At 30.2% G+C, this 57,671-nt stretch carries 51 protein-coding genes, 2 pseudogenes and 1 riboswitch (2 of these 54 cut by a window edge); of the genes and pseudogenes, 39 read left to right on the plus strand and 14 right to left on the minus strand.

The window, feature by feature from the left end:
• A protein-coding gene (locus tag KPL44_RS03140) for an ABC transporter ATP-binding protein (protein ID WP_216247319.1) crosses the window boundary here: on the plus strand, positions 1 to 564 show its 3' end. Its footprint begins 1,173 nt before the window's first position; 564 of the gene's 1,737 nt are visible here — the last part of the coding sequence; its start codon lies beyond the left edge, outside the window; its stop codon occupies positions 562 to 564.
• A 99-nt stretch (positions 565 to 663) separates the two neighbouring features.
• Here KPL44_RS03140 and KPL44_RS03145 read toward each other — a convergent pair whose 3' ends face one another.
• Complete coding sequence (locus KPL44_RS03145) at positions 664 to 1,527, minus strand: LysR family transcriptional regulator (protein ID WP_216247321.1); 864 nt, start codon at positions 1,525 to 1,527, stop codon at positions 664 to 666.
• 329 nt (positions 1,528 to 1,856) lie between these two features.
• Here KPL44_RS03145 and KPL44_RS03150 point away from each other — a divergent pair, with 329 nt between their 5' ends.
• From KPL44_RS03150 to KPL44_RS03190, 9 genes are all read left to right on the plus strand, one after another.
• Positions 1,857 to 2,540, plus strand: a complete 684-nt coding sequence (locus KPL44_RS03150; RefSeq protein ID WP_216247323.1) for a GTP pyrophosphokinase — start codon at positions 1,857 to 1,859, stop codon at positions 2,538 to 2,540.
• A gap of 281 nt (positions 2,541 to 2,821) precedes the next feature.
• Complete coding sequence (locus KPL44_RS03155) at positions 2,822 to 3,925, plus strand: FIST signal transduction protein (RefSeq protein ID WP_216247325.1); 1,104 nt, start codon at positions 2,822 to 2,824, stop codon at positions 3,923 to 3,925.
• 23 nt (positions 3,926 to 3,948) lie between these two features.
• Positions 3,949 to 4,662, plus strand: a complete 714-nt coding sequence (locus tag KPL44_RS03160) for a GGDEF domain-containing protein (RefSeq protein WP_216247327.1) — start codon at positions 3,949 to 3,951, stop codon at positions 4,660 to 4,662.
• Positions 4,663 to 4,836: 174 nt separating this feature from the next.
• On the plus strand, positions 4,837 to 5,631 hold the full coding sequence (locus KPL44_RS03165) for a rod shape-determining protein (protein WP_216247328.1): 795 nt from the start codon (positions 4,837 to 4,839) through the stop codon (positions 5,629 to 5,631).
• A gap of 126 nt (positions 5,632 to 5,757) precedes the next feature.
• Positions 5,758 to 7,176: a pyruvate kinase gene (gene pyk, locus KPL44_RS03170; protein WP_216247329.1), complete on the plus strand. Its 1,419-nt coding sequence runs from the start codon at positions 5,758 to 5,760 to the stop codon at positions 7,174 to 7,176.
• A gap of 241 nt (positions 7,177 to 7,417) precedes the next feature.
• Positions 7,418 to 8,593, plus strand: coding sequence for a metallophosphoesterase (locus KPL44_RS03175; protein WP_216247330.1), 1,176 nt, complete (start codon positions 7,418 to 7,420; stop codon positions 8,591 to 8,593).
• A gap of 183 nt (positions 8,594 to 8,776) precedes the next feature.
• Positions 8,777 to 8,871: riboswitch (NiCo riboswitch) on the plus strand.
• A gap of 110 nt (positions 8,872 to 8,981) precedes the next feature.
• Entirely contained in the window at positions 8,982 to 11,549 is a 2,568-nt protein-coding gene (locus KPL44_RS03180) for a cation-translocating P-type ATPase (RefSeq protein ID WP_216247331.1), read from the plus strand.
• Between the two features lie 71 nt (positions 11,550 to 11,620).
• Positions 11,621 to 12,019 (plus strand): zinc ribbon domain-containing protein, encoded by a 399-nt coding sequence (locus KPL44_RS03185; protein WP_216247332.1) that lies wholly within the window; start codon positions 11,621 to 11,623, stop codon positions 12,017 to 12,019.
• Positions 12,020 to 12,022: 3 nt separating this feature from the next.
• Positions 12,023 to 12,745 (plus strand): protein kinase family protein, encoded by a 723-nt coding sequence (locus tag KPL44_RS03190; protein WP_216247333.1) that lies wholly within the window; start codon positions 12,023 to 12,025, stop codon positions 12,743 to 12,745.
• Positions 12,746 to 12,859: 114 nt separating this feature from the next.
• On the opposite strand, the gene KPL44_RS03195 is transcribed toward KPL44_RS03190, so the two are convergent.
• Positions 12,860 to 13,045, minus strand: a complete 186-nt coding sequence (locus KPL44_RS03195; RefSeq protein ID WP_216247335.1) for a Spo0E family sporulation regulatory protein-aspartic acid phosphatase — start codon at positions 13,043 to 13,045, stop codon at positions 12,860 to 12,862.
• Between the two features lie 446 nt (positions 13,046 to 13,491).
• Between KPL44_RS03195 and KPL44_RS03200 the strand changes: the two genes are divergently transcribed.
• From KPL44_RS03200 to KPL44_RS03235, 8 genes and pseudogenes are all read left to right on the plus strand, one after another.
• A complete protein-coding gene (locus KPL44_RS03200; protein ID WP_216247337.1) occupies positions 13,492 to 13,659 on the plus strand; it encodes a hypothetical protein in 168 nt (55 codons plus the stop codon).
• Positions 13,614 to 13,844 (plus strand): DnaA ATPase domain-containing protein, encoded by a 231-nt coding sequence (locus KPL44_RS03205; RefSeq protein WP_216247339.1) that lies wholly within the window; start codon positions 13,614 to 13,616, stop codon positions 13,842 to 13,844. Before KPL44_RS03200 ends, KPL44_RS03205 begins: the two co-directional genes overlap by 46 nt.
• An 81-nt stretch (positions 13,845 to 13,925) precedes the next feature.
• Positions 13,926 to 14,324 (plus strand): annotated as a pseudogene (locus tag KPL44_RS03210) (thioredoxin domain-containing protein); the annotation flags it as partial.
• Positions 14,325 to 14,689: 365 nt separating this feature from the next.
• A pseudogene (gene iscB / locus KPL44_RS03215) lies at positions 14,690 to 15,946 on the plus strand (RNA-guided endonuclease IscB); the annotation flags it as partial.
• A complete protein-coding gene (locus KPL44_RS03220) occupies positions 15,946 to 16,062 on the plus strand; it encodes a transposase (RefSeq protein ID WP_216247342.1) in 117 nt (38 codons plus the stop codon). The pseudogene iscB and the gene KPL44_RS03220, both read left to right, overlap by 1 nt.
• Positions 16,063 to 16,173: 111 nt before the next feature.
• Positions 16,174 to 16,452 carry a hypothetical protein gene (locus KPL44_RS03225; protein ID WP_216247344.1) on the plus strand — a complete coding sequence of 93 codons (279 nt, stop codon included), beginning with the start codon at positions 16,174 to 16,176 and terminating at the stop codon, positions 16,450 to 16,452.
• A 474-nt stretch (positions 16,453 to 16,926) separates the two neighbouring features.
• Positions 16,927 to 18,636, plus strand: coding sequence for an arginine--tRNA ligase (gene argS, locus KPL44_RS03230; protein WP_216247347.1), 1,710 nt, complete (start codon positions 16,927 to 16,929; stop codon positions 18,634 to 18,636).
• Positions 18,637 to 18,823: 187 nt separating this feature from the next.
• The gene (locus tag KPL44_RS03235) at positions 18,824 to 19,528 is read left to right on the plus strand and encodes a ribonuclease H-like domain-containing protein (protein ID WP_216247349.1); all 705 of its coding nucleotides are present in this window, start codon (positions 18,824 to 18,826) and stop codon (positions 19,526 to 19,528) included.
• 55 nt (positions 19,529 to 19,583) lie between these two features.
• Here the strand turns inward: KPL44_RS03235 and KPL44_RS25170 are convergent, their stop codons facing one another.
• The 3 genes from KPL44_RS25170 to KPL44_RS03250 are packed head-to-tail and all read right to left on the minus strand — an operon-like array spanning position 19,584 to position 21,786.
• Entirely contained in the window at positions 19,584 to 19,736 is a 153-nt protein-coding gene (locus KPL44_RS25170; protein ID WP_216247351.1) for a FeoB-associated Cys-rich membrane protein, read from the minus strand.
• A gap of 27 nt (positions 19,737 to 19,763) precedes the next feature.
• Positions 19,764 to 21,527: a ferrous iron transport protein B gene (feoB, locus tag KPL44_RS03245; protein WP_216247353.1), complete on the minus strand. Its 1,764-nt coding sequence runs from the start codon at positions 21,525 to 21,527 to the stop codon at positions 19,764 to 19,766.
• Between the two features lie 34 nt (positions 21,528 to 21,561).
• Entirely contained in the window at positions 21,562 to 21,786 is a 225-nt protein-coding gene (locus tag KPL44_RS03250) for a FeoA family protein (RefSeq protein WP_071615015.1), read from the minus strand.
• A 217-nt stretch (positions 21,787 to 22,003) separates the two neighbouring features.
• Between KPL44_RS03250 and KPL44_RS03255 the strand changes: the two genes are divergently transcribed.
• The 6 genes from KPL44_RS03255 (at position 22,004) to KPL44_RS03280 (ending at position 27,496) form a co-directional block, all read left to right on the plus strand.
• Positions 22,004 to 22,702, plus strand: coding sequence for a ribonuclease H-like domain-containing protein (locus KPL44_RS03255; protein ID WP_216247355.1), 699 nt, complete (start codon positions 22,004 to 22,006; stop codon positions 22,700 to 22,702).
• 163 nt (positions 22,703 to 22,865) lie between these two features.
• Positions 22,866 to 24,566, plus strand: coding sequence for an adenine deaminase (gene ade / locus KPL44_RS03260; protein WP_216247357.1), 1,701 nt, complete (start codon positions 22,866 to 22,868; stop codon positions 24,564 to 24,566).
• 103 nt (positions 24,567 to 24,669) lie between these two features.
• On the plus strand, positions 24,670 to 25,110 hold the full coding sequence (locus KPL44_RS25685; protein ID WP_216247359.1) for a pilus assembly FimT family protein: 441 nt from the start codon (positions 24,670 to 24,672) through the stop codon (positions 25,108 to 25,110).
• Positions 25,111 to 25,215: 105 nt separating this feature from the next.
• On the plus strand, positions 25,216 to 25,773 hold the full coding sequence (locus KPL44_RS03270; RefSeq protein ID WP_216247361.1) for a transposase: 558 nt from the start codon (positions 25,216 to 25,218) through the stop codon (positions 25,771 to 25,773).
• 201 nt (positions 25,774 to 25,974) lie between these two features.
• Positions 25,975 to 26,748, plus strand: a complete 774-nt coding sequence (locus KPL44_RS03275) for a prepilin peptidase (protein WP_216247362.1) — start codon at positions 25,975 to 25,977, stop codon at positions 26,746 to 26,748.
• 130 nt (positions 26,749 to 26,878) lie between these two features.
• Complete coding sequence (locus KPL44_RS03280; RefSeq protein ID WP_216247363.1) at positions 26,879 to 27,496, plus strand: hypothetical protein; 618 nt, start codon at positions 26,879 to 26,881, stop codon at positions 27,494 to 27,496.
• A gap of 89 nt (positions 27,497 to 27,585) precedes the next feature.
• On the opposite strand, the gene KPL44_RS03285 is transcribed toward KPL44_RS03280, so the two are convergent.
• A complete protein-coding gene (locus KPL44_RS03285; RefSeq protein WP_216247364.1) occupies positions 27,586 to 28,815 on the minus strand; it encodes a 6-phosphofructokinase in 1,230 nt (409 codons plus the stop codon).
• A gap of 214 nt (positions 28,816 to 29,029) precedes the next feature.
• On the opposite strand from KPL44_RS03285, the gene KPL44_RS03290 reads away from it, so the two are divergent.
• From KPL44_RS03290 to radA, 7 genes are all read left to right on the plus strand, one after another.
• The gene (locus KPL44_RS03290; RefSeq protein WP_216247367.1) at positions 29,030 to 31,393 is read left to right on the plus strand and encodes a VIT and vWA domain-containing protein; all 2,364 of its coding nucleotides are present in this window, start codon (positions 29,030 to 29,032) and stop codon (positions 31,391 to 31,393) included.
• Positions 31,394 to 31,520: 127 nt separating this feature from the next.
• Positions 31,521 to 32,270: a hypothetical protein gene (locus KPL44_RS03295; RefSeq protein ID WP_216247377.1), complete on the plus strand. Its 750-nt coding sequence runs from the start codon at positions 31,521 to 31,523 to the stop codon at positions 32,268 to 32,270.
• Positions 32,271 to 32,384: 114 nt separating this feature from the next.
• Entirely contained in the window at positions 32,385 to 32,993 is a 609-nt protein-coding gene (locus tag KPL44_RS03300) for a GerMN domain-containing protein (RefSeq protein ID WP_216247379.1), read from the plus strand.
• Positions 32,994 to 33,720: 727 nt separating this feature from the next.
• The gene (locus tag KPL44_RS03305; protein ID WP_216247381.1) at positions 33,721 to 35,097 is read left to right on the plus strand and encodes a metallophosphoesterase family protein; all 1,377 of its coding nucleotides are present in this window, start codon (positions 33,721 to 33,723) and stop codon (positions 35,095 to 35,097) included.
• A gap of 12 nt (positions 35,098 to 35,109) precedes the next feature.
• Positions 35,110 to 37,962 (plus strand): AAA family ATPase, encoded by a 2,853-nt coding sequence (locus KPL44_RS03310; protein WP_216247384.1) that lies wholly within the window; start codon positions 35,110 to 35,112, stop codon positions 37,960 to 37,962.
• 123 nt (positions 37,963 to 38,085) lie between these two features.
• Complete coding sequence (locus KPL44_RS03315; protein WP_216247841.1) at positions 38,086 to 40,059, plus strand: DNA topoisomerase; 1,974 nt, start codon at positions 38,086 to 38,088, stop codon at positions 40,057 to 40,059.
• 28 nt (positions 40,060 to 40,087) lie between these two features.
• Positions 40,088 to 41,470, plus strand: a complete 1,383-nt coding sequence (radA, locus tag KPL44_RS03320; protein ID WP_216247386.1) for a DNA repair protein RadA — start codon at positions 40,088 to 40,090, stop codon at positions 41,468 to 41,470.
• A gap of 57 nt (positions 41,471 to 41,527) precedes the next feature.
• Here radA and KPL44_RS03325 read toward each other — a convergent pair whose 3' ends face one another.
• Positions 41,528 to 43,270 (minus strand): phosphoenolpyruvate carboxykinase, encoded by a 1,743-nt coding sequence (locus tag KPL44_RS03325; RefSeq protein WP_216247387.1) that lies wholly within the window; start codon positions 43,268 to 43,270, stop codon positions 41,528 to 41,530.
• A gap of 324 nt (positions 43,271 to 43,594) precedes the next feature.
• On the opposite strand from KPL44_RS03325, the gene KPL44_RS03330 reads away from it, so the two are divergent.
• Entirely contained in the window at positions 43,595 to 44,503 is a 909-nt protein-coding gene (locus KPL44_RS03330; RefSeq protein ID WP_216247388.1) for a DMT family transporter, read from the plus strand.
• A 60-nt stretch (positions 44,504 to 44,563) separates the two neighbouring features.
• On the opposite strand, the gene KPL44_RS03335 is transcribed toward KPL44_RS03330, so the two are convergent.
• Positions 44,564 to 45,820 carry a D-alanyl-D-alanine carboxypeptidase family protein gene (locus KPL44_RS03335; RefSeq protein WP_216247390.1) on the minus strand — a complete coding sequence of 419 codons (1,257 nt, stop codon included), beginning with the start codon at positions 45,818 to 45,820 and terminating at the stop codon, positions 44,564 to 44,566.
• 277 nt (positions 45,821 to 46,097) lie between these two features.
• Between KPL44_RS03335 and KPL44_RS03340 the strand changes: the two genes are divergently transcribed.
• Entirely contained in the window at positions 46,098 to 46,700 is a 603-nt protein-coding gene (locus tag KPL44_RS03340) for an NUDIX hydrolase (RefSeq protein WP_216247393.1), read from the plus strand.
• Between the two features lie 52 nt (positions 46,701 to 46,752).
• Here the strand turns inward: KPL44_RS03340 and KPL44_RS03345 are convergent, their stop codons facing one another.
• Complete coding sequence (locus tag KPL44_RS03345; protein ID WP_216247396.1) at positions 46,753 to 47,103, minus strand: hypothetical protein; 351 nt, start codon at positions 47,101 to 47,103, stop codon at positions 46,753 to 46,755.
• Between the two features lie 51 nt (positions 47,104 to 47,154).
• Positions 47,155 to 47,514, minus strand: coding sequence for a winged helix-turn-helix transcriptional regulator (locus KPL44_RS03350; RefSeq protein WP_253201603.1), 360 nt, complete (start codon positions 47,512 to 47,514; stop codon positions 47,155 to 47,157).
• Between the two features lie 187 nt (positions 47,515 to 47,701).
• Between KPL44_RS03350 and KPL44_RS03355 the strand changes: the two genes are divergently transcribed.
• From KPL44_RS03355 to ndk, 3 genes are all read left to right on the plus strand, one after another.
• Complete coding sequence (locus KPL44_RS03355; RefSeq protein WP_216247398.1) at positions 47,702 to 48,343, plus strand: lactate utilization protein; 642 nt, start codon at positions 47,702 to 47,704, stop codon at positions 48,341 to 48,343.
• Between the two features lie 122 nt (positions 48,344 to 48,465).
• Positions 48,466 to 48,681: a hypothetical protein gene (locus KPL44_RS03360; protein ID WP_216209077.1), complete on the plus strand. Its 216-nt coding sequence runs from the start codon at positions 48,466 to 48,468 to the stop codon at positions 48,679 to 48,681.
• Between the two features lie 86 nt (positions 48,682 to 48,767).
• A complete protein-coding gene (ndk, locus tag KPL44_RS03365; protein WP_216247400.1) occupies positions 48,768 to 49,241 on the plus strand; it encodes a nucleoside-diphosphate kinase in 474 nt (157 codons plus the stop codon).
• A 65-nt stretch (positions 49,242 to 49,306) separates the two neighbouring features.
• Here ndk and KPL44_RS03370 read toward each other — a convergent pair whose 3' ends face one another.
• Positions 49,307 to 49,666, minus strand: coding sequence for a hypothetical protein (locus KPL44_RS03370; RefSeq protein ID WP_216247404.1), 360 nt, complete (start codon positions 49,664 to 49,666; stop codon positions 49,307 to 49,309).
• Positions 49,667 to 49,710: 44 nt separating this feature from the next.
• Positions 49,711 to 51,189, minus strand: coding sequence for a nicotinate phosphoribosyltransferase (locus KPL44_RS03375; protein WP_216247406.1), 1,479 nt, complete (start codon positions 51,187 to 51,189; stop codon positions 49,711 to 49,713).
• 139 nt (positions 51,190 to 51,328) lie between these two features.
• Here KPL44_RS03375 and KPL44_RS03380 point away from each other — a divergent pair, with 139 nt between their 5' ends.
• Together KPL44_RS03380 and KPL44_RS03385 are read left to right on the plus strand one after the other, a co-directional pair.
• The gene (locus KPL44_RS03380) at positions 51,329 to 53,377 is read left to right on the plus strand and encodes an ATP-dependent helicase (protein ID WP_331701081.1); all 2,049 of its coding nucleotides are present in this window, start codon (positions 51,329 to 51,331) and stop codon (positions 53,375 to 53,377) included.
• Between the two features lie 744 nt (positions 53,378 to 54,121).
• The gene (locus tag KPL44_RS03385; protein WP_216247409.1) at positions 54,122 to 55,420 is read left to right on the plus strand and encodes a hypothetical protein; all 1,299 of its coding nucleotides are present in this window, start codon (positions 54,122 to 54,124) and stop codon (positions 55,418 to 55,420) included.
• 113 nt (positions 55,421 to 55,533) lie between these two features.
• Here KPL44_RS03385 and KPL44_RS03390 read toward each other — a convergent pair whose 3' ends face one another.
• Both KPL44_RS03390 and KPL44_RS03395 read right to left on the minus strand, forming a co-directional pair.
• The gene (locus KPL44_RS03390) at positions 55,534 to 55,731 is read right to left on the minus strand and encodes a hypothetical protein (protein ID WP_216119611.1); all 198 of its coding nucleotides are present in this window, start codon (positions 55,729 to 55,731) and stop codon (positions 55,534 to 55,536) included.
• A gap of 274 nt (positions 55,732 to 56,005) precedes the next feature.
• Complete coding sequence (locus tag KPL44_RS03395; protein ID WP_216247411.1) at positions 56,006 to 56,224, minus strand: hypothetical protein; 219 nt, start codon at positions 56,222 to 56,224, stop codon at positions 56,006 to 56,008.
• 347 nt (positions 56,225 to 56,571) lie between these two features.
• Between KPL44_RS03395 and KPL44_RS03400 the strand changes: the two genes are divergently transcribed.
• On the plus strand, positions 56,572 to 57,671 hold the 5' portion of the coding sequence (locus KPL44_RS03400; RefSeq protein ID WP_216247412.1) for a cell division protein FtsA. The gene runs 937 nt beyond the window's last position; only the first 1,100 of its 2,037 coding nucleotides appear in the window; its start codon is at positions 56,572 to 56,574; the stop codon falls past the right edge of the window.

The following is a 57,671-nucleotide window of genomic DNA, read 5'->3' on the forward strand; positions in this document are numbered from 1 at the left end:
AACAGTGGAGGTATATTTATTGATGAGGTTAATATAAATGAAATAAGTCGTGATAGTCTACGTTGTAATTTTGGAATGGTCCTTCAAGATACATGGCTCTTCTGTGGAACTATAAAGGAAAATATAGCCTATGGTAAAGCTGATGCAACAGAAGATGAAATAATAACTGCAGCCAAAGCCTCAGGTTCTCATAGCTTCATACGTCGTTTACCTAAGGGTTATAACACCGTAATTACTGATGCAGGTGAAAATCTCTCACAAGGTCAAAGACAACTGCTTACTATAGCAAGGGTAATGCTTGCTAATGCGCCTATGTTAATTTTGGATGAGGCTACAAGTAATATAGATACAATAACTGAACTTAAAATCCAAAAAGCATTTATTAAAATGTTAAAAGGAAGAACTAGTTTTATTATAGCTCATAGACTTTCCACAATAAAAGAATCTGATATAATTTTAGTCATGGATAATGGTAATATTGTTCAAAGTGGAACCCATGAGGAATTATTAGAAAAAGGTGGACAATATTCACAACTTTATAATAGTCAGTTTGCTGCAGTTTGATTGTTATAAAATTCTAATGTTTTTGCTTTTAATTGCAAAATGACTGTGTAAAAACGAATAAAATCGTTTTTACACAGTCATTTTTATCAAACCATATTATTAATTAAAAAATTTTATAAACTTATCTGTTAGAGAGGACATATATCTATCTTTTATCCATATTGCAGCTAGTGATGTTTCTAATTTTTCATTTTTTATTTCCTTATAAATAAGATTCTCATTACATGAGAGTTCAAAGGCGGATTTTGGTACTATTCCAATCCCAAAGCCTGCATTTGCTAGCATAAGTGTTGTTCGTGCATCATCATTTTTGCAGAATACCTCTGCATTAAAGCCACTTTCCGTGCAGGTATCCATTATTAATTGTTCAAATCTTCGATAAAAAATCAGGGGCTTTCCATTTAGTTCTTTCAATGATATGTAATTCCCTTCTAAATCCGAAGAATAATTTTTTGTCATTGCCGCTATCATTGGTTCTTTTACCATATGCTTACAATTGCAGTTTAAAGCCTTAAATGGTGTTCTAACAATTCCAACTTCTATAATCCCTCTATTTAATAGTTCTAGGATCTTAAATGTGTTACCTTCCTGCACTGAAAATTTTACACCAGGATATTCTTCATGAAATTTTGACAAAGTATTTCTTATAAGTAATGCACCAGAGGATGAAACCATTCCTATAGATAAGGTTCCATTTAAACCTTTTTTTAAATCATCTATTTCATTTATTGTAGAAGCCGAAAGTTCTAAAATTTGCTGTGCTCTAGTTCTTAAAATTTCACCAGCATCCGTTAAATGGATATGTCTTGGTCCTCTTTCTACAAGTTTTACTCCAAGTTCTCTCTCTAAAAGTTTAAGTTGTTGACTTAAGGGGGGTTGAGCAATGTGAAGCCTTCTAGCTGCTGCTGTTATTTGACCTTCCTCAGCTATTGTAAGGAAATATCTAAGCTGTTTAATGTCCATAATATTTCTCCTCCGCCTCATCGTATACATAGATAGGCACTCCAGATGTAATTTAAATTACAAAACCAAACATTAATTCAGATTCATTATATATGAATATCGTATATAACATATATAAAATATATATTATTAATATGGGAATACATATACTATAATCATATTAGTATAGGACAAAACATGCAATGATTTTATTATGCTACTTCAAGATATATGGTTATTTAATGGTATAATTAAAGAAAACCCTGCTTATGGAACAATGACATAATCCATGGAAAAGTGGTTTTAGCAGCTAGTGATATCATAATTAGACGAAAAGGAGCAAAATATTCATGGGAAAATCTACAAAAACAGATAAAGTATTCTTTGATCAAATAATAGATAAAGCAGTGTCTCCAAGAAATATGGAAGGCAAAATAGAGGAAATAGAGGAACTTATAATGATTTATAGTTGTGCTATAAAAGAAGTCAGCACTAAACTTGAAATTTTAGACTATGAATTTAAAATAAAGGGGAAAAGAAATCCAATAGAATATATGAAATCTAGGGTTAAATCCCCTAAGAGTATAATGGACAAACTTACTCGTAAAAATTTAAAACCAAGTATTAAAGAGGCAAGGAAAAATTTCAATGATATAGCGGGGATAAGAGTTGTTTGTTCCTTCGTTAGTGATATATATAAGGTCGCAGATATGCTTAAAAGGCAAGAGGATATTACTTTAATTGAAGAGAAAGACTATATTGAAAATCCTAAGCCTAATGGGTATAGAAGCCTTCATATGGTTTTGGAAATTCCTATATTTTTTTCGGATCATGTAGAACCCATAAGAGTAGAAGTACAAATAAGGACAATCGCTATGGATTTTTGGGCAAGTTTAGAACATAAGTTATATTATAAAAAAGGTGAAGGTATTGCAATACATATAAAAAACGATTTAAAAGATTGTGCAGATATTATAGCAGCAACAGATATAAAAATGCAAAATATTGAAATTGAAGTAGATAGGCTAAATTAATAGGTGATACAAATTTTCAATAGATACTACTTAGTTCATCAGGGGATGCACTAAGTAGTATCTATTTTTTCGAATCTAAAAATATAGTACTTTATGGTGAATTATAGTATAATCTACTTATAAATTGTTAAGAAAATGTAAAGTTTAAGCTCGAAGATTCTGCTAAAACTTCTATTTTTATATTAATTTGTAAAATACAAAATAGGGGGGGGAGGGTATTTATTAAAACAGATCTTATTATAGCTATAGCTCATAGTGTAGAACTAGATTCATTTTTAGCAGTGAAGGAACTAATTGAAAATTGTGAACTGCAGCTTGGTAATCATCACCCTATAGCAGGAATTCTTTATGCCAGTATAGATGTTGATCATCAGTTGGTACTTGATGAGATTTATAAAAAATGGCCTAATTTACAGCTCATTGGATGTACAACAGATGGAGAGTTTTCTTCTGAATGTGAGTATGTAGAGGATTCAGTGGTTTTGACATTATTTATATCTAAAGAAATGAAAATTGTTTCTGGTTTTATCAATAATACCGTAATAGATATGAGAAAAGAATGCAGTCAAGCACTATCGGAGGCTGTGGTAAGATTAGGACAGAAACCTAATTTGTGTATATTGTTTTCTGATGTGATTAAAACCAGTGGTGAGACAGTTATGGAACAACTAACTATGGTTACTGGTGGTGAACTTCCAATTGTGGGCGGAATATCAGCAGATAGTTGGCGATTTGCTGATGTTAAACAGTTTTGTAATAAAATATCATCAGCTACAATATCTCCATTTTTACTTTTGGCTGGCGAATTTGATTTTTCTTTTGGTATGGATAGTGGATGGGAGTCAACTGGAGAGATGGGGACTATTACAAGATCAGAAGGTAATGTGATTTATGAAATCGATTGTAAGCCTGCACTTGAATTTTACAGTAATATTCTTGGTGAAAATACTAAGCCTACTCTTGAACTGCCGATTGAGGTATACGATGATCATGGTGATTTTTGTTTTATGCGCACTAGCTTCGAAAATTATGATATTAATACTGGGTCAATAACCTATCTAGGTAATGTTCCAGTTGGGTATAAAGTCTACATTACTATGGTAAATCGGGAGTCAATTTTGGCAGGTACTAAAAGTTCAATAAACCATGCATTTAGCACATTTCCATCAAATAAATCACCTGTTTTAGTATTATGTTTTTCTTGTTCAGCTCGAAGGGTTTTACTTGGAACGCGTACTATAGAGGAGTGTCAGATTGTTCGTGAAAACAGTGGAGAAAGTGTAAAATTTGTTGGATTTTATTCATATGGTGAGTTTTGTCCGAATTCAGATGAATTAATAAATAAGTTCCATAACGAAACATTTGTAACTGTATTGCTAGGTTAAAATGAATGGAATGGAGGTTAAAAATGGACAATGATAATATGGATGGTATGGTGAGGCAAATAGCGATTTTGAAAAAAAAATTGCAACGCTCTGAACATAGTCGAAGACTTATAGAGCAGGCTATGGATCATTATGATTTGGTTTATCGTTTTAGTATATACAACCTAGATGAACAGAAGAACTTGCTTGATGTTAAGAATAAAGAACTAGATTTGATAAGATTAGAATTGCTTGCAAAAAATGAGGAACTTCAAGAAGCATCAACCACTGATGGACTTACACATATATATAACCGTAGAAAAATTAATGAAATATTTAATGAAGTATACCTTAAGGCACAACGGTATGGGGTGAATTTTTCAGCGATTATAATCGATGTTGATTGGTTCAAGTTGGTAAATGACACATATGGACATCAAGCCGGGGATCAGGTTTTGTTTGAACTTGCTCAACTGATGAAGAATAGCCTTCGTAATACTGAGTACATTGGAAGATGGGGAGGAGAAGAATTTTTTATTGTTTCACCAAATACAAGTGCAAATGATGGATATATATTGGCTGAGAGGATACGATTAAAAGTATCTAACTATAACTTTGGAACACCTAAGCATCTAACTTGTAGTTTTGGGATTACTGAGTACATGAAAGATGACAGCATAGAAAAGATTATTAAAAGAGCTGATATGGCACTTTATCAGGCTAAGGAACGCCGCAATTGTGCTTGCATTTTTAAATAAGATACAGTTGCCTGAATTTCAATTATGGTATATTGGGAATAGTAATATTACTGAGTCTCTGAAAGTCTTGAAATACCAAAAGGTAATTCGGGGCTTTTTAATTATCAGCTAAATAAAAACAATGCATTTGTCGGCAATATTAATATAAACTTTATACGAAAAGAGGGATAATAAATGATTGAAAATATAATTAATTTTATGAGGAAAAGGTATATAGGAGTTGATTTGTTAAATGGAAAAGTAAGAGCTTTTGAAAAAAAAGAAAATACTTTCATAGATAAATCTATAGGACAAATACTACCAAATATATTTAATCCGATCAATAATGAAAACTATTGGTATGATATTAATGCCATGGAACAATTATTGAATTACGTCTTAATCAATGCTAAAAAATCATTATTTAGGCCAGGATTGGTTATTGCTATTCCATTTGAGCTTTCTGACATAAAGAATAAAGTATCAATTGTTGAGGAAGCTTCAAAATTTAAGTGGAGCAATATATATATTCTTAGTAATTTTATGTGCGCGGCTATTGGTTCAGGGGTTCGGATAGAAGAGTGTAGAAGGAAAATATTTATTTATTCCTTAAATGATTTAACATATTTTGGTCTGGTTTTTGCTGGAAATATTTTCAATGTGAAAATTTTAAAAAGGGGATATAATGAGTTAACGCAAGAAGATATAATAAACAACATTGGAAATCTAACAGACGATGCATCAAAAGAATTACCGGAACAATTTACAAATATAAAACTATCAAAAAAAGATTTGGAAGAAGTCACTATAGGGTGGAAATTAGAAATAGAAAGAACAATATATTTGTCTATTCCAACAAATCTAAAGAATGTATTTGGTCTTAATATAGGCAAAAATCAATTAGTATACTTGGAATATGAAAATTGTATTATAGAAGGATTAAAGAACGCTATTTCGGAGCTTAACACAATGAAAACTAGGAAAGGCTAATCTTCGAATATCTATTTTTATTTTAAATAAACACAGTATCACAAATAGGAAAAGTATATGTTATAAGTAAATTACACATATTAATACTAATTAAGAAGACTTAAAACAGTAAAGGGGATATTGATTATGCAAAGAACAAAAATGATTTTTACAATTGGTCCAACTAGCGATAGTAAAGATGTATTAACAGAATTTATGAATATAGGAATGAATGTTACAAGACTTAATTTTTCACATGGTACACATGATGACCACAAAATAAAGATGGATCTTATAAAAAGTCTTAGGGAAAAACTTAATAAACCTGTTGCTATAATGCTTGATATTAAAGGTCCTAAAATTAGAACTCATAATTTCAACGGAGATAAGGTCCTAATTGATAAAGGACAGGAGTTCACTTTTAGTTGTGGTAAAGAGATACTTGGAACTAAAGAGAGGTGTTCTGTTTCTTATGGAGAGCTTTATCATGACCTTAAGGCTAATGGTACAATTCTAGTGGATGATGGTCTTCTTGAATTTAAAATTAGTTCAATTGTAGACACTGAAATAAATTGTATAGCCGTTAATTCTGGTTATATAGGAAATCATAAGGGAATAAACGTTCCTAACGTTTCTATTGGTCTTCCTGCAGTAACTGATAAAGATAGATTAGATTTGATTTTTGGATGTGAACAAGGGGTTGATATTGTAGCCGCATCTTTCATAAGAAAAGCGGACGACGTATTAGATGTTAGAAGGATACTTAATGCAAATGGTGGCGAATACATCCAGATAATATCAAAAATTGAAACACAAGAAGGCGTAGATAATATAGATGCGATAATAGAGGCTTCTGATGGCATTATGGTTGCGAGGGGAGATATGGGTGTTGAAATACCAATTCAAAAGGTTCCTATAGTTCAAAAAATGATAATCCATAAATGCAATAAGGCAGGCAAACCTGTTATAACTGCAACCCAAATGTTAGATTCTATGATTAGAAATCCAAGACCTACTAGAGCAGAAGCTTCAGACATAGCTAATGCTATTTTTGATGGTACTGATGCAATTATGCTTAGTGGTGAAAGTGCTAATGGTGACTATCCATTAGAGGCTGCTTTGACGATGTCTAAGATTGCCATTGAAGCAGAGTTAAATATTGATTTTAAAGCAGCTTTAAATGAAAGAAAACATGAACCAGTTGGTAATATATCAAATGCTATTAGTCTTGCTACGTGTACAACAGCAGATGAATTAAATGTAGCTGCAATAATAACAGCAACTCAAAGTGGGCATACAGCTAGAATGGTATCAAAATATAGACCAAGGTGTCCAATTATTGCTGTAACACCTAGAAAAGAAGTTGCAAGAAGTTTATCCATTAATTTTGGAGTTCAATCTATAGTTTCAATAGAATTAACATCTACAGATGAATTAGTGGCAGATGCAGTGGAAAAATGCTTGAGTGCTGGATATATAAAAAAAGGTGATATTGTCATAGTTGCAGCAGGGGTACCTGTTGGTCAGTCTGGAACTACCAATACAATGAAAATACTAGAAGTTTAAAATTTAAACTAAATTAATAATGACCATTATATTTACAAAGATATTTAAGGCCTAGCGTAATTGCTAGACCTTTTTATTGTAATTTATAGGAAAACCATATACTCAGAGCTGACTATTATAGGCATAGAGTGAATATAATTTGTATTGAATTGGAAATCTCTTTGAATTATAATGTAAAGGAAATAGTTGAAATTTAATGATAGGATAGGTAATACATAAGTAATGTATGGAGAGGTGGATAATGAACAAATTAATGTTATTAGTTGTTGCTTTATTTTTTTTCTTATATGGAGGCATAAATTATTATATAGGGTTAAGGGGATGGCAAAACTTAGGAAGTCATATTTCGTTTTTAAATAATAAAGTATATTGGATAGTAATTGCACTAATAGCATCGGCGTATATCATAAGTATGATATTGTCTTCTTATATACCTTCAGTAGTTTTAAATACATTGAACATTGTGGGATCATATTGGATGGGAATAATGTTTTATCTTATTTTAGTATTGCCTACTATTGATCTGATAAGATTTTTAAATAGTAAAATTTCATTTATTCCTAGGAACATAAATGAAGCTGCTAATTTTTCATTAGTAGTATCGTTAGTGGTAGTTGTGTTTTTAACCAGTCTAATGGCATATGGTACTTGGAGCGCTCGAAGTCCAAAAGTAACCAAGTATGATTTGAATGTAAATAAAACATCCAGCGATTTAAAGACACTTAAGATTATTATGGTTTCGGATATTCATCTTGGGCTTGTAGTAGATAATAAAAGGCTTACTGTAATGGTTAATAAAATAAATGAATTGAATCCAGATATTGTTCTAATACCTGGAGATATAATTGATAGTAGTCTTGAGCCTTTTGTAAAACAAAATATGAGTAATAACTTTAAAAGACTTAAAAGTAAGTATGGAGTTTATGCTTGTCTTGGAAACCATGATGAAATGGGCAGCAGTGTAGAGGATATTGTTAAAACTTTTAAGGCTTCCGGAATAAATGTACTGAGAGATAAAGCAATCTTAATAAATAATAGTTTTTATGTTATAGGTCGCGACGATATATCCCAGGAATCGCAGACGAAAATTAAAAGAAAAGATCTATCAGACATAATAAAGGATTTAGATAAGTCGAGACCTCTTATATTAATGGATCATCAGCCAAGAGATTTTGCTGATACACAAAAGAATGGAATTGATTTACAAGTATCTGGACATACGCATCGAGGACAGTTATTTCCTGCAAATCTTATAACAAATTCAATATTTGAAATAGACTATGGTTATCTGCAAAAGAACAATTCGAATTTTATTGTATCTTCTGGCTATGGAACATGGGGACCCCCAATTAGGATAGGAAGCCGGTCTGAAATAGTTGAAATTAATATTGACTTTACAAAAGACATACATAAATGAAATGTATAGTGAGTGGGTACCTCTCTAAATTTGTATAAATCGAATCTAGGGAGGTTTTTTCATAGCTGATAGTTAACTGGCATAATTGATATAGTAGAAATTAAAAAAAACTATTAAAGATATTGACAAATATTTGACGGCATGTTAAGTTTAAGGGGATCTCTTTGCACTGCATACAAATCTACAGTACAAACTGAGCAGGCGATGAACTTGTAAAAAAGTTCGTGGGGCTGGGCCTTAATGGCAACAGGATGAAATTATATACCTGTGGGACAGTTTATGTTCTACGGGTATTTTTATACCCATTTCTAGAACAATTCTGAAGATTGCAATGTCATGGAGTTATACTAAATATGCTTTAAATAAGCAAAAACGGGGGTAATTACTTATGACAGAACAACAAATCAAAGGACTACAAGGACTTACTACTAAGGAAGCAATGAAGATTCAGGAAAAATTCGGTAAGAATGAACTTCTGGTTAAGAAAAAGGAAAGCTTTTTACACAAGATTCTGAAAGTTATTAGCGAGCCAATGTTTCTACTTCTAATTGTTGCTTCTGTAATATATTTTATTTTAGGAGAACCTAAAGACGGCTCTATAATGCTTGTTTTTGTTGTTGGAATTATTAGTATTGAGGTAATTCAAGAATGGAAAACTGACAAAACTTTAGATGCATTAAAAGATTTATCTGCTCCGCATGTCACAGTATTTCGAGATGGAATTAAAAAAGTAATCAATAGTTGTGATTTAGTACCAGGGGACATAATGTATATCGCTGAAGGTGTTAAGGTACCTGCTGACGGCATCATTTTAAGAGCAAGCACTCTTTGTATTGATGAATCCTCTCTTACGGGTGAGGCTGAGGGTGTATGGAAAATTACTACAGAAAACAGGGACAAAAATATAACTGATTATTGGCGCCAGGATTATTGCTATACAGGAACTCTTGTTACACAAGGTACGGGTACTATATTAGTAGATAAAATAGGAGCAATAACTGAATATGGGAAAATAGGACAAAATATTGCCTCAGCTCCTGATAATCCAACACCACTGGAAAAACAAACTGGTAAACTCGTAAAACGTTGTGCAGAAATTGCAGCAGTTTTATTTATATTTGTTGGGGTTATAACATACTTTAACATACCAGATCATTCCTTTGGAGCTAGGGTTATAGAAAGCATTTTATCAGGAGTAACTTTGGCTATGGCAATGATACCAGAAGAGTTTCCAGTTATTCTAACCGTTTTTTTATCAATGGGCGCTTGGAGACTTGCTAAGAAAAAATCTCTTGTTAGAAAACTACCATCAGTTGAAACTTTAGGAGCTGTTTCTGTTCTATGTGTTGACAAAACAGGCACAATAACAATGAACAAAATGACAGTTTCGAACACTTGGAGTTTAACAGGGGATGAAAAAGAGTTAACTAAGTTAATGGGCATGGGTTGTAAATCAGATGCCTATGACCCAATGGAAAAGGCAATGATATCTTATTGTGAAATGCAAGGTATCACAAGAGAAATTATTTTTGGTGGAGAATTAATTAAAGAATATGCTTTCACTGATGAAGCCAAAATGATGGGCCACGTATGGAAAAAGGATGATAATATTGTAGTTGCAGCAAAAGGATCCCCAGAGCATATTTTAACAATATGTAACTTAACAGATGAGGATAGAAGGATCGCAGAAACTAAAATAATGGAAATGTCTAAACGAGGGCTTCGTGTTATTGCTGTAGGGCAAATGATAGTTAATAGTATAAATGATGTACCAGATACTCTCATGGAATGTAGTCTACAGCTTTTAGGAATGGTTGGATTAGTTGATCCTCCAAGAGAATCTGTAAAACAAGATATAGAAACTTGCACTAAAGCCGGTGTTCGTGTTGTAATGATAACAGGAGATAATGGAATAACTGCTAGTTCCATCGCAAGGCAAATTAATATGCCAAGCAGCGACAAAATTATTACTGGTGATCAGCTTAGTAAAATGAGTGATGAAGAGCTTTGCATTCGAGTTAAGGATGTTAGTGTATTCTCAAGAGTTTTACCTGAGCATAAAATGAGAATAGTTAAGGCTTTTAAGAAAAATGGTGAAATAGTTGCAATGACTGGTGATGGTGTTAATGATGCTCCTGCCCTTAAATACGCAAATATTGGTATTGCTATGGGGAAACGTGGTTCAGAAGTTTCAAGGGAAGCTGCAGATATAATCTTACTAGATGATAATTTTTCAACTATTGTTGATACTATAAAGGATGGTAGAAGAATTTACGATAACATTAGAAAGGCAGTTGGATATGTATTTACTATTCATATTCCTATTGCATTTGCTGCATTACTTGCACCACTTATGGGGATAAATCCTGCAGGTCTTTTATTGCTTCCAATACACGTTGTTTTACTTGAACTGGTAATTGACCCTACCTGCTCAATAGTACTCGAACGTCAGCCAGCAGAAGAAGATATCATGAATAGGTCACCACGTAATCCAAAAGAAAAACTATTAACAGCAAAAATTCTTTCTAAAAGTATAATCCAGGGTTTAGTGATATTTGGAGCATCCTTTGGAACGTATTTTGAATTCTTAAACAGTTCTCCAGATAATGCACCTATTGCAAGGGCAATGGGACTCACTATAATATTGTTAGCTAACATTTTGTTGGTTCAAGTTAATAGTTCGAATTCTGAGTTTGCAATCAAATCATTTATTAAGCTCAGAAAAGATAAAGTAATGTGGGGCATTAGCTTAGGAACAATAGGGGGATTGTTAGTTATACTTTATACTCCTCTATGTGATTTTTTGAAACTTGCACCTTTATCTTTAAGTCAGTTTATGATAGCAGTTGCAATAGCTGTAGTATCAGTTATTTGGTATGAATTTGTTAAGTTAGTGAAGTGTATTAGAAAAAAAAATAGAATATATAATCATGACATTAATGGATTAAATCAATAATAACGTTAACTTAATAACACTAACTTTGATTTGTAAAATAAAAAAAATATAAAGAAAAGAGGTATAAAAATATGAGTTTTTCATCGAGGTCATCAAGATCATCAAGGGGCAATCATTATAGAAATGGGAATAATGGAAGTAACCATTACAAAAAGAAAGGTATTTTCGGAAAGTTATTTGAAGGAATTGGATCAAGAAGTAGCTCTAATCGTAATTATAATAATAACAATAATTATGAAAACCAAAACCAATATAGCAATAACAATGATTTACCTTTGCATACTAACCAAACACCAAATCAAAATGCTATAAATTGCAGTAAATGTAACTCTCCGATACCTGCTGGTTCAAAATTTTGTCTCCAATGTGGAGAAAAGGTTATGGAAGTATTGTTTTGTAAAAATTGTGGTGAGAAATTACCTCCAAATGCTAAATTTTGTCTTAAATGTGGCAAAGCAATAAACTCGTAAACCATGTGGTTATGCTGTGCACAAAAATATTCTGGAAAACGGTTTGGTAAATACGTCATTGAAAGACCTATTGGTGAAGGGCGTTATGGATTATGTTTTCTTGCAAATTCAGATACAGGGGAAAAGGTTGTTATAAAGAAGTTCAAGCATAATATATTTAAAAAAAGCTCAGGAAAAAGCGAACATGAGGCAGTCATATTATCAAAACTTGATGATAATAGAATCCCAAAGTTTTTAGGAGTTATAAATGAAAAAAGGTTTTATGGGTTTGTGCTGGAATTTAAATATGGATACACTGCAAAAAACCTTCTTTTTAAAAATAATTATAAGTTTACAAGACAAGAATTTTTTAATATAGGTATGAAGTTGATTAAAATTATAAAATATATTCATGAAAATGGTGTTGTTCATAGGGATATTAGAATACCAAATATTTTGATAGATAAAGATGAAGTATATCTTATTGATTTTGGACTGGCAAGATGGGCAGATAACAATAAATATCCCTATGATTTAGATTTTTCTTATTTCGGAGATTTTTTATTATATTTGCTTTACTCTTCATTTGAAGGAAAAGAAAATCATAAAAAGTTACCTTGGTATAAGGAATTAAAATTGACAAGCACTCAAAACATATTTTTAAAAAAGTTGTTAGGTCTTGAATTAGCATATGACAATATTGATGATATTGAAAAAGATTTTATAAATGTGTTTAGGAGTTACTAATTGTTTCTATGGAATGCTAGTATCTATAGAATAGGCACTTTATCAGGCAAAAATCAAGGGCAAAATAGAGTTGTAGGGTATGATATAGTTTAACTCAAAAGTATAGATGACACTTTAAAAAGTATCATCTATACTTTTTCTTATATATTTTAAAATAAGAGCATCTAGCTGAGTACTAATTTGGATAATTTCTGTTTTCAAATAATCATCAGGATTTCTTTGGATCAGTGCATTTAATATATCACGAAGTTCTTCCATTTTCATTTCAATATTTTCCTGGAAATTTATTTTAGCACCCATAAAAAATTCCTCCCTAACAGTTTAGTTTAACTTAGTATAGTTTTTACAATTCTCCCCAAAGAGGCCGTTTCAAGGTTTCAAAAAATAACTCTTAGACAGCCTTTTCTTGATGAGGGACAGGATGTAGATAATATATATATTTATGTAAAGATTAAGTTACAAATAGTATAAAAACTCTCTATTGATAATTATATAAATTAAACCTTATAAAATACTGAGAAAATACTGAGAGATTGCTGAGGAAAAAGTTAACATTTTATGTAGAACTTGTGGGCTAGTGAAGTCGAGAACCTAGACACAATAAAATTTCTGATACTAAACTAAAACTTTAACTATTCAGTTATATAATAGTATAAAGAAGTATTAAGTTATGTACCTTCTTTATTTATGAACTTATCTTAGAAGTTAAAAAGTTAAAAAATTCTATTAATAATATAGAAGAGAAATTGGAGGAAATAGAAAAGAGATTATATGTTAAGAAAGGTAACAATGCTATTACAGTTAGTTGCAACGGTGGTTATACAGGTGAACAGATTACAGCAACTAGCGATTCAAATAGGTACAATGAATGGGAAAAAGTAAAGGGTCATCAAAACCATCTCGCGAAATTATAATAAATGGAGAAAAGCTTGAATCTGTTTTTGAGGTTAGTGCGGCATTTCAATTGACAAAACCAGATCTAAATACAAAAATTGAAATACTTAAAAGTAGGGTAAGCAAGGAGGAGCTTTTATTCATAGCTGATGATACTATAAATATTATAGCTAGAAATCTTCAAGGGCTTTTAAAGAAAATTTAGCCGTATTTTATGTGAATCCAGCATACACTAGCAAAATGGGTAAAATAAAGTATATGAAAGCTAAAGGAATATCTATTCATGTATCCGCGGAGTGAAGAGGCGTTTACAAAAGCAAAAGAGGATGACAAACCTATATTGGTAAGTATCGGTTATTCTTGTTGTCATTGGTGTTATGTTATGGAAAAGGAATCCTTTGAAAATGAAGAAGTAGCAGCAATACTAAATAGATATTTTATAGCAATAAAGGTTGATAGAGAAGAATGTCCAGATGTAGACAGTATTTATATGTCTGTATGTCAGTCTCTTACCGGTAGTGGTGGGTGGCCCTTAACAATTTTTATGACCTCAGATAAAAAACCATTTTATGCAGGTACCTATTTTTCAAGGGAAAGCATGCGTGGAATGCCCGGTATAAAAGATTTGTTAATTTCTATTGCAGAGCAGTGGAATGAAAATAAAGAGAATATTATAGAATCTAGTCAACTGCCAACTACCCTAAAGGAATAGTGGCTTGTAGGAAACTATAAGTTGGTTGAATAGCCTAAGTATTAAATTACTACATTATATAAGAATATATAGTTACCCATGGATACTTCTCTAGTCTGTGACTCTAAGCTTTAATATTAAATATCTCTGATGGTAGGAGAAGTGTATTAAAGATACAAAACCTTATATAATATTGGCGAAGAGAACTTACCTTAATATAATTATATATTATATTAAGAGTTTAAATTATCTGAAAGGATGTAATAATGATGGTATATGTAATTAATATTGATGGAAAAGCTTTAATGCCTACATCAAATACAAAAGCAAGAATATTATTAAAATAAAATAAAGCAGTAGTTAAGGAATTAAAGCCTTTTACTATTCAATTAATATATAAAACTGAAGCAGAATATATTCAAGAAATTACGTTAGGAATTGATTCAGGATATAATGATATAGGATTTAGTGCTATAACTAATAAGAAAGAATTAATTGTAGGAGAATTAAAATTACTACAAGGTATAAAAGAAAGATTATTAGAAAAGTCAAGTTATAGAAAAATAAGACGTTCAAGATTAAGATATAGAAAACCTAGATGGAACAACAGAACTAAATTAAAACCAAAGAGATGGTTAGCTCCAAGCCTGCAACACAAGTTAGATTCTCATATTAAATTTATTGATAGTTTATATAAAATATTACCAATTACCAAATGTACTGTAGAAGTAGCAAATTTTGATATTCAAAAGATGAATAGCGATAGTATTAGCGGAGTTGAGTATCAACAAGGTGATATGATGGGGTTTTGGAATTTAAGAGAATATATACTTCATAGAGATAATCATAAATGTCAAAATCCTAATTGCAAGAATAAAGACAAAGAAAAAATATTAGAAGTACATCATATTAAATACAAATCTTTTGGTGGGGTAGACAATAAGAATAACTTAATAACACTTTGTAACAAGTGCCACACTTCCCCTAACCATAAAAAAGGAGAATTTTTATACGATTGGTGCATGGAAGGTAAGAAAGTTAGAGGATTTAAAGATGCTACCTTTATGAGTATGATTAGATGGTATTTAATAAACGACTTAAAAGAAAGACATTCCAATATTTATTCAACTTATGGATATATAACTAAAAATCACAGGATTGAGAATGGAATTGAGAAAACTTATTATAATGATGCATTTGCAATAACTAAAGGAATTAAGCAAGAAAGAAACAAAGAAATATTTGAAGTTAAACAATCAAGAAGAAATAACAGAAGCTTAGAAATGTTTTATGATGCAAAATATATTGATAGGAGAAATGGTCAGAAAATTAGTGGGGGAGATTTAAATAACGGGAGACGAACGAGAAACAAGAATTTAAATGGAGAAAATCTTCATCAATATAGAGGTGAGAAGTTATCAAAAGGGCAAAGAAGAATAAGAAAAGTTAGGTATTTTTATCAACCTAATGATTTAGTTAAATATGAAGGGAAAGTATATAGTGTCAGAGGAACTCAAAATGGTGGAGCATACACAAGATTAAATGAAATTAAAAAAGTACCTAGAGTAGATTTATTGACACCTTATAAGTTTAATAAAGGGATAGTGTGGAAATAGTGAATTATATTTATTTGAAAAGACAATTTTGGAATGAAAATACGTTTTGGGGAGATGGATATTTTGCTTGTAGTATAGGTCAAGTTTCAAAAGAAACAAATGAAAAATATATTTAGAATCAAGGTTAGAGAAACGCTATTCATCCACTAGCCTAAAGATATATATGATGGTGCAATGCCATCGGGCAATTCAGTTGCTACTTTAATAAATTAGAAAATAGCGAAGAAGTGGTTGATTTAGGAAAAGCAAATTATATTGAGCGAAAATTTTGGGACATAGGATTTTATTATGATAAAAATGGAAGTAAGAAAGAATTTTCGAAAATGGCTACAGTTGTGACAAGGTATTTTAATGGTTCATTTGTAATATTTGCTAAGGCATCAACTTATAATAGGGTTTCGAGCACTTATGATGGAAGACATAATAAAATGAGTAATGAAAGATTTAGAAAATATATTCAAAGTGCAGTTGATTCTTTAAAAGAAAATAATGATAAAAGCAGTTAATATTAAACAAAATAAAATTTTTATTAATTAAAAATAAATTGACAAATATGAACTCATAGGGATATAATATAGTGTAATATAGAGTGAATTTATAATTACTAAATTCAAAGAAGAGGACAGTACTTTCCTATTAATCTTAAAGCGAGTAAGGATATAGTGTAAGCCTTGTAAGATATAGGAAGTTAGATAGGTAACTATTTAACAAAATTGATGATACATTAATTTTAGGAAAAGAACCTTGGAGAAGCTGCCTGAACTAGTTAAAAGTAATAATTTTTGACTCTTATAGGGTAAGTCGCTAACTAGCGTTAAAATATTGAGTGGACTTTATAGTCAATCAGAGTGGTACCGCGGAAATATAACCCGTCTCTTTATTTAGAGATGGGTTTTTTGTTATATTACAATACACATGAGTTTTCAAATTAGTGATAATAATTATCATGAAGCGAAATGCATAATAGGAGGGGAATTTTTATGGATTATAAAAAAGTAGTTGCGCAGAGAATTAAACAATTGGTGGAGCTCGACATAGAAACAATAGAAAGTTTAATTGAAATACCACCAAAACCTGAAATGGGGGAGTTTGCTTTTCCATGTTTTCAATTGTCGAAAGTTATGAGAAAAGCACCGAATATGATAGCCAAGGATTTAAAAGAAAAAATAGAAAAAGAAGGTTTTGAGAAAATAGAGTGTTTTGGTCCTTATTTGAATTTTTTCCTAGACAAAGGAGCATTTATTAAAAATACAGTAGAAAAAATATTAGATGAAGGAGAAAATTATGGTTCATCTAAAGTTGGTGAAGGCAAGAATATAGTAGTAGAATATTCATCGCCTAATATTGCAAAACCATTTCATGTAGGACATTTATTCACTACAGTTATTGGTAACTCATTATATAAAATATTATCTTTCGAAGGATATAATTGTACTGGAATTAACCATCTTGGAGATTGGGGTACTCAATTCGGTAAACTTATTTATGCTTATAAGAACTGGGTAGATGAGGATGCTTTAGCTAGTGAGCCTATTAAAGAACTATTAAGAATTTATGTTAAATTCCATGAGGAAGCTGATATTGACCCAACTCTTAATGAACAGGCAAAAATGTACTTTAAAAAATTAGAAGATGGTTGCGACGAGGAAGTTGAGCTTTGGACTAAATTTCGTGACGTAAGTCTCGTTGAGTTTAAAAAACTTTATGAAACATTAAATGTTAAATTTGATTCTTATGCTGGTGAAAGTTTCTATTGTGATAAGATGGATGACATTATTAAGGATATAGATGCAAAGGGATTACTAGTTGAGAGTAATGGAGCTAAGGTTGTAATGCTTGATGAATACAATATTCCACCATGCATAATTAAAAAATCAGATGGAGCTACGATTTATGCAACTCGTGATTTAGCAGCGGCAACATATAGAAAGAAAACTTACGACTTCTATAAAAATATTTATGTAGTTGGAAAAGATCAAGCTCTTCATTTCAAACAAGTCTTTACTACTTTAAAGCTTATGGGAAATAAATGGGCAGATGATTGTGTGCATGTACCTTTTGGTACAGTAAGATTTGCAGATAAAAAATTATCTACAAGAAAAGGTGATGTTATTTTCTTGGATGATTTATTAAATCAAGCGGTGGCTAAAACTCTTGAAGTAATAAATGAAAAAAATCCTGAACTTGAAAACAAAGAGGATGTAGCTAAAAAAGTAGGAATAGGTGCTATTGTATTTACTTATTTAAAAAATCATAGAGAAAGAGACATTGTCTTCAATTGGGAAGAAATGCTTAGCTTTGAGGGAGAAACAGGTCCTTATGTTCAATATACTTATGCAAGAGCAAAAAGTATATTAAGAAAAGTTGAAGAGACTAGCAAAAATAATGAAACTGATATAGAGCTAGATTACAATAAATTAAATTCTAAAGAAGAATTTGAACTTGTGAAGCAGTTAGAAAGTTTCCAAAAATCAATCCTGTTTGCTATTGATAAATTAGAACCATCTATGGTTACAAGATACGTAATTGATGTAGCCAAAGCTTTTAATAAATTTTACAATCAGTACAATATATCTAATTTGGAAGATGAATCTGATAAAAAAGCAAAAATTAAAATGGTAGAAGCTACTTGCCAAGTAATTAAGAACGCATTAGGCCTTATAGGTATAGAAGTCGTAGATAGAATGTAGTATTACACACCAGTTATTGAATTTTGCGTTATTGTAGTAGTTGCCTTATTGTAGCATTTGCAATAACGCAAATTTTACTGTATTATTAGATTATAGAAAAATGTAAAACTTGTTTAGAATTACTTAACAAATAAAATCACATTTGTTATAATGTATGCTTTTCTTTTTTTATAGATTAGGGGGAACTATGTTCATAAAAGAATATCAAATTAAGGTTATTTTACCAGACGAAATTTTCAGCAAATACAAGATGGATACTATTGCATATTTGGATATTGAAGCTACGGGTTTTGATCTAGAATATGACAAAATAGTACTAATATCTTTAGGGTATTACTTAAGCGAAGGTGAATTTAAAATTGTTCAATATTTCGCGGAGGCGCCTTGCGAAGAGGTGAATATTTTAAAAGAATTTACGAAAGCTATGGGTAAGTTTAAAAGGTGGTGTTCCTATAATGGTACAGCATTTGATGAACCTTTCATAATTAGGAAGATGTATAGATACAATTTTGGCTATAGATTACCAAGGGATCACATGGATTTGTATAAGTTTATAAGACCATTTCACAAAAGAATGGGAATTAAGAGCTGTAGTTTAAAAAGTGTGGAACAGTTTATTGGTATCAAGAGAAAAGATGAAATTAACGGAGCAAAGTGGGTTGAATTGTATAATGAATACCTATTAAAACATGATGAAAAGCTGAAAGATATTCTTATGCTTCATAATTATGAAGATGTTGTAAATTTGCCTGAAATTTTCAAAGTAATTAACACTATTGACATTGATTTGGGTCTTAAGAGAAAAGAAAAACTAGCTAAAAAACAAATGTCTCTTATGAAGAATAATATAAACACAAATCAGCCACTAAAAACAGCAAGTGGTAGGTTATAAAAAAAGTGGTATAGTACATTTATGTACTATACCACTTTTTTATTCGATTTTGTTATCATTTTTTATTAGATGTTTTTACTTCACAACTCTGGTTACAGCCTTTACATCCATTGCCACAGCCACAATCACCATGTGATTGTTTTTTTATATTAGTATATAAGATATATCCAGCTGCGACAACAATCACACCAACAATAATGAATTCCACGGCTACATCACCTCTTTATATTTTATATTACCTCATTATTATGCTTCCAACATTAAATATTATGAAAGAAACTACCCAAGCCAATGTTAATTGGTAACATACAGAAAAAATTGCCATTTTGTTTCCGTATTCTTTTTTCATAGTTGCAATTACTGATACACAAGGAGTGTATAATAATACGAAAACTAAGAAACTATAAGCAGATAGTGAAGTAAAATGATTAGCTAAAGAATGTGTTAAATTACCACCATATATAACACCCATGGTACCTACAACTACTTCTTTAGCCATAAGACCAGTTAAAAGTGCTACTGAATTTTGCCATGAAGCAAATCCAAGAGGAATAAATATTGGATTTATAAATTTACCTATGCTAGCTAAAAAACTAGAGTTTATATCAACCATACCTGTAGTGTTAAAGTTTGATAAAAACCATACTAGTACGGAAATAGAAAAGATTATAGTACCAGCTTTCTTTAAGAAACCTTTACCTTTTGCCCAAGTATGTATTAATAAGCTTTTTAGTTCTGGTAATTGATATTCAGGTAATTCTATAATAAAAGGTTCTTCATCTTTTTTGAATAATGTGTTCTTAAATAAAATACCAATTCCAAAGGCTATACCAATTCCCATTAAGTATAATGAAAATACCATGAGGGTTTTGCTACCTGGAAAAAACACTGATGCAAACAATGCATAAACTGGAAGTCTAGCATTACAAGACATAAGAGGTACTAAAAGTGCTGTTAATTTTCTATCTTTTTCACTTTCTAGAGTTCTAGCAGACATTATAGCAGGCACAGAACAACCGAAACCAACAATTAATGGAATAAAAGCTTTACCTGATAAACCCATTCTCCTCATTAACTTATCCATTATAAAGGCAGCTCTCGCCATGTAACCACTGTCTTCTAAAAATGAAATACCTAAGAATAATGCTAATATAACTGGCAAAAATACTATTACTGAACCTACTCCACCTATAACACCATCAATTAGTAGAGAAGAGAACCAAGCACTATTATTCGATAATATATTAGTTAAAAATGGTACAATAATATCATTAAGCAAGCTATCGAGTAAATCGGCCAAAGGTTGTCCAACCCAGTTAAAGGTAAACATAAAAATTATAAATAAACTTAGGAAAAATAAAGGATAAGCAAGAATTCTATTAAGCACGATTTTATCTATTTTTTGTGTAATAGAAACTTTATTATCATTCTTTTTATTAGTGCAAGATTTTAGTAAAGCTTCAATGTACAAATAAGTGTCTTTTTCGTCTTTGAAGTCTAGATTGTTTGTGGTGCTACTAAGATAATTCCCTTTAAGGAGACAATTTTTAACGTCTGAAATTCCTTTTCCCTTTGAAGCCACTATAGGTATTATTTTTACCCCTAGTTTTTTCTCTAGTAGGTTATAATTAATATCCAAACCATTAGCAATTGCTACATCAATCATGTTTAATACTAAAATTATTGGTTTGTTAAACTTCTTTAGTTGAGTTGTAAGATATAAATTTCTATCAAGGCTTGATGCATCAACAATATTTATAATTACATCTACGTTACCGCTTTGTAAAAATTCCTTGGAAACTTTTTCTTCATTTGAATAAGTATCCATGGCATAAATACCAGGTAAGTCGACGATTTTAATCTTATCTTCTATGAAGCCTTCTTTTTTTTCTACTGTTACTCCAGCCCAATTCCCTACATATTGGTTAGAACCTGTAAGTGCATTAAATAGAGTCGTTTTACCAACATTAGGATTACCTAATAAAGCGGCAGTAATCATTCAAATCCTCCTCTGGGTATCTTGGATATAATATTTACGATTTTAGTATAGATATATTTTTAGCGTCATTCTTTCTAATGGCTATATTAAAACCACGTAAATTAATAATTATAGGATCTCCTAAAGGTGCAGTAGCAATTAATTTAACTTCGGTACCTTCAATGAAGCCTAATGCGAGTAATCTTTTAGCAAACTTGTCGTCCCCGCAAACCGATTGAATTAGTGCTTTATCTCCTGGTTTTAAATCATAAATGCTTATAACAATCACTCCTTAATGAAAACTATTCTCACTAATATATTAACATGGTTATATATTAGTGTCAATAAAGAACAATAATAAAATTTATTAAATGTATAAAATGCTTTTATAAAATAGTTAAAATGTGATAACATGTAAGTAGAGCAGAGTTTTAAATTAGACATGTGCAAATTTACGGTTTTGCTTCTTATAAAACTTAGTAGAAAAGAGTGATATTGTGATTACAAAACTTAATAGTATTAAGGTAGGAGATATTTCAGTAGAAGGTTCTCTTACCATGGACGGAAATAAACAACTCTTTAAAGATGCATTGTTTTTTGATTTAGAGCATTACATTTATAAAAAGCCTATATGTATTGGAGTATTTGGGTGCTGCTTTTATGATGAGATAACAAATGAGATAAAGGTTACACAGTACATGGCAGAAAATAAAAAAGATGCTATAGAAATATTGTCTTTAGCTAAAAATTATTTTGAAGAAATGAAGACTAAGTACAATAAAAAATACATTGTTACGTTTTCAGGAAACAATGATTTTACAGTTATAAACTATTTATTAAAAGCTTATAAAATAGACTTTGTATTAGAGGGTTATTTTGGCGAAATAGATTTACAAAAATGTTTTGAAAAGGCAGAGGGAACTTGCATTGGTCTTAAAGCTCTAGAAAAAATATTTGAGATTGATCGTGAAAGTGAAGTAATAAGTGGTTCTAATTTAGCAAAAACCTTTAGTAAGATAGTTAAGGATAATGATTATATCAATAGAATGCCTCCTGAGAAGAAAGAAAAAATACTATTATATAATCAACAGGATGTTGTAAGTTTATTCTATATATATGTAGATTGGTATAATAGAGTAGGGTTAAAAATGGAGGAAGATGAAACACAGTCTAACTGTGATGAAGCACAGCAATAGCTGTGTTTTTTATTTTCTTATTTATAACAAGTATAAATTCTCCCTACGTTCATTTAATCGAAATCTAAAGAAAAATATGGTTAGAATAGCAATAAGGAATACTGTAACCACTTTCGTAATAATTTATATAAAGGGATTAGCAAAATATAGGGGGAGGAATCATATGGAGCAAGTTAAGAAAAATATTGATGTTGCGATGGGAAGAATAAAGGCAGATTTGGTGCTGAAAAATGCAAGGTTTATTAATGTATTTACTGAAGAGGTAGATAGAGGGGACATTGCGATTGTTGCGGGTATTATTATAGGGATTGGTGAGTACTCAGGGAATCTTGAAATTGATTGTTCAGACTTATATGTGGCTCCAGGTTTCATTGATGCACATGTTCATATAGAGTCCTCTATGATTATGCCAAAACAGTTTGGGGAGGTGGTAATTAAAAAGGGTATAACTACAGTAATAGCTGATCCTCATGAAATAGCTAATGTAGAAGGAATAAATGGTGTTAAAGCAATGATTGAAAATAGCAAAGAAGCGCCAATAGATATATTTTTTATGTTACCATCTTGTGTTCCAGCAACGAAATTTGAGGATAGTGGGTACGTACTTAATGCTGAAGATTTAGAAGGTTTAATTGATAATAATTACGTGCTTGGCCTGGGTGAAGTAATGGATGTTTCATCAGTTGTAAATAAGGAAGATAAATTACTAAAAAAATTAAATATGTCAAAGAATAAACATATTGATGGGCATTGCCCTAATATATCATCTAGTGAGTTAAATGCATGTCTAAGCTGTGGCATAAAAACAGATCATGAGTGTAATAATGCGAAAGATGCATTACTAAAAGTTAGTAGGGGAATGTACGTTATGTTAAGAGAAGGGTCGGCTGCAAAAAATCTAAAATCAGTACTTCCAGCAGTTAACAATCGTAATTATGGAAGATTTTTATACTGCAGTGATGATAGGCATATAGATGATTTACTAGAAAGAGGTTCTATAGATAATTGTATTAGGCTTTCTATAAAGCAGGGACTTAATCCTATAAAGACATTTATAATGGCATCATATAATGCAGCTAAGTGCTATGATTTATTGGATAGAGGAGCTATAGCTCCAGGGTATAAAGCAGACCTAGTGATATTTGAAGAACTAAAGGGTTTGAATATATTAAAAGTTATAAAAAATGGTAAAGAGTATAAGGAATTACCAGATAAAAAATGTTTAAAATTAAATATAAAATCTTCTATGCACATGGAGTTCATAAAGAGTGAAATTTTTAAGGTTGAAAGCAAAACTCCTACAGTGAATGTGATAAAATTGATACCACATTCATTAGAAACTAAATTGGTGCAGAGAAAAACAGAAAATGTAGATGGATATATAAAGAGAATAATTGACAAAGATGTATTAAAAGTAGCAGTATTTGAGCGGCATCATAATACAGGCAAACATTTTGTTTCATTTATAGAAGGATTAGGCTTGAAAAATTGTTCTATAGCACAAACGATAGCTCATGACTCTCACAATGTAATAGTAGTTGGAGACAATGAAAAAGATATGGAGGTTGCAGTTAATACTCTTATTTCTATTGGTGGGGGTATAGTGATGGTTTCGGAAGGAAAAGTTATTGCTCAGTTGATTTTGCCAATTGGAGGAATAATGACATTTGAGGCTCCATATATGGTAGCAGAGAACTTGAAAAGGCTTAGTAGAATTGCCAGAGCATTTGGGGTGAGGACTGAATATGATCCTTTTATAAGTTTATCTTTTATGGCGCTTCCTGTAATACCTGCAGTCAAAATTACTGCTAGAGGATTGTTCGATTATAAGAAATTTGAGTTTATAAATTCTGATGTTGAATAATAAGGCTGGTAACTTTAAATAATCATTTTTATAAACTGAATAAAAATTACTCTTTCTTGGCAATAATTGAGATAAATAAATTATTGTAAGGAGGAGTATTTTTATGTCAAATATTTTAGAACAGATACCAAAAAATAAGACAAATAGATTTAAAAGAAAAGGATTTACCCTGGTTGAACTGATAATTGTAATCTCAATTATTGGAATTTTAGCGGTGATTGCAGTGCCTAAGTTTAGTGGGGTACTAAAGGACGCTAAGGTAAAGGCAGATGTTGCTAGTGCAAAAGTTATTGCTGATGCCACATATGCACAAATCGCAAAAGGTGAAATAGTACCAATTACCGCTGGGATTACAGCAGTAATCGGGAAAGATGCTGCTGGTGAGGGTAAAAAAATAACAGATTACATTCAGAAAGTACCAACTCCAAAAGCTACATCAACAGCTAATTTTACTGTTGTAATTAATTCAGAAGCTGATGTAAGTGTCAAGGTGGGTGATGATGAATTGTATCCCACTCCAATTGTAGGGTATCCTACAAAATGAATAGGTGACTGTCACTTGTCGAAAGGTGCGGAAAGGTGCGAAGCCAGGAGGGAATTACCGAAATGTATAAATAAAACTAAAAAGCATTTAGGAAGTGGATTATAGATGACTAGAAAAAATAGACAATGGTACCCAAATGTCATGATGCATATTACTACTAGAGGCAATAGAAAAAATAATTTATTTAGGGATGAGGAGGATTATAAGGTATATTTAAGTACTTTAGAGTATGTATTGGAAAAAACCAGTGATCAGTTTGAAATAGTAAGCTATGTCTTAATGTCTAATCATGTGCATTTGCAAGTACAAACAAAAGAAATGCACATAAAATGTTTTATGGGAAGGTTAAATAATTTATATGCTAAATATTTTAATAATAAATATAATTATGTTGGACATCTTTTTCAAGAAAGATATGGATCGGAAATAATTTCTGATGATAAATATGTATTAGAAGCAAGTAGGTATATCCATCTAAATCCAGTGAGAGCAAATATGGTAAAGAAGCCAGAAGAATATAAATGGAGCAGCTATAGAATGTACATAAGTATTGTTCCTGAAAAAACAATAGAAACTCTTAGAATTCTATCATACTTTAAGAGTGAAAATAGAAGGCTATATTATAAAGAATTTGTTGAGAGTGCAATTTCCCCAAAAGGGTGACTGTCACTTGTCGAAAACTCTTGTCGAAAACTACGACTGCAACTGAATAATCTAAATGTCCAAAGTTATTATAACTTTGGACATTTAATTTTTTTAATGCTTTTATTTGCATATATATGGTAAAGTAATAATGGAAATAAATACAATAGAGTTAGAAACTTGTATTTAAATATAAAGTCCAAATTTAAGGGGGCCCCATCAATGGAAAGTATCATAACAATATATATTTTTATATTAGGACTATTAATAGGAAGTTTCTTGAATGTATGTATATATAGGATACCAAGAGGAGAAAGTATATCATATCCACCTTCTCACTGCACGTCATGTGGAAATAGGATAAAACCTTATGATCTTATACCGGTAATTAGTTGGATTTTTTTAAGAGGTAAATGTAGGAACTGTGGAGAGAAGATATCTATAAGATATGCACTTGTAGAACTTATGACAGCTGTACTTTTTATTTTAACTTATTTTCAATATGGATATAGTATTTACCTTGCAAAATATTTAATACTTATACCATTTTTAATTGTTATAGCTATGATAGATTATGATACTATGGAGGTTTATGCCATGACTACATGGCTTGCAATAGCTGTAGGTATTATTTCACTAGGAGTGAATTTTTATCTGGGAGAGCCGGTAATTGACTATATATATGGAGGGCTACTGGGTGCAGGTATCATAACTTTTATTATTTTAATGTCAAAACTTATTTTAGGAACGGAGGGCATGGGTTGGGGAGATGTAGAAATTTGTGGGCTTTGTGGACTATTTTTAGGATTTAAACTAACATTTGTGATGATATTTTTTTCTTTTATAATTGGAGGGATAATTGGTGCTTATTTATTGAAGGTTAAGAAGAAAAATGGTAGATCTGAAATGGCATTTGGTCCATCTATTATAATGGCTACTTTGTTTATGATAATTTGGGGAGATAAAATTTTAAATTGGTACTTAGGTTTGTTTTAAAGGGTGACTGTCACTTGTCGAAAGGTGCGAAGGTGCGAAGTCATATTGGCTAATCTGATTAAAAGTTGTATAATAAGATATAGAAGAATGTTTATGAAGGGTTGATAAAATGCACAATATATTGCACAGAATGAAAACTAAGCTTAAGAAAAGATATATTAAGCCAAAGAGAAGTGATTATCTTCAAAAGATTTATGAACGAAATCCTACTACAGGAAATTACGTTATACAGGTAGGGATAGATAAGTATACTGATATATTTAATGACTGGGATAATGCCCCATTTAGAAAAAGAGATATGGATCCGGATTTAGTGATTTTTCTTGAAAATTGTTTTGAAGAAATTCCGGAAAAATACGGAGTAGATATATGTTTTTATTTACCAAAAGGTGAAAAAGACATAAACCGAGAAGAATCGTTAATTGCAGGAATTAAAACTTACTACTCCTTTTATTTACATCAAGAAATTAAAATACTAAAGAATAATTATCATAAGATATTTAAGTATGTACTCATAGCTCTTAGCCTATTAGGTGTATCTGTTTTTTTAGGTTCGAGTGGTGATAAAAATATAATACTTGGAACCATACAACAAGGATTTAACATAGGTGGATGGGTATTTTTATGGGAAGTTATTTCGATGGTGTTTTTTCCTGGACGTGAAGTTAGTTCTGAAATTAGCAAATACCAAAGATTTTTAAACTCATTAATATATTTCAAATATGGTAATGAGAATCCATTGCCATAATAAATAATAAAACTCTATGAAAATATTTCATAGGGTTTTATTATTTGTTAGTACATTATAAAAGAATTATTATTGGGTTCCATTTTTATTTATAATTTAAAGGCTTTATCTAAGAATGTGTATTTTGGAAGACCATTTTCTATTGCTATTTTTGGTTCGCCCATAATTAATGGAAGTGTGTACTCATAAGCAGCGCGAGTTACATTGTTACCTTCTTCGTTTATCCATTCTTTAGGGAAGTATTTAATTTTATTTGCAACTTTTGAAGTTTCAAGTGCAAAAGTTTCTGAAGTATAAGGGGTATTTGACAGCCTTCTTATACCTATCATGTTTCCGCTAATTCCGTGAATAGAGTACTCAGCTGCAGCTTTTCCTACCTCGAAGGCTTCATCTATATCTGTTTGAGAAGCGCAGTGCATAGAGCAACGTTGAAGTGTGGAAAGTTCTAAAACTCTAACTTTCTGTGCAGTATTAGTGTTTAAAATTAAATTTTTCAGGAAGCCACATACTCCACCTAACTGAGTGTGTCCAAACTTATCATGACTGGTACCTTCCGCTTCACCTACAAAATTACCTTCTTTAGTTCGGATTCCCTCAGATACTACCACAAAAACATGATTTTTTTCAGTGAGTTTTTTAGCTACATCTTCTATAAATTTATCAGGACTGAAAGTCACTTCTGGTAAATATATGAAATCTGCAACAGGACTACCGTTAATAGTTGCTATGCAAGCACTGGCTGCAAGCCAACCGGTATCGCGTCCCATTGTTTCAAGTATGAAGACACCTTTTGGGGAGTATACACTGGCATCTAGGAAGTTCTCAAGAACTGATGTAGCAATTAGTTTAGCTGCACTTCCAAAGCCGGGTGTATGATCCATAATTGGTAGGTCATTATCTATAGTTTTTGGTATGCCAATAAATTTTACATCTTTATTGTGCTTATTTGCATAAATACTAAATTTATGCACAGTATCTTGAGAATCATTTCCACCTATATAAAAGAAAGTTTTAATTTCGTATTCTTCTAATATTTCAAAAATTTTTATATATTCTTCATTGTTTTCTTCAAATGATTTTAACTTATACCTACATGAACCAAGACCTGAAGAGGGAGTATACTTTAATCCATTAACTTCATCGTAATTAATGTCAGATAGATTTACAATATGTTTGTTTAGAATACCTTGAATCCCATTTATTCCGGCATACACGTTATCATAATAATGAGAGCTAATGTTTGACTCAAGAATGCCTATAGCACTAGCATTAATTACAGACGTTGGACCACCTGATTGTGCTACTATACAATTTTTCATATAAGATTTCTCCTTTAAAAGTATTTAATTATAATAATAATTAACATATCCATTAATTATTATAAGGTAGATAAAAACAAATAACAAGAATATCATTTCAAAATAAAAATATTGTATAAATTCAAAGACTAATTATAATATTAATGATAAAATATATTTATGATATTTTAAAATTTCTGTTAAGTTTTTGTTATATAAAATCAGGAGGGATATAATGCCAATCAATAATATAAACCATAAAGAGGGACATAAGAATAACATAATTTTAAAAGAAGTTAATATAAAAGGAAATTTGTGTGGTGAATTTGCGGAGTATACTATCGACCATGTATATGAGAACAAAGGAAGCAATGATGTTGAAGCAATTTATACTTTCCCGGTGCCAGAGGGGGCTGTTATATCAGGGTTTGAGGCAGTGCTCGGTGGGCGGACTATAAAGGGTTTAATACAAGATAAAGAAGAAGCAAATAAAATATATGAGAATTTTAAAAATAATGATAATAATACTTTTTTGCTCGAGGAATTTAGAGATAATATAATTAGAATAGTTATTGGTAAGATAATCTCTAATGAAGTTGTTCAAATAAAAGTATCATATATAGAGGAACTTAGTTATGAAAATAGAAATTTAAAATTAATTATTCCGACGATAATAACTCCAATAAATCTTTCTAGAGAGAATGAATTACTTACTTGCGAAAATGGAATCATTAATAAAAACGATAATTACAAATTCACTTTAAGTTTATTAGTAGAATCTTTAACAAAATTAGAATTCAAGTGTTCTTCTCATAAATTAAAGGTTGAATATGAAGAAAATAATTTATATAAAGTGACACTTGCTGGAAAAAATCAAAGAATGGATGAAGATTTAGAAATAATACTGGAAGAGCAAGAGAAGGTAGAAACTACAGGAATGATATATGATTATCCGAGAGAGGACAAAGGGATTTTATATTTAAGATTCATTCCAGAGATTGAAATAGATCAAATAATCTCCGGAGAAAATTATATTTTTCTTCTAGATATATCAGAATCAATGGGTGGAGACAAGTTAACAGAGGGCAAAAATGCTCTTCAGTTATGTTTAAGAAATTTAGCAGTAGGAGATACATTTAATATTGTTGCTTTTGGAGATGAACTTCATTATTTTTCTAAAGAAATAAAGGTTGAATTTAATGAAGAAAATTTGAGTGCTGCAAGTAAATGGATTAAAGAACTTTTCGCTGAAAAGGATGCAGCTATTTTTGATGCAATAAAATATGCTCTCCTTGATAAAGATGATAAAGCAGAAAATATAATATTTTTATTTACAGACGATGCAGCTTACGATGAAAAAGAAATATTGGATTTTGTAGAAGATAATATTAAAGAAAGTAGAATATTCCCTTTTGGGATAAATACCTCAGTAAATAGCTATTTTATTAACAAATTAGCTAGAATTAGTTATGGCGCTGCAGAAGTTATAAATCCTGATGAGCGAATTGAAGATATAGTACTTAAACAATTTAATAGAATTAAAAATCCGATAGTTACTGATATTGAAATAGATTGGGGTAAAATGAAGGTTGAAACAACATTCCCAAGAACTATTGAATATATGTATGATAAAGAACCATTTTCTATTTTTGCGAAGGTTAACGGAGAAGTTGGCGGAGTTGTAATATTAAAAGGGAAAGTAGGAAAAAATAGAATTCAGAGAGTAATTTTCTTGAATGATCTAGAACTTGAGGAGAATGTTAATCTAATTGAAAAAATGTGGTACAAAAAACGAATAGAATCACTTCAACATAGAGTTAAATATGAACGAGGAGAACTTCAAGAAGCAATGAATAATAAGATTGTTGAAATCTCTAAAAAGGTTGGTATAATATGCAAAGAAACCGCGTTTATTCTTTATGAGGAAATGGAAGATCCAATAGTAGGCATAAGAATAAGAGAGATTTTACCTGTTAAAACAACGAAAAGATTACAACCCTTTTATGGAGATTTAGCTGAGGATTCTGAATCAACATCATTTTATTACAAAGATGTTTCAAAACAAGAAGATGACAATGATAAATATGAAAACTATAATAGAAATGAGTTACTTAGACTTTTAGCTTCTAATCAATTTGCTAGTGGTGCCTTTGGTATAAATGCTAAAGACACTTTAGAAAATAATATAAAATACACTATAAAGACAATATTAGCATTTATGATAGGCAGCGGAGACATAAAAATATATAAGAATCAATTAAATAAATCATTAGAATTTTTAAATAAAACATTACAAAGTATTGACATAAATTTAAATGATGAATTAAATTTAAAGAAACAAGATTATTTAAGTTTATTGTTAGTTTTTAAATTGTCTATAAAAAAAGATGTAGCTTTGTCTTTCCACAAAGAAAATATTTTAAAGAAAATTCAAGAAATTGAAGAAAAATTTCAATATCAAAATGTTAATGTAGATGAGATCCAAAAAGAATTTGTTAACGGTTTAAAGTTAGAATTTGAGGGATTAAATGCAGGATCTAATCAGTATAAGGATACAATTGATTTTATAATTAATACAACAATCTTAAAAAACATTTAAATATGAAAATCCTACATATATATGTGGGATTTTTGTCTTAGTTTTAATAAAAAAATAAAGAAGCTGAAAATAGCAAAAAAATACATATTGTTTATTTTAAGGGAGCTTAATATAAGGAAGTAGGGTAATGATAAGTGAAGGTATAAAAGATTTAAAATATTATGACTCAGAAATAATTATAAAAAGAAATAATATAAGAAATCTATTCATTAGTAAATCTAAAAATGTAAAAACAGGTGATATACAATGTATGTCAAATGATGACCTGGAAAGTTTATTCCATTTATATGATGAAGAATTCTTTGATTTTTATTTTAGAAGAAAATTTAAGGGGACTTTAAAATTTTCATTATCTACAAGAATGACGTCAGCTGCAGGAAAAACTATATATAGTAGGAAAATAAAACTATTAGAAGAATCAGAAGAAACTTATGAAATTAGGATGGGCATAAAATTCTTTTTTCAGTATTATAAGGTTGAAAGAGATAAGATTGTATCGGGAATTAAAACAAAAGATTCATTAGAGGCATTTCAAATAGTATTTGAACATGAATTATGCCATTTAATTGAGTTACATCTTTACAAAGAATCTAGTTGCAAAAAGATTAGGTTTAAAACTATGGTTTATAATATGTTTGCTCATACAGATGTGGTTCACCAATTGCCAAGTCAAAAAGAAATAATATCTGAAAAATATGGATTGATAATAGGACAAAAGGTAAGTTTTTTGAATGATGGTAATAGATATAATGGCTTCATATATAAAATTAACAAAAGAGCAACAGTTATGGTAAAGGATAATAAGGGGACGTATAGAGATGAAATAGGTAATAAGTATTCTAAGTGGTATGTAGAATTTGGAAAACTTAACTATTAGAAAGATAAATACTTTATTTTATAATATATGATATAATTTAGTAATAATTGATAATAAAATTTTAAATTATCTTTAATAAAATTAATATAATACTTTAATAGGAAGGTGACAAAAATGAAAAAATTTCTTTCAGTAATATTATGTGGTGTAGTTGTCTTTACATTAGCTGCTTGTGGAAAAACTGAGGTAAAAGACACTGCCACAAAAAGCGAAGTAAAAGATGAATCAACAGTTGCAACTAAAGTAGAGAAACCAGCAGCTACAGTGGCGCCTACAGTTACACCAGCAGTTAAAAATGAAGATATAAAAAGTAGAGAAGTTGTATTGTATTTTAGTGATGACCAAGCTATGTACTTTGCCTCAGAAAAAAGAACAATAACATCACCTACAGCTAAGTCAATTGTAGAGGAATTAGTAAAGGGACCAGTTACTAAAAGTGGTAGCACAGCAAAAACATATGCAACATTGCCTACAAGTCTACAAGTGTCAGATGTGCAAATTAAAGAAAAGATAGCCTATGTTAATTTAAAAGGTGAATTAAAGGTAAATGGATCAGCAGGAGAGCAAATGGCTTTATTTTCAATAGTTAATACATTAGTTTTAGATAAGGAATTAGGTATTACAAAGGTTCAGTTTCTTCTTGCTGGAGAAAAGGTTAAGTCTATTGGTGGTCAATATGATGTTAGTGAACCTATGAGTGAAAATAAAGAAATGATGAAATAATACAAAGTAGGTAACAATATTATAGTTTTTATAAAATGTTAAAGGCAAGTTTTATACTAGGTACAAATAAATAAATAACAAAACAATATGCTAGTCTATTTGTTTTGTTGTTTGTTTTTATGTACCTAAAAACTTGCCTTTTACCCTAGGGATTTTTTGACAACCTAAAATGATTTTCACTACAACCCATACACATACTTACACACCCATATTATATCTTTCGACAACATACAAGCATTACAGTACATGTATACATCTTTGCTCGACAATATGGAACCCCTTGGGAGCTAAAAATAATCTCTCGACCAAGAAAAACCCCTAGTTTTATAAAGATGACATCAATATAAATAGTTAAAAACAATGCTAGTTTATTTTTGTGTCTTAATAAAACCTGCGGAGACCCATATCATCTTAGCTCGAACATTACACATCCGGGAGAACCATATATATACAGTTAGGCACATATACAGCTGTTAAGAACCCATAATAATCTTCCCGCCGGCATATAAAAAACCTTAGCAGATCTCATATACACCTTAGGCCGAACACTCTAAAGCTATTTCAGCCTACAAGCACTCTAGGCTCAACCATTTTAAATCATCTACTAACATTATTGTATGCTCTTTTTAATTTATTATACTATTAGGTCTTATAAAATAATAACTAGTTAAAAGACTAGATTTTTTTCGCCTTTAAGGAATTGTAATTATATTTATTTTTGATTTTTATGGTAAAATATATAATAGGTGGTGGAGAGATAATGAGTGGAACATTTCGATTTATTCATGTTGCAGACTTACATTTAGGATCATTTCTTAATATAAATGGAAAACCACAAGAAAAATTACAAGAATTATGTAAAGGTGCTGTATATGATGGCTTCGAAAGAATTTGTTTTAGAGCTATTTCATTAAAGGTGGATTTTATATTAATTTGTGGAGATGTTTATGACAGCCATTTAAGGTCGGTAAGAGGAAATAAAATTTTTATAGATCAATGTGCACATTTAGGTCAAAAAAATATAAGTGTATATGTAATTTACGGTAATCATGATGTTATGAATGGTGCTGAGGAATTGTTTGCTTTGCCTCCCAATTTACATATCATAAGCTCCGAAAAAATGGAAGTTTTTGAGGTATATAAAGAAGATAAAGTTATTTCAAAAATCATAGGGAAATCCTATAAACATCGATCTGAAAAAGAAAAATCTTACGAAAATTATTTATTAGATAATGATGTTTTTAATATTGCAATGTTACACACTGCATTAGAGGGAGATAATAAAAATTATATTCCTTGTACTTTAAATGATCTTAAGAGTGTTCCTAATATTGATTACTGGGCATTAGGACATATTCATAAACAAAGTATTATAAATGATACTAAACCTATAATAGCTTTTCCAGGAATTCCCCAAGGGCGTGATATGGGGGAGCAGGGAGTAGGCGGTCTTTATTTCGTCGAAGTAAACAAAAAAGATGTTGTGCATATGGAGTTTTTACCAATAGCAACAGTTGTGTATAAAAAGGTAGAGATAATAATAGAGGAAGATAAAAACATACAAAATTATAGTGATTTACTCCTAGTTATTAATGATGAACTAAGTAGTTTATCATATGAATTTCCTGAGATTTCAAGTGGAGTAAAATCATCGAATGTGGAATTGATAGATGATTTTAAGGGATATATTATTCAATTGGTTATAAGAGGAAAAACCGATATGCATAATAAGATAACTAATATGACAGAGGACGATTATAAACAGTTTTTAGAAAATATAAATGAAGAAATAAGTTCGCAGAAGTATTTTGTATGGGTAGATTCTATAATATTTAGGACATCGATGGTTCAAAACTTTGAAGAGCTTAAATTACAAAATCCTATTTTCAATGATTTAGAAGAGGTAATTGGATTATATACTACGGATTCTGAGTTTAAGAATGAACTTGTGAAAAATTGGGGATCAATTTGGAAGAAGCAAATATTTACGGAAAATATAGAGGCCGATAAATTCGATTTTGATGAAGAAACGATTTTGGATATTATATCACAAGCTAGAGAACTACTTATCGAAAAATTAACAGAGGTTTTGAAAATAATGTAGGTGGGTGATAATTTGAAAATAACACAGCTAGATATTAGGGATTTCGGAGTGTTTCAAGGCGAAAAATTGGAAGAATTGGGGAATGGAATTATAGTTGTTGGTGGGGCAAATAGGTCTGGTAAAACTACATTGATGCAAATACTTAGAAATATACCTTTTGGGTTTTCAAAAAATAGCGAGTTACCACCTCCTAAATTTCAATATGATGTAAGATGTGATTTAAGTTCAGATAATGGAGAAGAAGTAAATGTACTCTTAAAAGGGTTTAGTAATCCAGAGGTAGTTTACAAAAATGCTGAGGTTAAAGCCTCCAATAAAGGATTATATGATATAGATAAGGGAACCTACAAAGAATTGTTTACAATAAGTCTTGATGAGCTAAATAAGAGTTCAGATAAGGAAGATAGTAATTTACAATCAATGCTTCTAGGGGCTGGGTTTAAGCATATTGTTAAGATCCCCGGGGTTGTTAAAGAATTAAGACAAAAGGCTAATGTTATTGGCGGAACTAGGGGAAACCCTGCTACTAAAATGTTTAAACCATTTGAGGAGAATATTAGAAAAGGTTTAGAGGGAAGAAAAAGATCTACTCTTTTGTTAACATCTTATATGCAAAAGAAAAATAATTTGTTACGCCTTGAGGATAATATAATTTTAAAGGAAAAGCAGCTTCTTGAAAGTGATAATAATCTAATTAAATTAGAACTTTTAAAGCATAATTATGAGCTTAATGAAAAAAAGAAGAATCTTATAATAGAGCTTCAAACGTATTCTTTTGGACCTGATTATGTGAAAGAATATAATATAGAAGGAGCAGAAAACTTAAAAATTCAATATATTAAAGAATTAGAGAAGTATAATAACGATAATTATGAATTTCAGAGGGAAACATCTAAGAATGAACTTATTAAAGTGATTTTGATGGAAAATAAAAGATCGATTATTAGTTATTATAATGGAATATCAGGAATTAAAGAGATAAGTAAGAATCTTATTTGTGTTAAAACCGAGTATTATGAAAAAACTGGAACGATAATGAATAAGATAAAAAAAGCTAACGATAACTGGACGAATTTTGATGATGTGTCAGAAGTTGGTTGTGATGAGATGCAGCAACATATTTTAAATGAAAATATTGAAAAATATAAAAAGATAAAGATTGATAAAATAAATCTTGATAAAAAAATAGAAGACTTAAAAATGAACAGAGAAATTTTAGAAAAACAAATAGTACCTCGAGATGCTATAACCTATATGAAAAAATATTTGTATATCACAATGTTATTTATGATTATAGGGTTAGTACTATTTTTTATAGATAAGATGCTTGGGTGCTCAATAATAATAATTGGAGCATTAGGTACAGCTTTATATTTGTTTATAAATTATTCTAATAGAAAATTAATTGTGGTTAGAAATGCAGAAATTAAAACGCAGATTGATAACATAATAATAAATTCTAAAAATAATTCCCAGGAAATAAAAAAGGTAGATGCAAACTTAATAGAGCTAAATAACATAATGGATGAGTATAGGGATATTCTAAAACTTGACGAGCAGGTTTCGGCTGATGGAATCAAAGATTATTTTAAAACAGTAGCTTATTTAAAGGATGAAATATTTGATTATTATCTATTAAAGAAAAAATTAATGGATCAGTTTGATGATCTTTGTGAAACTTTAAATAACATTGACAATATAATTAATAAATTTACTTTTTTTAATGCTAAGAGCTTAGAGGGAATAAGTTCGCCCAAAATATGTTTAGACAATATAGAAAGTATTTGTAGTGATTTATTATTAAAAATAGAAACCTTACATAAAAATTTGATTCTTTTAGAGAAAGCTGATATGAGTTTTTCAAAACTTAAAACATTAGAGAATGAAATATTAGATTTTCTTTGTGAAAAGGATACAGAAAATATAATTTCAGATATAGAAAAGTATATTAATCATGGAGAAAAGTATAAAAGATATAGAAAACAACAAGATGAATTTAAGATTATACAAGAAAAATTGTTGCAATCAGTAAAGAGCCATCGTATAAAAGATATACTACATAATGAAAGGCATGATGCTTTACAAACTGATAATGAAAATCAAAATTTATTAAATATCCTTCAACAGTTATATAATCATTATATTAGCATTGATGAGCTTAATTATGATTATAAAGTTTCAAGCAATGAAAATAAAGAATTAATTAGGGAACTGGATATTTTAAAAAATGAAAAACAGACATTAAAAGATGAAGTTGCGGCTTTAAATTCAGATGAGATGTTATTGCAGTATGAGAAAGATATTATAGAAGCAAGAGGTAAGCTAAGACCACTTGCAGAGAAGTATGCCGTTTATAATACGGCAGCCTTATTTCTAGAGAAAATCAGAGAAAGATTTTTAGAAAATACAAAGGATAAGTTATTAAAAGGAGCTAGTAATATCTTAAGTGAAATAACATCTGGTGAATATAAAGATATTATGCCGCGTGACAATTTAATGCAGGGAGACTTTAAAACAAAATTATGTGATGAGAGTATAAAGGAGAGTTCGAAAGAGTTAAGTCGTGGTACAAAAGAACAATTATTTTTGGCAGTGCGTATAAGTAGAATAAAAGAAATTAAGGAAAAGTTGCCAGTGATTTTTGACGATTCATTTGTTAACTTTGATATAGCGCATACAAAAAATACAGTTAAAGCTTTAGTAGAATTATCAAAAACAAATCAAGTTTTTGTCCTTACTTGTCATGCAACCCTAGTAGAGATAATAATAGCGAAGGCTTCTAATGCCGAATATTTTAAATTAGAAAAGGGTAAATTTAAAAAAAGTTCAGGTGAGAATTTAAAAGAATACCTTAAAGAACTATAAGGTAGATTTAAATTTCTTTGAGATAGGGGCATAAAAATGGTATAATAGATTGCTAAAAGCAATTATTAGAGGCATTTATAACAGGGTTATTATTGCAATTAAATGGAAAGTGAAGTGGTAGTTATTAGTAAGGCATTATTTATTACAGAAAAACCAAGTGTTGCTGCGGAGTTTGCCAAAGCCTTGAAAATAAATGGTAGAAAGTCAGATGGATTTATAGAGTCTGACAAAGCTGTAGTAACATGGTGTGTAGGGCACCTTGTTACAATGAGTTATCCAGAAAAATATGATATGAAACTTAAAAAATGGTCTTTAAATACTTTGCCATTTTTACCTAAAGCATATAAATATGAAGTTATAGATGGAGTTAAAAAACAATTTAATATAGTCAAAAGTCAATTAGTTCGCGAAGATATTGATAGAATATATGTTTGTACAGATTCAGGAAGAGAAGGCGAGTATATTTACAGATTAGTAGATGAAATGGCAGGGTGTCCTGATAAGCAAAAACGAAGAGTGTGGATAGATTCACAAACAGAAGCTGAGATTATTCGCGGTGTTAAAGAAGCGAAGGATTTAAGTGCATATGATAATTTATCGGAGGCAGCTTATTTAAGAGCAAAAGAGGATTATTTAATGGGAATCAATTTTTCAAGGCTTTTAAGTTTAGTCTATGGAAAAGTTGTAAGCAATTATCTTGGAAAAAGTTATATAGTTATCGCTGTTGGACGAGTAATGTCATGTGTTCTTGGGATGGTTGTCCAAAGGGAAAGAGAAGTTCGAGAGTTTATAGTTACTCCTTTTTATAAAATTATTGGAAGCTTTAATGTAAGCGAGGACTGTAATTATGATGGAGAATGGAAAGCGGTCGATGGTTCAAAGTATTTTGAATCACCTATGCTATATAACGAGGGTGGATTTAAAACCCAGGAAGATGCTGAAAAGTTAATAGGAGAGTTAAGAGATTCTAGTATTGAAAATAATGTTTTGGTTGAAAACATTTCTAAGAAAAAAGAAAATAAAAATGCACCATTACTTTTTAATTTAGCAGAAATGCAAAATGAATGTTCTAAGAAATTTAAGATAAATCCAGAGCAAACTCTTAGCCTCATTCAAGCTTTATATGAGAAAAAAATGCTTACATATCCAAGAACGGATGCTAGGGTATTGTCTACAGCAATATCAAAAGAAATAGATCAGAATATAAGAAAATTAATGAAATTAAATGGAAATACAGAGATTAATAATATAGCTAAGAATATTATAGAAAAAAAATGGTATAGTGGTATTGCTAAAACAAAGTATGTTGATGATAGCAAGGTAACAGATCATTATGCTATTATTCCAACAGGTGAAGGACTTCAAAATTATTCATCATTAAAGGAAATGGAAAAGAAAGTGTATAATTTAGTGCTAAGACGGTTTCTCGCAATATTTTATCCACCGGCTGTGTACAACAAAGTTTCTGTTATAACAAAGATAAATAAGGAAAGATTTTTTACGTCAGATAAGGTTTGTGTTGAACTTGGTTACTTGGAGGTTCTAAAACCTGATAATGAAAGCAATGATAGAGAAAGTACAAACATGAAATTTCTAAGTCTGCTAAAAAAAGGACAGACGGTGACACTTAAAGAATTAGTAGTTAAAGAAGGTAAGACTTCACCTCCTAAAAGATTTACTACAGGTTCGATAATTATAGCAATGGAAAATGCAGGTAAACTTATTGAAGATGAAGAGCTAAGAGAGCATATAAAAGGCTCTGGTATTGGTACAAGTGCCACGCGCTCAGGAATTTTAACAAAGCTTGAAAAAATAGAATATATTAAATCTAATAATAAAACTCAAGTGGTTATGCCTACATTACTTGGAGAAATTATCTTCGATGTAGTTAAAAACTCTATCCCTACTCTTTTAAATCCAGAATTAACAGCCAGTTGGGAAAAAGGATTAACAATGGTTACTCAAAGCGAAATAGCGGGTGATATATATATGGATAAACTTGAAAATTATATAGTTAAAAATACTGATAGAGTACTTCAGCTAAATAATGGATTGAGGCTTAAGAGTAAATTCGATATGGCAAGTGAATTTTACTAATATGACAATTAAAGGGAGATGGCTCTAATTGGCAAAAGATAAAATAATCTATGTTTGTAAAGAGTGTGGGTCACATGCTCCAAAATGGATGGGTAAATGTAGTGATTGTGGTGCTTGGAATTCATATGAAGAGAAACTTGTTAAGGCGACTGCGGCTAAACAAAACACCTTAAATAGCATGGTAGCTGCAACTAAACCTACAAAACTAAAAGCTGTTCTTCAATCTAACAGCGATAGAATAATTACTGGAGTTTCAGAGTTTGACAGAGTTATGGGTGGAGGAATAGTTAGAGATAGTGTTACTATTATATCTGCTCCACCAGGGGCTGGAAAATCAACACTTCTGCTACAACTCGCAAATTCACTTTCATTAAAGGAATATAAAATTTTATATGCGTCTGGAGAGGAAAGTAAAAGTCAAATTAAAAATAGAGCTGACCGAACAGTAAAAGAAATAGCCGATAACTTTTGGGTTGTTTCGGATACAAAGTTAGATGAAATAATACAACATATAGAAACAGTCGATGCGGATTTAATAATACTTGATAGTATTCAAACATTTACTTTGGACGAATATTCAAGTTCTAGGGCGGGTTCACCTACTCAAGTAATTGAATGTGCAACAGCTTTAAAAAATATAGCTAAAAATCCTGATAGACCAAGAGCTGTTTTTTTGGTTGGGCAAATGACAAAGGCCGATGAGATGGCAGGACCACGAATACTCGAGCATTTAGTAGACACTGTATTATATCTTGAAGGAGAAGATGGAGAAGAACTAAAACACTTGGTAAGTAAAAAAAATCGTTTTGGAAATACAGAAGAAAGTGGCATGTTTAGGCTTTCGGACGTAGGAATGGAAGAGATTACTGACCCTTCTGAGTTTTTTATGACCAAGAGAGATGAGTTAGTTCCAGGAAGTGCTTTAGCGGTTATAAAGGATGGAACAAGACCCATTGTTATAGAAATAGAAAGTCTTGTATCTAAATCTTTTACTCCTTACCCAAGCAGGCTAAGTGAATGTTTTGCAAGGAAGGAACAACTGGGAACCCTTATTTCTATTCTTGAAGAAAGGGGAGGAATAGGGCTTTATGATAAGAACGTTATTATAAAAGCAACAGGCGGTCTTAAACTAACTGAAACATCGGTCAATCTTGCTGTAGTTATGAGCATAGCATCCTCATCGCTAAATCACGGAATAGCTACAGACACAGTATTTATTGGAGAACTCGGTTTAACCGGTGAATTAAAAAAAGTACCATCTTTAGAGCAAAGATTAAAAGAGGTAGATAGGATGGGTTTTAAAAAGGCATACATACCTCAAAATTGCTTAAAAGCGGGGGTTAAATTTAAAAACTTAAAAGTCATTCCATGTAAAAAATTAACAGATGTTATAACAAAAGAATTCAAATAATAACGAAAAGGCCACTGAAATATTTACATAAATTTCAGTGGCCTTTTCACATAATTACTATTTTATAATTAATTCAAATAATTTTTTAGCAGCCTTTTTAGGACCATCTTTTTCTTGTCCTTTAACTCCAAGTGAGGTTCTAATTTGTCCAACTTTCACTCCTGTTTTGAAAAGGTCCTCAAAATATTTATCTATAAGAACATTTACTAGTTCTTGTTTTTGTACAGGGCCAAATGGATTTGCAAAATAAGATGTTACAAGGCCTAATTCGGTTGTAGTACCTTTTGCCATTCTAGCGCCTCTTTTGCAAACATCTATTGCATCTTTTGCATTTGTAAAGAAACTAATTTCTCCCATACCATCTTTTACTTCTTCATAATTATTTGCATAAAGGAATAAATCTATAGGGTAACCCTTAATAATATCTTTATAGCTTGCTACTGGCATAACAAGTCTTGCGTTAATTTTATCAGGATTCATAAATATACTTCTATCTATTTCTTTAAAAGCATAACCTGCATCTAAATCATCAAGTCTTACGAATGCTCCTATTTCAGTTCCAAAAGCTAGTGGTTTTGAACCTTCTTTTAAAGTTAAGTAACCCATATCATCAAATACTATGGTCATATCGCTTATATAATCTTCACTTAAACTTCTAAAAGCTTCTAAACTTTCAGATTTACCAGCACCGCTATCACCCATAATAACAACATTAGCGCTGTTACCATTATTCATAATAATGTGTACCATCGCACCATGAATTGGTAGTGAACCTCGTTTAATCATTATTAAATTATGAAGTGTTAAGGCCATCTTTTTTACATATCCAAAGTAATCTATTTCGTCACCATAATTTATATATCCAAGCATAATATCATTTTCCTTATCGTCATAAAATACTGTTTTGACGTCAGGGGCAGAATCTTTGGCACCAAAAACAAAAACTATATCTGGTTTAATATCTCTATACTCTTTTTCTTTTGCCATTTCGAATAAGTTACAAAGAGTTATTGCATGAGCCATAAAATCTCTGTGAACATAAATGAATGCAAGTAGTGTACCTACCTTAGCTGGATAACAAAACCAATGGTCCGGGGTTATAGTACAATTTTTTAATGGGTTTTCAAAACATTCATCAAAAATTCCATCACGTGTATTCTTCTTAGGGTAACTTATATAAGGTAAATCTAGAATTATTGCATCAATAAATGGAACATTTTTCAATTGTTCATATCCTAAAGGCATTGGCCAATTTATTGTATTAACAATTAAACCAGCATTACCACCTGCGGGTAATTGTCTGTAAACTTTAGGTTTATAACCAACAACATTTTCTTCGATTTTTCTATATAGATCAAGTATAAGCATTGAAAAACCATTATTAGCTTCAACAAAACTTGTTTTTTCTATACCCTCATTTATTTTATTGTTGTGAATTACAGTATATCTTTCAAGTTTTCTCCAAAAACTATAGAAGTCTTCTACAAAATCTATGAAAGTACTTTTATTATTTATAAGAGAACTATATTTAGTATTTAAATCTACAATTTCATTTACATTTAATACTGATAGGAGTTTAAATAAATGTATTATTAAAATATCTAAATCCTCAGTTTCTGTTTGTGTATTTTCGATCAAATATTTGTATATATTTGATTTCTTCTTTTTGATTTTCTTGAGATAAGCGTTAAAAACTCTTCTGAATCCAACACTTTCCAATAATTTAACAGGAGTATTACAATATTTTGCAGTAAAATTTATCATTACTTTTTCATTACTTAGGGAAAATTCTTTTCTCAAGTTGACACCTCCACGTATGATTACGTAATTATTTTGATAATTGAAATACATATTGGTGAAAATCATCATAAACATCAATATATAATCGAATACAATATTATAATACTATAAAAGTGATATATTAACAATACTGAAACTGCAAAATACTATTTAGAAGGTTAAGTAACGGATGTGAATACTAAGGGTATAATATTAGAAGGCTTACTATTATAAGAGACTAAAATAAATGTATAACTATGACAAAATTGAGTTTAATTTTTGAAAGTTTTGCTATATAATTATAGCATTGATAAAAATAAAGGGGAAGTAAGGGGGAATGATATATTGAAAAATAAAGTGGCACCGCATATAATGGCAATTATATTAATGTTTATATGGAGCTTATCTTATTTAAGCATAAAGGTGGTATCAGAAGAGGTAAGTCCAATATTATCAGCCTTTTATAGGTTTGTACTCGCAGCAATAATTTTATTTATAATATTAAAAGTAAAATTTCCCGAGGAAAAAGTTTTAAAAAGAGATAAATTTAAATTTGCTTTAGGTGGGCTTTTTGGAGTAGCGATATATTTTATCTTTGAGAACTATGCTGTAGCATTTACATCCGCATCAAATGTCGCAATTTTAATTGCTTCAATACCTGTATTTACTATATTCTCCCAAAGAATAATTTTTAAAGAAAAATTAACTTATGGAAAAATATTTGGCGCTACCTTAAGTTTAGTTGGAATTATTATAATAATTGCATCTAAAGAAAGAGTAAGTCTTTTATCAAAAGGAAATATAGGAGATCTTATGGCGCTTGGGGCAGTGTTTTCTTGGGTAATTTATAACATGGTTTGTAGTAGCTTCAAAGGAAATTATAAAGTCATAACCATAACTACTTATGAGATCATGTGGGGATCATTATTTCTTAGTCCCTCACTATTGTTTAGTAATTTGCAAATTCCTTCTGTAAAAGTCATATTAAATTTAATTTTTCTATCAATTTTTTGCTCATGTGTTGGATATGTATTATATGTACATTGCCTTAAGGAACTTGGAGCAACAATTATAACTACTTATATAAATTTACAGCCTATTATGAGTCTGATTGCAGCAGCAGTTATACTAAATGAAACCATTACGATTTGGCAGGTATTAGGGTGCTTAGTTATAATAGTAGGAGTAACTTTAGTTAGTTTAGATGGTAGGTTAAATTTTAGAAAACATAAGAGGGTATATGAAAATTTATAACTATATTTAAAAAGGGATTATATTAACTAAAAAGTTAACATAATCCCTTTTGTAAATGTACTAGTATCTTATTCTTCTACCGCTGCGATTTTTTCGTCTACGAATAGAAGATATTAATATGAGAACTAATATTATAATAGCAATTAGTACAACTGCAATTGCAGCATAGATAATTATATTATTTTTGAGTATAGTAGCTTTTGAAACCATTGGATATAATTTATAAGTTTTAATATAATCCTTTTGTTTAACAACTAAAGTTCCAATAGAGGTTTTTTTATTAAGTTTCCATGGCTTTATAGGATCGACTTTAATGGTAGTTTCTCGTTTGACATCATTTTTATAAAAAGTCACATCTTCTTTTGAGTCTAGTGGTATATTAATTGTTTTTGTTGGTCCTATAAATGGAATAACTTTGTAGGGTACAGATATTATTGTTTTAATAGCAGTATCTTTTTTTGTAGTTACTTCTTTTTTAGCAGCATAACTATAATTAATAAGTTTGGTCATATCATCGAAAACTATTGTATCTTTTGGTAGGTTATATGTAGAATTCATAACTACACCCAAAATATGGCGACCATTACGTTCATATATAGAAATTAGGCATCTTCCAGCCTTTATTGTATATCCAGTTTTACCACCTACGTTACCATCTATGCCAAGCAGTTTATTTCGGTTAGTAACAGTAGCGACTGGGCCATTAGTAGATTTAATTACACTTGTTTTTTTACCCATAGATTTCTTTACCCAATCATTTTTATAAGCAGCTCTGCCTGCAAGAGTTAAGTCGTAAGGCGTTGTAAAATGCTTATCATTTGCATCATCTAGCCCATTTGGGGTGATAAAATGAGAACCTGTCATTCCGAGTTTTGCGGCTTTATCATTCATCATTTTAGCGAAATTAATTGGATTTCCACCGACGTTATCGGCAATCATATAAGCAATATCATTTCCCGAATAAAGAAGAAGTCCATCCATTACATTGTCAGCGGACATTGTATCTCCAATAGCTACGGGATGAATATTTAGGTTATAAGAGTACGGTGGTTGCGCCTTTGCATTCTTAGTGTATTTTAAGTTGTCCGTTGTAGTCTTATTTTCAGCAAGTAGCAAAGCTGTAATAAGCTTTGTGATGCTCGCAGGGTACATCTTATTATCAATGTTTTTTGCGTAAATAATTTCATTAGTGTCCATATCTACAGAGATTGCAGCTTTACCATCTAATTCTGGTGGGTTGGTAGTGGCAAAAACTGTTGTAGAAAAGACTAAAGTAAAGAGCAGTGTAAATAATAAAAGCCGGTTTCTTCTTTTCAATTTCATCTCTCCAATTTAATTAAATTTTATATTTATACATGAGTAAACACAAGCATAAGTATAGCATTTTAATTTATGAAGAACAAGGTACATTGTTCTTCATAATATATTTAGGACGAAGTTAATATAATGACATCATTTAAGCATCATTAACAAATTTTTCTTATTTTATGTTATAGTTAAAAGTATGTATTGATATAATAATTTCACTTTAAAGTAAATTGCAAATTCACTTGCCACGTGCCACGTTGGTGGCGTAAGAAAGGTTGTGATTAACATGATAAATAAGGTAGAAGAAATATTTAAGGATAGAATTCCTAAAGTAATAGGGGAGTTTGATAAAAGTGCGGTTATGATATTACTTGTAGAGGATAATGATGAGTTATCTATTGTATTTGAAGTACGCGCTTTGAAATTAAGAAGCCAGCCAGGTGATGTTTGTCTGCCAGGTGGGAGAGTTGAACTGAATGAAGATCCAAAGGAAACCTCGGTGCGAGAAACTATGGAAGAACTAAATTTGGAAAGAGATCAAATTAAAATAATTGGGGATATGGATTATTATATAAGTCCTTATGGAAATATAATGTATGCTTATGTAGGGTATCTAAAATATGGTGAAATAAACCCCAGTGAAGATGAAGTAGATCATATATTTAAAGTCCCATTAAAATTCTTTTTAGAGGGTGAGCCACTCTATTATAATATGGAGATAGGACCCTTAAAACAAGAAGGTTTTCCTTTCCATTTGATTAATGGAGGAAAAGATTACAAGTTTAGGAAAGGGTTTTTAGATCAATATTTTTATGAGTATAATAACTACGTAATATGGGGCTTCACAGCTCAGATTATTAAAAGTTTTATCAAAGTATTAGAAAAATAAAGTTTTAAAAAGCAGTAATAATATTTAAATTATTACTGCTTTTTAGGTTATGCTATTTATTAGGAACAATCTTATTTTTCTTAATGAATACGCAAATACTTAATACAATAGCAGCTATATAGATAAAAACATATACTATTGAAAGCAAACGCGTAGAATAGAAAAATTTCAAATAAATAAAAGCAAAAATTGATGTAAGGGACCAAAAGAGAGAAATAAATGCTATTATATTATTTCTTTTTCTCCAATGCTCGGGATCTTTCATAGTTCCAATAATATTTTCTCGACGTTTACTTTTAGCGCCAGTGTTAATTACAAGAAATTTGTAATATACAAAAAATATAAATTCTATTATAGAAACAACAAAAAACATATATGATAGAGATAGACTAGTTATGTTCAAAAAAATCACTCCTTTTAGGAAATAATATGCCCTAAAAGTTAAAACATAACACTATTCTTTTTTACCATCTATAGCTTCTTCATAATAATCTGTTCCCCATTTACACATAATGTCGAGTATTGGCATTACGCTTTTACCTTGTTTTGTTAAAGAGTATTCTACTTTTGGCGGAACTTCGGCATATACTTTTCTATGAACCATTTCATATGCTTCTAATTCTCTAAGTTGTTGTGTTAACATTTTTTGAGTTATTACACCCATGGATCGTTTTAATTCACTAAATCTTAATATGCCGTTATTAGCTAATCTCCAAAGAATTATCGGCTTCCATTTACCACCTATAATGTCTAATGTTAATTCTATAGCACAACTATATTCTTTGTTATTTATTTTCATTATTTTATCACTCATAAATACCTCCTGTATTTCTTATTGTAAATTTAGTAATATATAGCAATTTAGGATATTAGGTCACTTAGGATACTAAGTAACTTATAAGTTAGTACTTGTTTAAAAAACATCTAGTATGTACAATTATATCATTGATATATTTTATATACAATATGCCTATAAGGCATATTGAAGAAGGAGGAAAAAAATGAAAGAAATTTATAATTTGCATAATGAGACTATAGGGTTAAAAGTGGTAGAAAATCTTAAAAAAAATGATTTTTCGGCTGTTTATTTTAAAACAGGAGTTGAGGCATCAAAATTTATAATGGATAATATACGTAAAGGAGATAAGGTGGGCTTTGGAGGATCTATGACTGTAGTAAAACTCGGCATACAAGAAAAGGTAGCATCCCTTGGAGGATTTGTTCTAGATCATGGAGATCCGACTTTATCACCTGATGATAAAATGGAAACTATGAGAGGGGAACTCCTTAGTGATGTTTTTATATGTAGTTCTAATGCTGTGACAATGGATGGTGAACTTGTCAATATTGATGGCGTAGGAAATAGAATTGCCGCAATGACATTTGGACCTAAAAAAGTTATTGTTGTAGTTGGCGTTAATAAAATTTGTAAAAATGAATCTTCAGCTTTTGAAAGACTAGAACAAATTGCAGCGCCAATGAATAACATGAGGTTAAAGATGCCAAATCCTTGTACTAAAACTGGTGTTTGCATGGATTGTAAAGCAGCTAGTAGAATATGTAGAGTTTACTCTGTAATTAAAAGAAGGCCTGTGAGAACAGATATTACAGTAGTTGTGATTGGTGAGGAACTTGGATATTAACGACATATAATTATTTATAGTTAATATTGAAAAAACACTTCAATTTATTGGTAAAAAGCCTTATAATGTTACTAAAGTTACAAAGTTACTTTAGTAACAAAATATGGAAATGGAGTGATGAGATGTTACAGTGTCCTTTTTTAACAACTATGGAGGAAGAGGTAGAGTGTTTTAAAGAGTGTGATTTACATAAATGGTCAGATAATGGAGGCAAATGTCCATTTGTTGAGTTAAAAGATTTTAAACCCTTTATCATTAAGAATATTACTGATTATGATATATTTAGTGAGGATAGAAATTCACAATTGAAATCATTGTACAAAGATCGATACTTGTAGTATTAATATTATGTAATTGTGCATAATATTAACTAATGGGATTTAATTTTGTTTTCCTAAAATATTAAGCAGGGAAGTGAGTTTAATTGGAAAGAACCTTGATATTAATTAAACCTGATGGAGTTAAACGTGGACTAATTGGAAGAATCATTAACCAGTATGAGGAGAAATCACTAGAAATTGTAGCACTGAAAATGATAACGGCTACAAAAGATATTGCAAGGAAACATTACAGTGAACATGAGGGACGCGAATATTTTGAAAAACTAATAAATTATATTACTGAAGGCAAGATATGTGCTATGGTTTTAATGGGTGAAAAAGCTATTGAAATAACACGTAAAATTAATGGAGATAAGGATCCTGTTAAAGCAGAAATTGGAAGCATAAGAGGGAAATTTGCAATAGATAAAACTAATAATTTAGTTCATGCCTCTGATAGTATAGATAGTGCAGAATATGAAATTTCAATCTGGTTTCCAGAACTTACGTGCAAGGATATCTTTGGGAGCTCTAGGAATTTGTTTGCACAAACACAGGGACCGTTAGTAAATGTTTAACATAAATCTATATTAAAAAGCTAACCAATTTAATCTTGGTTAGCTTTTTGTTGTAATTTTAGTAATTAATGTGAACCGCAATGCCCAGAGCAACCACCACAAGAGTCACTGCCATGTTTTGGGCAACTAGGTTTACTATCGACTGTAAGCTTTGTTTTAACCCAAAATCTAGAATCACTATAGGCTATTGTGAGTTCGCAAATGTTATCTAAAAGAGTATTATCATATAATATTTTCAAATTATCAATATTGTTTTTAATATCTCCTGTTTTAAAATTATCTAGGTAAATGTCAACTTTTGAAGTCTTGCAACAAGCACTGTCGAATACGAATCTTACGCTATCACATGTTTCGTCAAGTTGAATCATTTCCATTAGCTCATCTAGAGCAACTTTTGAAATTTTGATTTTTAATGGTTGTGCCATACGTCCTCCTAACATTCATCTATGATGTAATAGGCATATTCATGTTATTCCTCAAGAATTTCAGAATAATGATTTAATAGACCTTGTTTTAGGTTCCATAAATTCCAAGAAAGATCTACATAATATGCATGGGGATTATCAAATCTTAAAACTTCTGTCCATAATTTAGAGACTTCTTGTTCAGAAAATGCTTTTATTTCCATAACAGATGGAGATTCATAAATTTGTTTACCATTTTCAAATAGTTTAACCATAAGCTCTTTTATATAGTAGTGTTTAAGATTTTTCTTTTTCCAAGTATAAGTTGGATTAAATATCTCAAGGGGCCTGTTTTCATCAAATTTTTCGTCATGCAAGGTAATGAAATCTGCAATAGCTTTATGAGTTGTTTTATCAAAAATTCTGTATAGTTTTTTAAACGCAGGATTAATAATTTTTTCTGCATTTTCACTAATTTTAATCTTTGGTATTATTACTCCATCATTTTCGACTGCAACAAGTTTATAAACACCACCAAATACTGGTTCAGATCTTGCAGTAATAAGCCTTTCGCCAACACCAAAATTATCAATTTGTGCCCCGTTTTCGAGTACTCCACTAATAATATATTCATCGAGCGAGTTAGAAACAGTAATCTTTACATCATCATATCCAGCTTCATCTAGTATTTCTCTAACTTTTTTAGTTAGATAAGTAATATCACCGCTATCAATTCGTATTCCTTTAGGCCTTTTGCCCATAGGTTTAAGTACATCATTAAACACCTTTATAGCATTAAGGATACCAGAGCGTAGTACGTTATAAGTATCTATAAGAAGTACACAGTTATCTGGGTAGGTTATCGTCCAAGCTTTAAAGGCATCATATTCAGTATCGAAAAGTTGTACCCAACTATGAGCCATAGTTCCTAGTGCTGGAATATCAAACATTTCCTCGGCGATAGTACAGGCAGTACCAACGCAACCACCAATAACAGCAGCACGAGCTCCATATATAGCACCATCATAGCCTTGAGCACGCCTTGAACCAAATTCCATTACAGGTCTACCTTTTGCAGCTCTGCATATTCTACTAGCTTTAGTAGCAATTAAGGTTTGATGATTTATTGTAAGAAGGACCATTGTCTCAACAAATTGAGCCTGTATAATAGGTCCTTTAACTGTAACTAAGGGTTCACCAGGAAAAACAGGATAACCTTCAGGTATTGCCCATACGTCACAAGAAAACTTAAAACTCTTTAAATAATCAATAAATTTATCTGAAAAAGTATTTTTGCTCTCAAGATAGGCTATATCATCCTTTGAAAATGATAAATCAGAAAGGTATTCAAGTAATTGCTGTACACCGGCCATAACGCAATAACCGCCGCCATCAGGAATTCGTCTAAAAAACATATCAAAGTATGCAATTTTGTCTTGAACATTATTATCAAGATAACCGTTTGCCATAGTTAATTCATAAAAGTCTACAAGCATTGTTAGATTTCTTTCATTTCTCACATTAAAATCTTTTGAATATATCATAGTTTTTTCCCCTTTGAAATTTAATAAAAGTATATAATGAAATTATAACATAATTATATATTAATGTTTTGTTAGGATTATTATACTAGTATTTTAGGTTTAAACACAATATATGATAAATTAAAGTAGGTGGATGAGAGTGGAGAAAAAACATAATATGAATAATAAAATTGGAGATAGTAAAATAAGTACTAAATTAAGTAAAGAGCAAAGGGATGCTGTTTTTTCTAATAATAGAAATTTATTAGTTACAGCAGGGCCTGGAAGTGGTAAAACAGTTGTCATTGTTAATAGAATTGTTCATCTAATAAATGAACAAAATTTTAGCCAGAAAAATATTATTGTAATTACTTTTACAAGAGCTGCAGCTATTAATATGAAAAATAGGTATATTGCTATTAATGGGAGGGCAAGTGTTCCGTTTTTTGGAACATTTCACGGTTTGTTTTATAAAATACTCAAAAATTATTATGGTGAAATAAAAATAATAGATACATTCGAAGTATATAAACTTATAAAAAACGTATTAATGTCCTACTTAGATGAGGTAGGCGATGAAAAGGTAAAAGAAGTTATAAATAATATTTCAGTGTTTAAAACAAGTGATGATACATTAGAAAAGTTCTCTCCTAGTATTGATAAAGGAATATTTATAGCAGCATATAATATTTATGAGCAATATAGGAAAGAAAGAAATTTATTTGATTTTGATGATTTACAAATAGGGTGCAGAGATTTATTTATAAAAAATTATAAGATACTTCAGGGGTATAGATCTTTATTTAAGCATATCTTAGTTGATGAATTTCAAGATTGTGATTCTATGCAAGTTGAGATATTAAAACTTTTAAATGAGGAAAACTCCATATTTGCAGTGGGGGATGAGGATCAATGTATCTATGGATTTAGAGGGTCAAATCCTGAATGTATGGTTAAGTTCTCAGAGCATTTTGAGGGTGGAGGGAAATTACAATTATCAACTAACTACAGGTGCCCAAAGAATATAGTAGAAATATCCATGAATACTATAAAAAATAATCAGATGAGAAATGAAAAAAATATAATAGCATTTAAGAAGCAAGATGGTGGCATTGTTGTACTTAATAATGTAAATGAAAATGCCCAAGCAGAGGAAATTAGTAATATCATTCAAAAACATATGGCAGTCCCTGATAAAAATTATAGAGACAATGCCATATTATATAGAACAAATGTAGAATGCAGAAGTTTAGTAGATGTTTTTATTAAAAAAAGGATCCCTTTTATGCTTTTAGATAAGGAATATGATTTTTTTCAACATTTTATATGTAAAGATATAATTGCATATTTAAAATTAAGCATTGATTTAAGTGATAAAGAAAGTTTTCTTAGAATAATTAATAAGCCATTTAGATATGTAAGCAGATTAAATTTAGATAATATAAAAAGAAATATTGTACGTGAGGATTGCTTTGAAATGTTAAAGGAAATTGATGGTATACCTATATTTCAGATGAAGATGATAGATAAGTTAAAAAAAGATATACATTACTTAAATAAAATTTCATTAGCGAGTGCAATAGATAATTTAGTATTAAGCATAGGGTATCATGATTATATAAAGGAATATTGCACTAAATTTAAAATTGACTTAGGCGAGATGGAAGATGTTATAGATGAATTTAGGCAATCAGCTGAAGGATATAACAATATAATAGCTTTTTTAGCTCATGTAGAACAGGTTAAAGAAGAAATAAGTAAGCATAAGAAAAATGTAGAAGAGGATGCGGTCATACTTAGTACAATCCATGGAGTTAAGGGTATGGAGTTTAAGAATGTATTCTTAATCAATTGTAATGAGGAGAATATACCTCATGCAAATAGCATAGAAAATAACTTAGAAGAAGAGCGAAGACTATTTTATGTAGGAATAACAAGAGCCATAGACAATGTTTGGTTATGCATTAGTAAAAGTGTTAAAGGAAAGGTTAAAGAAACATCACGATTCATTAAGGAATGCAATATCATAGGTGGTAATGATGCTAATTTACCTTTTAAATCAGGGGATATGGTGGTACATAAAAGTTTTGGAAGTGGAACTGTAATTTCTATTAATGATAAGGATTTAGAGATTAAGTTTGAAGGGGATATTATAAGAAAATTTGATACTAGTGTGCTTTATAATAATTCATTGATTTCAAAAGTATAAATCTTCTAATGTTGTCCAATCTGTGGGAATAAACAATTACATAATCATAGGTAATAAAACAGATAAATAAAAAAGTACTGCACAAAGGCAAATTCCTAAGTGCAGTACTTTTTAATTTTCATTTAAAACATTCAAAATAAAAGGATATCTAAATTATAGACTATTTCCAAAAGTCTATTCATTATAGAATAGAATAATTTAGTATAGATTAGGTAATACTAGTCAGATATAAAATAAATAATAGTGGAAAGTAGAGGATAAAATTGATCATATGTGGAAATTGTGGGAAAGAAGCAGATGAAAATGAAATTTTTTGTTGTTATTGTAGTTATAACCTACAAGAAAGTTTAGAAAATATGCAACAATCTAGGGTAGAGTATGAGAGGGAGAGAAAAAACAATTGGTTTAATAAAATATTGAACAAATAAGAGAGTTTAAATTTTATCCTACAATAGTTATTGGTAGATATAAGATTGATTCAAATTCATAAAAATGATCAGAAAAGTAAAAAAAAGGATTATTTGCCTAATTGGGTGGATAGTCCTTTAGTTTTTAATGCTGATATTGTTGAATGAAGTTTTTTGCATTTAGTCTATAGGTAAATATTTTTAATATTTATTTTTAACATAAATTGTGTTAATATGTAACTATTAACAACAAAGAAGTAAATAATAATGTTTGTTAATCCATATTTACATAGCTTTTATTGCGTTTTAATGTAATAAAAATAGGGGGAATCTAATAATGAAAAATTTTAAAAAAATTATGATGATGGGATTTGTGTTATTGATAGCTACACTGTCAAGACCAGTGATGGCACTGGGGTTAAGTGGTTTTAGCGATGTTACAAATTTTTCTGTAGTAATAGGAGAAAATATGTATACTTTAGAGTATGCGAATGATTTAAATAATGCAAAACAAATTAATGATGCAGTAGTTAAAAGTAAAGGTGATATTTTTATAAAAACAGACGATACCGGGTGGATAAAAAATAATGATGGGTCGCGTGTGAATAAAGATTATGTAGACATTTCAACTATTAAATATAATAATGGTATAGCAATAACTCAACAAAAAATTGCTAAAATTAACATTACTTCAACTAAATTAGAAGTTGATAATGTAACTAGTGGTTTTGGAGATGGGCATGCAACTTATCAAGTATTAGATTCATTAGGAAATGATATTACAACGACATCTCTTGCTAATGGTATAATCTTCAAATCTGGAGTGGGTACAGTAGAAGGAAGAAATGGTATACTTAAAGTAACACCAAACATGAATATTTTTACATTTACTTCGGGTATAGTAATAACTGCCGATGACCCAATAAGTGGAGTTTCAACAAATGCTACATTAAGCGTTGAATTAGTGGGATCTACACAAGGTAGTACATTAAGTGATATAAAACTTTTATCATTAAAAAATGTTGATGGTAAAGTGTTGACGGCAGGGGATACTACAACCGTTTTCTATGCTGGATACCTAGCTACAGATATTAGTGGGAAACCTACAACAAATTATACGCTTATGGAACAGGGCCTAATATTGACTGGTGATCATATGTTGAATATGTCAAATCCATATGTAGTAGCTCAACTTGTAAAAGATCCTACAGACCCATCAATAGGATTAATAAAAGTAACAGCAACTAGCGATACTATTTTAATGGATATGCCAGTAGCGATCACTGCATTTACTTTGAGAGGTACATCTTCAACAATAAGTACTACATTAAAGAAACAAGCGGAAATAGATTCGTTTATATTATTAGTTCCAAGTGAAGCTATATATTCTGGTGAATCAAAAGCAATTTCATTTATAGCACTAGATCAAAATGCAAACTTAATTACGAAATTTAGTGAATTGGATGGCCATGTGAGCCTTATAGGGGCGACCTTTGAAAGGAACTCTGATGGAACTGCTTGCATAAAAAGCAATATAGTTTATAATACAATGACTACTTTAATGTCTGCAAATATAACTGCAATTACACGAACAGGTAAGTATAGCAGTATAAATATAAATATTCAGCACAAGTGATTTTGATGGCAGGGAACATATTGAGGATTGCATAAATTTTAATTTTTACACATAAATTAAATGCAAATCAAAAAAGGACTATTTACCGAAGTTGGTGGATAGTCCTTTTTTGTTTAATGCTGATATTGTTGAATAAATTTTTTTAACATTTCACATATAGGTAGAGATTCATTAATAAAAACGGATACGTCATTGCAATTTTTTTTATAGCCATCCAACATAGTTTGAAAAGACGGATCATCATGTTCTTGCTGAGTGACATATATTAAAAAAGCTGACTTATCGTACATTATTACTTCATTTACTCTCATATTTACGCCTCCAAAATTCCAATATAGTATATTTAATTATCACTATACAGTATGTCCAAGATTTGCGCAATATAAAAAATGAAATATAAAATAAATATCTTTATGACCTACGTTTACATGGAAATAACTGAAAAAAATGTAAGCGAATCAATATATAAAAAGCTGCAATCTCTAAAAAGAATGCAACTTTAAATAATTTAATATTACTAAAATGGGGTAAATATATAATAAAAGTAAATATTTGTTTATTTAGATTAACGATTGTTTCCCTAGTTTAATTAATCTTATAGTTATTAAGATACTCCTCAGCAGAATCATATATTAAATTATTCGTGGACATTAAATCTTTTTTCTTTTGAGTTTCAAGTTTATGAGTTAATTGTGTTATTGATATTTTTTCTATTGTTGTAGTATCGATGATAATCACCTCAACTGTATTATAACACAAAACATGTAAATTACAAAGCGATTTTTGAATGGATGCAGAAGACATGCTGTATGACAAGATGGAATAAATTGGAACAGATAGAGGCGTTATATAAAATTACAAATAAACTGTACCATAATAATAAGCCGAAAATAATATTTTATAAGGGTTATTGTTGCAAGATGCAAGCATAACAAATATAATGTAATAAATACAAATAATTGGATATAGTGTTTTTATATAATATATTATAATATTTAATTATTTATTAATGGGGACATTTAAGTTAATATAGTAGTTTTATTGAATATTGTTATATAATGTTATATAATTTCAATAAGCTCATATTCTATGAATATGAGCTTATTCGGATTAGTAACATTCAAATAATTTTGTGAGAAAGAGGTATAAAAATGAAAATCACAAATGTAAATTTAGAGGAACTGATATTTGCTTTAGATATAGGAACAAGATCTATTATAGGAACAGTTGGTATAATATCTGATAAAAAATTCCAAGTTCTTTCTGAAAGTTATATTGAACATGAAGAAAGAGCTATGATTGATGGCCAAATTCATGACATTCAATTGGTAGCTAGTGGAGTATTAAAGGTGAAAAAAGAATTAGAAGATAATTTAAATGTTAAATTAACTAAAGTAGCTATTGCAGCAGCAGGACGATTTTTAAGGACAACGCAAGTTAAGTCTGAAATAGAAGTTGATATTGATAAAGAAATTGATAGGGAAACCATTAGAAGCTTAGAACTCACTGCAGTTAGGATGGCAGAGGAGGAGGTGGCAAAGGCATCTCAGGGTAAGCTTTATTGTGTAGGATATAGTGTAAAAAATTATTATTTAAATGGATACGTAATCACAAATTTAAAATCCCACAAAGGAGAAAAAATTGCAGTAGAGATAATTGCTACATTTCTTCCACGATCAGTAGTTGATAGCCTTTATGCAGTCATGGATAAGGCGTCGCTTGAAGTTGTAAGTTTAACACTTGAACCTATAGCTGCAATGGAAGCTGCCGTGCCACAGAACCTTAGACTTCTAAATTTGGCTTTAGTGGATATTGGTGCTGGAACATCTGATATTGCTATTAGTAGCAAAGATAGTATAAGTGCATATGGTATGGTACCGATGGCAGGGGATGAGGTAACTGAAATAATATCTCAAGCATATTTAGTTGATTTTAATACTGCTGAGAAAATTAAAAAAGAATGTAGTGGGAAAGATAAAATTCAATACATAGATGTGTTAGGTTTTGAAAATATTTTAGAACCAGAGGAAGTATTAAAAATAATTAATCCTATTGTTGTGAAAATTTCAGAAGAAATTGGAAATAGAATAATTGAATTAAATGGTGGAAAAGCTCCAAATGCTGTATTTCTTGTAGGAGGTGGAGCACATACACCTTTTATTAAAGAAAATATTGTTAAAATTTTAAATCTGCCAATTAACCGTGTCGTTATTAAAGGTCGTGATTCAGTAACTGACTGCATATGTGATGC

The sequence above is a fragment of the Clostridium sp. DSM 17811 genome (assembly GCF_018861905.1).
GTDB lineage: Bacteria > Bacillota > Clostridia > Clostridiales > Clostridiaceae > Clostridium_AD > Clostridium_AD frigoriphilum.

Bases quoted from the DNA above. Each gene is read 5' to 3' on its own strand.
- KPL44_RS03145 (WP_216247321.1), bottom strand. From the start codon at position 1,527: ATGGACATTAAACAGCTTAGATATTTCCTTACAATAGCTGAGGAAGGT.
- KPL44_RS03150 (WP_216247323.1), top strand. From the start codon at position 1,857: ATGGGAAAATCTACAAAAACAGATAAAGTATTCTTTGATCAAATAATA.
- KPL44_RS03160 (WP_216247327.1), top strand. From the start codon at position 3,949: ATGGACAATGATAATATGGATGGTATGGTGAGGCAAATAGCGATTTTG.
- KPL44_RS03165 (WP_216247328.1), top strand. From the start codon at position 4,837: ATGATTGAAAATATAATTAATTTTATGAGGAAAAGGTATATAGGAGTT.
- pyk (WP_216247329.1), top strand. From the start codon at position 5,758: ATGCAAAGAACAAAAATGATTTTTACAATTGGTCCAACTAGCGATAGT.
- KPL44_RS03175 (WP_216247330.1), top strand. From the start codon at position 7,418: ATGAACAAATTAATGTTATTAGTTGTTGCTTTATTTTTTTTCTTATAT.
- KPL44_RS03180 (WP_216247331.1), top strand. From the start codon at position 8,982: ATGACAGAACAACAAATCAAAGGACTACAAGGACTTACTACTAAGGAA.
- KPL44_RS03185 (WP_216247332.1), top strand. From the start codon at position 11,621: ATGAGTTTTTCATCGAGGTCATCAAGATCATCAAGGGGCAATCATTAT.
- KPL44_RS03190 (WP_216247333.1), top strand. From the start codon at position 12,023: ATGTGGTTATGCTGTGCACAAAAATATTCTGGAAAACGGTTTGGTAAA.
- KPL44_RS03195 (WP_216247335.1), bottom strand. From the start codon at position 13,045: ATGGGTGCTAAAATAAATTTCCAGGAAAATATTGAAATGAAAATGGAA.
- KPL44_RS03205 (WP_216247339.1), top strand. From the start codon at position 13,614: ATGGGAAAAAGTAAAGGGTCATCAAAACCATCTCGCGAAATTATAATA.
- argS (WP_216247347.1), top strand. From the start codon at position 16,927: ATGGATTATAAAAAAGTAGTTGCGCAGAGAATTAAACAATTGGTGGAG.
- KPL44_RS03235 (WP_216247349.1), top strand. From the start codon at position 18,824: ATGTTCATAAAAGAATATCAAATTAAGGTTATTTTACCAGACGAAATT.
- feoB (WP_216247353.1), bottom strand. From the start codon at position 21,527: ATGATTACTGCCGCTTTATTAGGTAATCCTAATGTTGGTAAAACGACT.
- ade (WP_216247357.1), top strand. From the start codon at position 22,866: ATGGAGCAAGTTAAGAAAAATATTGATGTTGCGATGGGAAGAATAAAG.
- KPL44_RS25685 (WP_216247359.1), top strand. From the start codon at position 24,670: ATGTCAAATATTTTAGAACAGATACCAAAAAATAAGACAAATAGATTT.
- KPL44_RS03270 (WP_216247361.1), top strand. From the start codon at position 25,216: ATGACTAGAAAAAATAGACAATGGTACCCAAATGTCATGATGCATATT.
- KPL44_RS03275 (WP_216247362.1), top strand. From the start codon at position 25,975: ATGGAAAGTATCATAACAATATATATTTTTATATTAGGACTATTAATA.
- KPL44_RS03280 (WP_216247363.1), top strand. From the start codon at position 26,879: ATGAAAACTAAGCTTAAGAAAAGATATATTAAGCCAAAGAGAAGTGAT.
- KPL44_RS03285 (WP_216247364.1), bottom strand. From the start codon at position 28,815: ATGAAAAATTGTATAGTAGCACAATCAGGTGGTCCAACGTCTGTAATT.
- KPL44_RS03290 (WP_216247367.1), top strand. From the start codon at position 29,030: ATGCCAATCAATAATATAAACCATAAAGAGGGACATAAGAATAACATA.
- KPL44_RS03295 (WP_216247377.1), top strand. From the start codon at position 31,521: ATGATAAGTGAAGGTATAAAAGATTTAAAATATTATGACTCAGAAATA.
- KPL44_RS03300 (WP_216247379.1), top strand. From the start codon at position 32,385: ATGAAAAAATTTCTTTCAGTAATATTATGTGGTGTAGTTGTCTTTACA.
- KPL44_RS03305 (WP_216247381.1), top strand. From the start codon at position 33,721: ATGGTAAAATATATAATAGGTGGTGGAGAGATAATGAGTGGAACATTT.
- KPL44_RS03340 (WP_216247393.1), top strand. From the start codon at position 46,098: ATGATAAATAAGGTAGAAGAAATATTTAAGGATAGAATTCCTAAAGTA.
- KPL44_RS03350 (WP_253201603.1), bottom strand. From the start codon at position 47,514: ATGAGTGATAAAATAATGAAAATAAATAACAAAGAATATAGTTGTGCT.
- KPL44_RS03355 (WP_216247398.1), top strand. From the start codon at position 47,702: ATGAAAGAAATTTATAATTTGCATAATGAGACTATAGGGTTAAAAGTG.
- KPL44_RS03360 (WP_216209077.1), top strand. From the start codon at position 48,466: ATGTTACAGTGTCCTTTTTTAACAACTATGGAGGAAGAGGTAGAGTGT.
- KPL44_RS03370 (WP_216247404.1), bottom strand. From the start codon at position 49,666: ATGGCACAACCATTAAAAATCAAAATTTCAAAAGTTGCTCTAGATGAG.
- KPL44_RS03375 (WP_216247406.1), bottom strand. From the start codon at position 51,189: ATGATATATTCAAAAGATTTTAATGTGAGAAATGAAAGAAATCTAACA.
- KPL44_RS03385 (WP_216247409.1), top strand. From the start codon at position 54,122: ATGAAAAATTTTAAAAAAATTATGATGATGGGATTTGTGTTATTGATA.
- KPL44_RS03390 (WP_216119611.1), bottom strand. From the start codon at position 55,731: ATGAGAGTAAATGAAGTAATAATGTACGATAAGTCAGCTTTTTTAATA.
- KPL44_RS03395 (WP_216247411.1), bottom strand. From the start codon at position 56,224: ATGTCTTCTGCATCCATTCAAAAATCGCTTTGTAATTTACATGTTTTG.